The 57671-nt window shown below is 63.8% G+C and carries 47 protein-coding genes, 1 tRNA gene and 3 pseudogenes (1 of these 51 running past the window's edge); 26 read left to right on the forward strand and 25 right to left on the reverse strand.

Going from position 1 to position 57671, the window contains the following annotated elements; translation table 11 throughout:
- Positions 1-91: 91 nt before the first annotated feature.
- The 6 genes and pseudogenes from ACWEO2_RS26230 to ACWEO2_RS26255 all read right to left on the reverse strand — a co-directional run bounded on the left by ACWEO2_RS26230 (position 92) and on the right by ACWEO2_RS26255 (position 8015).
- Entirely contained in the window at positions 92-1477 is a 1386-nt protein-coding gene (locus ACWEO2_RS26230; protein WP_452407864.1) for a cytochrome P450, read from the reverse strand.
- Between the two features lie 5 nt (positions 1478-1482).
- Positions 1483-2661 (reverse strand): MAB_1171c family putative transporter, encoded by a 1179-nt coding sequence (locus ACWEO2_RS26235; RefSeq protein ID WP_452407735.1) that lies wholly within the window; start codon positions 2659-2661, stop codon positions 1483-1485.
- A complete protein-coding gene (locus ACWEO2_RS26240; RefSeq protein WP_452407736.1) occupies positions 2658-3170 on the reverse strand; it encodes a hypothetical protein in 513 nt (170 codons plus the stop codon). The genes ACWEO2_RS26235 and ACWEO2_RS26240 overlap by 4 nt, the downstream gene beginning before the upstream one ends.
- A gap of 1312 nt (positions 3171-4482) precedes the next feature.
- Positions 4483-4737, reverse strand: a complete 255-nt coding sequence (locus ACWEO2_RS26245) for a hypothetical protein (RefSeq protein ID WP_452407737.1) — start codon at positions 4735-4737, stop codon at positions 4483-4485.
- Positions 4738-5254: 517 nt separating this feature from the next.
- Positions 5255-6878: pseudogene (locus ACWEO2_RS26250) on the reverse strand (acyl-CoA synthetase).
- A 444-nt stretch (positions 6879-7322) separates the two neighbouring features.
- Complete coding sequence (locus ACWEO2_RS26255) at positions 7323-8015, reverse strand: TrmB family transcriptional regulator sugar-binding domain-containing protein (RefSeq protein WP_452407738.1); 693 nt, start codon at positions 8013-8015, stop codon at positions 7323-7325.
- 1004 nt (positions 8016-9019) lie between these two features.
- Between ACWEO2_RS26255 and fabG the strand changes: the two genes are divergently transcribed.
- Complete coding sequence (gene fabG, locus ACWEO2_RS26260; RefSeq protein WP_452407739.1) at positions 9020-9739, forward strand: 3-oxoacyl-ACP reductase FabG; 720 nt, start codon at positions 9020-9022, stop codon at positions 9737-9739.
- A gap of 1722 nt (positions 9740-11461) precedes the next feature.
- Here fabG and ACWEO2_RS26265 read toward each other — a convergent pair.
- Positions 11462-13186: an nSTAND1 domain-containing NTPase gene (locus ACWEO2_RS26265; RefSeq protein ID WP_452407740.1), complete on the reverse strand. Its 1725-nt coding sequence runs from the start codon at positions 13184-13186 to the stop codon at positions 11462-11464.
- Positions 13187-13566: 380 nt separating this feature from the next.
- Between ACWEO2_RS26265 and ACWEO2_RS26270 the strand changes: the two genes are divergently transcribed.
- The 9 genes from ACWEO2_RS26270 to ACWEO2_RS26310 all read left to right on the forward strand — a co-directional run bounded on the left by ACWEO2_RS26270 (position 13567) and on the right by ACWEO2_RS26310 (position 22374).
- The gene (locus tag ACWEO2_RS26270) at positions 13567-14217 is read left to right on the forward strand and encodes an MspA family porin (protein ID WP_452407741.1); all 651 of its coding nucleotides are present in this window, start codon (positions 13567-13569) and stop codon (positions 14215-14217) included.
- A gap of 163 nt (positions 14218-14380) precedes the next feature.
- A complete protein-coding gene (locus ACWEO2_RS26275; protein WP_452407742.1) occupies positions 14381-14908 on the forward strand; it encodes an MspA family porin in 528 nt (175 codons plus the stop codon).
- Between the two features lie 429 nt (positions 14909-15337).
- Positions 15338-16228: a transcriptional regulator gene (locus ACWEO2_RS26280; protein ID WP_452407743.1), complete on the forward strand. Its 891-nt coding sequence runs from the start codon at positions 15338-15340 to the stop codon at positions 16226-16228.
- Positions 16229-16314: 86 nt separating this feature from the next.
- Entirely contained in the window at positions 16315-17775 is a 1461-nt protein-coding gene (locus ACWEO2_RS26285; protein ID WP_452407744.1) for a B12-binding domain-containing radical SAM protein, read from the forward strand.
- Entirely contained in the window at positions 17772-18566 is a 795-nt protein-coding gene (locus ACWEO2_RS26290) for a hypothetical protein (protein ID WP_452407745.1), read from the forward strand. The genes ACWEO2_RS26285 and ACWEO2_RS26290 overlap by 4 nt, the downstream gene beginning before the upstream one ends.
- Positions 18563-19183, forward strand: coding sequence for a hypothetical protein (locus ACWEO2_RS26295; protein ID WP_452407746.1), 621 nt, complete (start codon positions 18563-18565; stop codon positions 19181-19183). The genes ACWEO2_RS26290 and ACWEO2_RS26295 overlap by 4 nt, the downstream gene beginning before the upstream one ends.
- A gap of 223 nt (positions 19184-19406) precedes the next feature.
- The gene (locus tag ACWEO2_RS26300; RefSeq protein ID WP_452407747.1) at positions 19407-19559 is read left to right on the forward strand and encodes a hypothetical protein; all 153 of its coding nucleotides are present in this window, start codon (positions 19407-19409) and stop codon (positions 19557-19559) included.
- 117 nt (positions 19560-19676) lie between these two features.
- Positions 19677-21131, forward strand: coding sequence for a hypothetical protein (locus ACWEO2_RS26305; protein ID WP_452407748.1), 1455 nt, complete (start codon positions 19677-19679; stop codon positions 21129-21131).
- A 28-nt stretch (positions 21132-21159) separates the two neighbouring features.
- Positions 21160-22374, forward strand: coding sequence for an MFS transporter (locus tag ACWEO2_RS26310; protein WP_452407865.1), 1215 nt, complete (start codon positions 21160-21162; stop codon positions 22372-22374).
- On the opposite strand, the gene trpS is transcribed toward ACWEO2_RS26310, so the two are convergent.
- Positions 22369-23388 (reverse strand): tryptophan--tRNA ligase, encoded by a 1020-nt coding sequence (gene trpS / locus ACWEO2_RS26315; protein WP_452407749.1) that lies wholly within the window; start codon positions 23386-23388, stop codon positions 22369-22371. The two genes, ACWEO2_RS26310 and trpS, sit on opposite strands and share 6 nt — an antisense overlap.
- A 377-nt stretch (positions 23389-23765) precedes the next feature.
- Positions 23766-24104, reverse strand: a complete 339-nt coding sequence (locus ACWEO2_RS26320) for a hypothetical protein (protein ID WP_452407750.1) — start codon at positions 24102-24104, stop codon at positions 23766-23768.
- A gap of 61 nt (positions 24105-24165) precedes the next feature.
- On the opposite strand from ACWEO2_RS26320, the gene ACWEO2_RS26325 reads away from it, so the two are divergent.
- Positions 24166-24576: a hypothetical protein gene (locus ACWEO2_RS26325; protein ID WP_452407751.1), complete on the forward strand. Its 411-nt coding sequence runs from the start codon at positions 24166-24168 to the stop codon at positions 24574-24576.
- Between the two features lie 29 nt (positions 24577-24605).
- Here the strand turns inward: ACWEO2_RS26325 and ACWEO2_RS26330 are convergent.
- A pseudogene (locus ACWEO2_RS26330) lies at positions 24606-25293 on the reverse strand (alpha/beta fold hydrolase).
- A gap of 420 nt (positions 25294-25713) precedes the next feature.
- Here ACWEO2_RS26330 and ACWEO2_RS26335 point away from each other — a divergent pair.
- From ACWEO2_RS26335 to ACWEO2_RS26345, 3 genes are read left to right on the forward strand one after another with little or no spacing between them, the layout of a single operon-like run.
- Positions 25714-26193, forward strand: a complete 480-nt coding sequence (locus ACWEO2_RS26335) for an XRE family transcriptional regulator (protein WP_452407752.1) — start codon at positions 25714-25716, stop codon at positions 26191-26193.
- Positions 26190-26687 carry a hypothetical protein gene (locus ACWEO2_RS26340; RefSeq protein WP_452407753.1) on the forward strand — a complete coding sequence of 166 codons (498 nt, stop codon included), beginning with the start codon at positions 26190-26192 and terminating at the stop codon, positions 26685-26687. The genes ACWEO2_RS26335 and ACWEO2_RS26340 overlap by 4 nt, the downstream gene beginning before the upstream one ends.
- The gene (locus ACWEO2_RS26345; RefSeq protein WP_452407754.1) at positions 26684-29338 is read left to right on the forward strand and encodes a cytochrome P450; all 2655 of its coding nucleotides are present in this window, start codon (positions 26684-26686) and stop codon (positions 29336-29338) included. Before ACWEO2_RS26340 ends, ACWEO2_RS26345 begins: the two co-directional genes overlap by 4 nt.
- Positions 29339-29735: 397 nt before the next feature.
- Here ACWEO2_RS26345 and ACWEO2_RS26350 read toward each other — a convergent pair.
- Positions 29736-29817 (reverse strand) — tRNA-Leu (locus ACWEO2_RS26350).
- 385 nt (positions 29818-30202) lie between these two features.
- Between ACWEO2_RS26350 and ACWEO2_RS26355 the strand changes: the two genes are divergently transcribed.
- The 3 genes from ACWEO2_RS26355 to ACWEO2_RS26365 all read left to right on the forward strand — a co-directional run bounded on the left by ACWEO2_RS26355 (position 30203) and on the right by ACWEO2_RS26365 (position 40825).
- Positions 30203-39556, forward strand: a complete 9354-nt coding sequence (locus tag ACWEO2_RS26355) for a fatty acid synthase subunit beta domain-containing protein (RefSeq protein ID WP_452407755.1) — start codon at positions 30203-30205, stop codon at positions 39554-39556.
- Positions 39557-39646: 90 nt separating this feature from the next.
- A complete protein-coding gene (acpS, locus tag ACWEO2_RS26360; protein ID WP_354960586.1) occupies positions 39647-40084 on the forward strand; it encodes a holo-ACP synthase AcpS in 438 nt (145 codons plus the stop codon).
- 294 nt (positions 40085-40378) lie between these two features.
- Positions 40379-40825, forward strand: a complete 447-nt coding sequence (locus tag ACWEO2_RS26365) for a YunG family protein (RefSeq protein ID WP_452407756.1) — start codon at positions 40379-40381, stop codon at positions 40823-40825.
- Between the two features lie 81 nt (positions 40826-40906).
- Here the strand turns inward: ACWEO2_RS26365 and ACWEO2_RS26370 are convergent, their stop codons facing one another.
- The gene (locus ACWEO2_RS26370) at positions 40907-41806 is read right to left on the reverse strand and encodes a helix-turn-helix domain-containing protein (protein WP_452407757.1); all 900 of its coding nucleotides are present in this window, start codon (positions 41804-41806) and stop codon (positions 40907-40909) included.
- A 299-nt stretch (positions 41807-42105) separates the two neighbouring features.
- Between ACWEO2_RS26370 and ACWEO2_RS26375 the strand changes: the two genes are divergently transcribed.
- Both ACWEO2_RS26375 and ACWEO2_RS26380 read left to right on the forward strand, forming a co-directional pair.
- The gene (locus ACWEO2_RS26375) at positions 42106-42303 is read left to right on the forward strand and encodes a hypothetical protein (protein ID WP_355180933.1); all 198 of its coding nucleotides are present in this window, start codon (positions 42106-42108) and stop codon (positions 42301-42303) included.
- Positions 42300-42644 carry a hypothetical protein gene (locus ACWEO2_RS26380; RefSeq protein WP_452407758.1) on the forward strand — a complete coding sequence of 115 codons (345 nt, stop codon included), beginning with the start codon at positions 42300-42302 and terminating at the stop codon, positions 42642-42644. The genes ACWEO2_RS26375 and ACWEO2_RS26380 overlap by 4 nt, the downstream gene beginning before the upstream one ends.
- A gap of 174 nt (positions 42645-42818) precedes the next feature.
- Here the strand turns inward: ACWEO2_RS26380 and ACWEO2_RS26385 are convergent, their stop codons facing one another.
- Positions 42819-43439, reverse strand: a complete 621-nt coding sequence (locus ACWEO2_RS26385; RefSeq protein ID WP_354960596.1) for a TetR/AcrR family transcriptional regulator — start codon at positions 43437-43439, stop codon at positions 42819-42821.
- Between the two features lie 313 nt (positions 43440-43752).
- Here ACWEO2_RS26385 and ACWEO2_RS26390 point away from each other — a divergent pair, with 313 nt between their 5' ends.
- Positions 43753-45027 (forward strand): hypothetical protein, encoded by a 1275-nt coding sequence (locus ACWEO2_RS26390; protein ID WP_452407759.1) that lies wholly within the window; start codon positions 43753-43755, stop codon positions 45025-45027.
- A gap of 57 nt (positions 45028-45084) precedes the next feature.
- Here the strand turns inward: ACWEO2_RS26390 and ACWEO2_RS26395 are convergent.
- Together ACWEO2_RS26395 and bcp are read right to left on the reverse strand one after the other, a co-directional pair.
- A pseudogene (locus ACWEO2_RS26395) lies at positions 45085-45311 on the reverse strand (ABC transporter permease); the annotation flags it as partial.
- Between the two features lie 380 nt (positions 45312-45691).
- Positions 45692-46165 carry a thioredoxin-dependent thiol peroxidase gene (bcp, locus tag ACWEO2_RS26400; RefSeq protein WP_452407760.1) on the reverse strand — a complete coding sequence of 158 codons (474 nt, stop codon included), beginning with the start codon at positions 46163-46165 and terminating at the stop codon, positions 45692-45694.
- A 111-nt stretch (positions 46166-46276) separates the two neighbouring features.
- On the opposite strand from bcp, the gene ACWEO2_RS26405 reads away from it, so the two are divergent.
- Complete coding sequence (locus ACWEO2_RS26405; protein ID WP_452407761.1) at positions 46277-46498, forward strand: DUF3618 domain-containing protein; 222 nt, start codon at positions 46277-46279, stop codon at positions 46496-46498.
- A gap of 60 nt (positions 46499-46558) precedes the next feature.
- Here ACWEO2_RS26405 and ACWEO2_RS26410 read toward each other — a convergent pair whose 3' ends face one another.
- Positions 46559-46855, reverse strand: a complete 297-nt coding sequence (locus ACWEO2_RS26410) for an excalibur calcium-binding domain-containing protein (protein WP_354961387.1) — start codon at positions 46853-46855, stop codon at positions 46559-46561.
- Positions 46856-46991: 136 nt separating this feature from the next.
- Complete coding sequence (locus ACWEO2_RS26415) at positions 46992-47969, reverse strand: pirin family protein (RefSeq protein WP_452407762.1); 978 nt, start codon at positions 47967-47969, stop codon at positions 46992-46994.
- Positions 47970-48028: 59 nt separating this feature from the next.
- On the opposite strand from ACWEO2_RS26415, the gene ACWEO2_RS26420 reads away from it, so the two are divergent.
- On the forward strand, positions 48029-48493 hold the full coding sequence (locus ACWEO2_RS26420; RefSeq protein WP_354961389.1) for a MarR family winged helix-turn-helix transcriptional regulator: 465 nt from the start codon (positions 48029-48031) through the stop codon (positions 48491-48493).
- A gap of 1 nt (position 48494) precedes the next feature.
- Here the strand turns inward: ACWEO2_RS26420 and ACWEO2_RS26425 are convergent, their stop codons facing one another.
- The 3 genes from ACWEO2_RS26425 to ACWEO2_RS26435 form a co-directional block, all read right to left on the reverse strand.
- On the reverse strand, positions 48495-48806 hold the full coding sequence (locus ACWEO2_RS26425) for a hypothetical protein (RefSeq protein WP_355180945.1): 312 nt from the start codon (positions 48804-48806) through the stop codon (positions 48495-48497).
- 95 nt (positions 48807-48901) lie between these two features.
- Positions 48902-49531, reverse strand: a complete 630-nt coding sequence (locus ACWEO2_RS26430) for a transglycosylase SLT domain-containing protein (protein ID WP_452407763.1) — start codon at positions 49529-49531, stop codon at positions 48902-48904.
- Between the two features lie 528 nt (positions 49532-50059).
- Positions 50060-50530 (reverse strand): MarR family winged helix-turn-helix transcriptional regulator, encoded by a 471-nt coding sequence (locus ACWEO2_RS26435; protein WP_452407764.1) that lies wholly within the window; start codon positions 50528-50530, stop codon positions 50060-50062.
- A gap of 76 nt (positions 50531-50606) precedes the next feature.
- Here ACWEO2_RS26435 and ACWEO2_RS26440 point away from each other — a divergent pair, with 76 nt between their 5' ends.
- On the forward strand, positions 50607-50981 hold the full coding sequence (locus ACWEO2_RS26440; RefSeq protein WP_452407765.1) for a cupin domain-containing protein: 375 nt from the start codon (positions 50607-50609) through the stop codon (positions 50979-50981).
- A 131-nt stretch (positions 50982-51112) separates the two neighbouring features.
- Here the strand turns inward: ACWEO2_RS26440 and ACWEO2_RS26445 are convergent, their stop codons facing one another.
- Positions 51113-51754 (reverse strand): TetR/AcrR family transcriptional regulator, encoded by a 642-nt coding sequence (locus tag ACWEO2_RS26445; protein WP_452407766.1) that lies wholly within the window; start codon positions 51752-51754, stop codon positions 51113-51115.
- Between the two features lie 112 nt (positions 51755-51866).
- Between ACWEO2_RS26445 and ACWEO2_RS26450 the strand changes: the two genes are divergently transcribed.
- Both ACWEO2_RS26450 and ppgK read left to right on the forward strand, forming a co-directional pair.
- A complete protein-coding gene (locus ACWEO2_RS26450) occupies positions 51867-52967 on the forward strand; it encodes an NmrA family NAD(P)-binding protein (RefSeq protein ID WP_452407767.1) in 1101 nt (366 codons plus the stop codon).
- A 495-nt stretch (positions 52968-53462) separates the two neighbouring features.
- Entirely contained in the window at positions 53463-54305 is an 843-nt protein-coding gene (ppgK, locus tag ACWEO2_RS26455) for a polyphosphate--glucose phosphotransferase (RefSeq protein WP_452407866.1), read from the forward strand.
- A 72-nt stretch (positions 54306-54377) separates the two neighbouring features.
- On the opposite strand, the gene ACWEO2_RS26460 is transcribed toward ppgK, so the two are convergent.
- Together ACWEO2_RS26460 and ACWEO2_RS26465 are read right to left on the reverse strand one after the other, a co-directional pair.
- Positions 54378-55034: a hydrolase gene (locus ACWEO2_RS26460; RefSeq protein ID WP_452407768.1), complete on the reverse strand. Its 657-nt coding sequence runs from the start codon at positions 55032-55034 to the stop codon at positions 54378-54380.
- A gap of 648 nt (positions 55035-55682) precedes the next feature.
- The gene (locus tag ACWEO2_RS26465; RefSeq protein ID WP_452407769.1) at positions 55683-56171 is read right to left on the reverse strand and encodes a DUF1275 family protein; all 489 of its coding nucleotides are present in this window, start codon (positions 56169-56171) and stop codon (positions 55683-55685) included.
- A gap of 65 nt (positions 56172-56236) precedes the next feature.
- On the opposite strand from ACWEO2_RS26465, the gene ACWEO2_RS26470 reads away from it, so the two are divergent.
- Positions 56237-56629, forward strand: a complete 393-nt coding sequence (locus tag ACWEO2_RS26470; RefSeq protein ID WP_452407770.1) for a hypothetical protein — start codon at positions 56237-56239, stop codon at positions 56627-56629.
- A 331-nt stretch (positions 56630-56960) separates the two neighbouring features.
- Here the strand turns inward: ACWEO2_RS26470 and ACWEO2_RS26475 are convergent, their stop codons facing one another.
- Positions 56961-57386 (reverse strand): RidA family protein, encoded by a 426-nt coding sequence (locus ACWEO2_RS26475; protein WP_452407771.1) that lies wholly within the window; start codon positions 57384-57386, stop codon positions 56961-56963.
- Positions 57387-57470: 84 nt separating this feature from the next.
- Positions 57471-57671 carry the 3' end of an FAD-dependent monooxygenase gene (locus ACWEO2_RS26480; RefSeq protein ID WP_452407772.1) on the reverse strand. Its footprint extends 1347 nt past the window's final position, so 201 of the gene's 1548 nt are visible here — the last part of the coding sequence; the start codon falls outside the window, past its right edge; the stop codon is at positions 57471-57473.

Genomic DNA, 57671 nt, shown 5'->3' on the forward strand with positions numbered 1-57671 from the left:
CGACCCGCTTCGACAAGCTGGCCATCACCTACCGCGCCGGATTCGTCCTGGCCCTCATCGTGGAATGGCTCAAATCATTAGGAGACACGACCTAGTTCCGTGGGTGAAGTTTGAGGCGGAATCCGTTGGGTTTGAGGGTGATTTGTTCGCGGACGTCGAGTTGGTAGCCGGGTTCGGGTTCGAAGGTGAAGGTGTGGATGGTGTGGGCGAGGGTGAGCAGGATCTCGTGGTAGGCGAATTGGCGTCCGATGCAGGCGCGTTCGCCGGTGCCGAAGGGTTTGTAGACGTAGGTGCCGAGTTTGCGTAGATTCTCCGGCAGGAATCGGTCGGGGTCGAATTCGTCGTGGTTGGGACCCCAGACTGGGTCGCGGTGGGCTTGGAGGGTGAGTACGAAGACCCAGTCGCCCTTGTTGAATCGGTAGCGGCCGTTGTCGATGGTGGTGTCGTGGCGGGCTTCGCGGAAGTATCCGGGGGCGATCGGCCACAGTCGCAGGGTTTCGTCGACGACTCGGCGCAGGTAGCGGAGTTTGCTCACGTCGCTGTAGGTGATGTCGGGGCGGTCGCGTTCGGGCCAGCGTTCGTCGATTTCGGTGCGGGCCTTGGCGGCGATGTCGGGGTGGTTGGCCAGGAAGTAGAAGGCGAAAGCCAGTGCACCAGCGGAGGTTTCGTGTCCGGCGACGAGGAAGGTGAGGATTTGGTGGCGGATATTGCGAACGTCGAGTTTCTCGCCGGTGTTCGGGTCGGCATGGTTGAGCATGAGCCCGAGCAGGTCGCGGGTGCTGTCGGGGTCTTCGCGCTGGCGGGTGGCGATGACGTCGTCGACGAGTTGGTGGGCGAAGGCGATATCGCTGCGGTGCTGCGCGGCGCGGCCTCGGGGGAGGTTGTGCAGGAACGGTGGAAGGTTGGCGTTGCGGTTGATGTGGCGCAGTCCGCGGGTCATCGCCGCGACGAATGGGTGCTCGTTGCGGGTGAATGAGTCGAAGGTGTAGCTGAAGCCGGCGCGGCCGATGACTTCGAGAGTGAATCGGTTTGTGCTGTCGGCGATGTCGATCCACTGGCCTTCGCGTGCTGACCAGTAGTCGATCAGGTCGGCGACGGTGTCGGTCATGGTTTGGTGGTAGCTGCGCATCGCTTCTGCGGTGAAGGCGGAGCTGAGGATGTTGTGCGCAGTGGACCAGTTCGGTTCGTGGTTGTAGGCGGTAAACAGTCCGTCGCGGGCGATGGGGCGCATCAGTTTGAACAGCACGCCGACGTTCTTGGTCCAGTGCTGTTCGTTGTTGATCTCGGCGATCAGTTCGGGACCGCTGACGATAACGATGGGATAGCTGACGATGAGGCGTTCGAAGATCGGTCCGTAGCGACGCGCATCACGCATCGAGGCCTGGGTCGGTTTGGCCGGGTTGATGGTGAGCACGTCGCCGAGCAGCGGCAGCCGGAACGGAGGGTGAGGGATGTGCTCGGCGGGCCGGTCGGACACGTGGGTCAACGGGTTTGCTCCTTGCTCGGTTGATGCGGCGGCAACGTTACCGGCGGCGCCGCGGTGATGCGGGCTTGCGCGCCTGGCCAGTCCCGGGCCACGACGAGCAAGCTGCGCAGTTCGGAATCCAGATCACCTGTTGTGTCGCCGCCTCTGGCGGCTGGCTTCGACAGCGACGAATCTGGTTGTGCGCCTTGGATCTTGGCGTTCAGTGCGGTAGCGAGGTGGAGCGCATACTCGGCTTCCGCTCGCCGACCGCCGGTACGTGGATCCGGGGCATCGTTCGGTAGGTACGGTCGCAATTGCAGTAGGACGTCACGGATTTCGACGGTCATGCGATGCAGCCGAACCGTGGTGTCGATCTGGGCCAGTTCGGCCGCCGGGTAGAGCACGAGACCGGGGAACGCGGCGGTGAGGTCATGCCATAGCGGCTGCAACTGCCGACAAGCTCGGCCGGCGCGGTCCCAGTCGAGAAGGGCTAAGACGGTGGTGGCGAGGGGGATCGCGGTGATCAGCGCTGCGGCCAGTGTGGATACGAAGAAGGTGGCTGCTTTGCGGATCATCTGCGGATCCGAGGACGGGATGGCGGTGATGGTGTCGAACGCGGCGACCAACGGTCCGGCGATGGCGTCGATCAGCAGTCCACCGGCCGCAGCGAAAATCGCATAGTAGACCAGTTTTTCACGAGTGGCGAGGTTGTCGGTGCGGAATTCGCGGATGCTGACGCGCAGGACCAGCACTGCACAGACCGCCAACGGCGCGCCGAAGACGGCCCAGAACACTACTGCTGGCCAGCCGAGGGCCTGGTCTATGAGTAGGCCTTGATGGCGGGCAGGGGTGCCCGCGGCCAGTACGAGCGCGAACACGGTCGCGGTCGCGGCGTCGTAGCGGCGTTGCCGCTGCCTGGTGGTGGTCGGATCTGCGCCGCCCCACAGTTGGGCGAGGCCATAGATTCCGGCGAGGATGAACAGGATCGATCCCAGTGAAAGCTGGTGGAGCAGGCTGGCGATCTTGGGTGCGACAGCCCGCTCGTGCAAGAGCAAGCCCACCACGGCCCAGCTCAGCGAGCGGTTGATCAGCCGGTCAACTGCGGACTCACGTAGCAGTACCCATCGGGCAAGGGTGATCGCGGCGACAAGGGTGATGACTGGTAGGGCGAGATAACTGGGGATAGGAGAGATCATCGGCGCCAATCTCGAAAGATCGTGCCGCGCAAGGGGGAACTCGACTGTTGCGGTGTGTTCGTATGCATCATCGTCAGGTCTGCGAACCTCTCGGCGTCGCGCTCGCGGTCACTGTCGTAGGCGTTGCGACCCAACACAAGCCGAACGGCTTCTGGTGACACTGACGGCAGCAGCATCTGCACCGTCGAAGCGGGCACGGCGGTCTCCGTTACTGGTTGCTGGTCGTGTTCCAACAGCATGTGCCCTATCTCGTGGAGGATGATGTGCTGGGCATGCCACCGTGATGTTGCGCGGTCGTAGACGATGATGTCGTCGTCGCGACGAGCGATCCACAGACCGCTGCCAGTGCCGCAGCCGGTCCCCGCCAGCGCTGTGGTATCCGTAGGCCGCAGGGTGATCGGTCGGTGCCGGTATGACGCGACAGCAGTGAGGTAGCTGTCGAGGTCCCACGGGGACGGGATCGGCACGGCACCGGCAAGGTTATGGAAGCGTTCCTCGATACTCGGCATTCGGCGCACTCCTCAGCAGACCGCGATCGATTCAGCCCGACACCGCACTCGGTCAGATAGCCATGGCGCGCCAACCCCTATGGCGGACGTTCCGCCATGTCACTCGAATGTCTTTGCGCGACAATACCCTCCAGGCGATCTCCAGCTCAGCGCCGGTTCCCGGCAGGGCGGACTGGTCGCGAAAGTCAGACGTGGGGGTTCCGTTGGCGGCATCGGACTTTCGCCCAGCTGACTACACGAACTATTCGTCTCTGCTACCAGGGCCATACGCGATGCGCGATACCCATCGATATGCCGCATACCGCGCGTTCAGTCAGTCGTTGGTCTTGGCTGCGGGACGCGGCCGAGGTCACGGTCCTTGACTTGGTGGCTGTCGCTGTCATCGGTCTACGGCTGATCAATGGGGGCGGTTGTGGTGTCGCAAACTGCGTCCTTGCTTGGTTGGACGTGCGCGGAATCTTCGATGCCACATCCTCATCTACACCGGCCACGGACAGCACGGTACGTGAACTCTTAACCGCCAACGTCAGACGGGTTTCTGCTCGGGCATGGCGGTGAGCGGCGGGGTCGGGACGTGAGTGGCCGCACGTCCCGAAACGGCTCAGCGGCATCGGTGTGAGGGCCGGCAGGACGGCACCGACACATCATCGTCGCCGGCTCGATCAGGATGTGGTCCTCGACGCTGTCCAGCAAACATCCCGGGTGGCTGAACTGTGCAATGCGTGTGTGCCAGTGGGTGCGCGAGGGATCGCTCGTGCACGCGTCCGTCTCAGTTGTGCCGTTGCCGCGTGTTAGAGGGACGAGCGAACTTCTACTCGCGCACCCGGAGGCGTCACCGGTGACGGAACTTGTGTGCTGCGAGCGGCTTCGCTGTCGCATCTGGGCCAGGTCTGACTGCCCGAGCGAGGGGGAACGTGTGCGAGGAGGTGATCGAGCACGTATTTGCATCAAATTTGATGCAAATACGTGCTCGAGTAGTGCGCGAGAGGGACTTATAACCGCACTTCGGTTCGCGCGTGACACATCGGCGTGTTTGAGGATTATTGACCCTGGTCACGATAGGGCAGGAGCGAACAGAGGTCAAATGCGTCGCCGTGTCCGGCTGGTTTCCTGTAATCCGTTGGTGGCATTCGGATTCGATTCGACTGCGGTGCTTCCTTTGTTTGCCATGTGTTGGGCCGCGAGGTTTTCCGCTACTGCGTGGCGAATTCTGGCCACTCTCGCCGGTGGTCACGCCGACTGCACCTGGGACAAACGGCTGCGCGAGTTCGTCCGGCCTGCCCACTGATGCACCACGTTCGTTGGCCCCGCGCTACTGCCACGGTGGCCAGCGATAGTGCCGCCATGGGTGAACGTCTTCTGCAGAGGTTCCGACGAACTGGACGCCGGGGATCTTGAGGATCGCTTTCACACTGCGGGTGTTATCGCCGCGGATACTGACGTGGAAACTTTCCACCGCCGCGGCCACCGGGTGAGCCATCACTGCGGCCTTGGCTGCAGCCGAAACACCGCGTCCCCACGACTCAGGGGCCACCAGCGTCGATGTCGTCAACAGCGGTCCCGGCATCTCTACTGAGGGTTGGGCTGGGTAGAACTGTTGACAGGCATCTGGTCGTCTCTCTCGATCAGCGCATCGACTACTGTCCACACAGGCCGCGCGTCACGGATGCGACCCGCCGCGCGGCCACCTGGACGATGATGCCGATTGGCTCCGCTGGCGGCCATCTGCGAACCCTGAGACGGTGCTATCTCGCTCCGATGGAGGTAGTCCACGACCGAAAAGCGCTGCGGCACAGCATCGAAGACCTCCACTGGCGACCGAGCGCTGGGCCCAACCGTCGCACACGCGATGCGGGGAGGGGGCTCCCGGCTAAGTTCGAACCGGCGGCTGAGGGGTGGATTTCGAACCGGGTGAACGTCGATCGCGGCCTGGTTCGCTGACTGTACCGGCGATGCGATGCCAAGCGCGGGCGACGTGCTTCGGGTGCATCATGCTGCGTCAGATGCGTTCTGTGACGGGGGAAATGCCGCGCGGATGCTCGAAAGTTGTTGTGAGCTACGGCCGGGCATCCGCGCGAACATCATCACCGCGGCGAACGCACCAGAGCAGGGTTCTCCGCGGCGTGTTTTTTGGCGGCAGGGTAGTTGGCCTTGCCGCTGGGCTGGCGCATGACCTGTTCGACGATCCAGTATCCGCGCGGCGCCTTGTAACCGGCAACCTTCGTACGCACGTGCGCGTCGATGCCCGCGAGGTCGAGTGTCGTGTTTCCGCGTGGCTGTACCAGCGCCGCTACCGAGTTGCCGAACCGTTCGTCCTTGACTCCGATCACCAAGGCGTCGAACACATCCGGATGCGACTTGAGTACGCCTTCCACCTCTTCGGGGAACACCTTTTCCCCGCCGGTGTTGATGCATTCCGAGCCACGCCCGAGCAGCGTCATGGTGCCGTCGGTCTCGTAGCGTGCATAGTCACCAGGCACGACGTAGCGCACTCCGTCGACCTCGACGAAAATGGTTCTGGTCTTCTCCGGGTCCTTGTAATAGCCCAGCGGCACATGCCCTCGGCGTGCCATGCGCCCGATGGCTCCGGGCTTGGGTTTGACGAGGTTTCCGTCGTCATCGACAGATTGCGGTCTGTGCGTTGTATTTCACCTGTGGGCCCTGTGAGTGGTCGGAGTCCTTGCTCACCACTGCGAGTCCGGTGCTGCCGCTCTCGGAAGAGCCGATCACATCGGTGATGAAGAGATCGGGGAACAGCTCCAGGTACTGCTCCTTGAGCGCCTGTGAGAACAGCGCCGCATGGCTCGAGAACGCCCACAGGCTCGAGACGTCATAGCGGTTGCGCTTGTAGGCTTCGAGCAGCGGCTTGGCCATCGCGTCTCCGACCACGGTGAGTACGTTGACTTTCTCGCGCTCGACGGTCTTCCACACCTGGTCCGCGTCGAATTGCGGGACGAACACGACAGTGCCACCGGAGTTGAGCGCGATGAAGGCCGCCCACTGCGCCGCACCATGGATCAGGGGCTAAAGTGGCGCCGTCACGATACCGTCGGGCGATGATTTTGCCTTTGCTGCCAGTTCCCACTCGTCTGCGACATACTCACTGGTGATGTGGTTGATACCGCCACCGATCGCACGCCACACATCCTCATGGGTCCACATCACGCCCTTGGGATATCCGGTCGTGCCGCCGGTGTAGAGGATGTAGAGGTCGTCGGATGCTCTCTCCTCGAAGTCGCGTACCGTGTGCTGCCCGGCCAGCGCGTGGTCGTAGGAGATCCCGCCGAAGCGCGAGTAGTCCTTGTCGCTGTCGTCGTGGACGACGATGAACTCTGTCAGCTTCGGCGTGGTTGGTGCGACCTCGGCCACGACGTCGGCGTATCCCTGTTCGAGTACAACGGCCTTCAAGTCGGCATTGTCGGCAATGTAGCGGACTTCCTCGGCCACATACCGGTAGTTGACCGACACCGATACCGCACGCAGCTTGTAGGTGGCGATCATGGTCTCGAGGGCTTCGATCGAGTTGCGCGAGTACACACCGACGTGGTCGCCCCTGCCGATTCCCCGCGACGCCAGGTAGTGCGCCAGCTGGTTGGCGCGTTCATCGAGTTCGCGGTAGGTGATTCGGCGACCTTCGCAGACGATTGCGGTGCGGTCGGGTACTGCATCGACCGCATGCTCGAAGAGGTCTGCAACGTTGAAAGCCATAAAGGCGAAGGTAGAACCGGTTGCAATTTGTGACAATGGGCGTTCTGGCCTGGGGTTGGCAAAAAGCTGCCAAATCGGCTGGCCGGGACATCCAGACGAGATCCTCGCTCCGGTTGCTCGCGATCCGTCGCTGGTTCCCGTGTGTCGGGACCGACGCTCTGCCAACGGGTGCGCAAGGCGTGCGGTGAAGTGCCTGCTCTCGCAGCGTTGCAATGTGCCGACGGTCGAGGCGGAACTCCGATGGCACCCGTCAGCGCTTCGCCGGCGATCACCTGCCCTCGTGGCGCCACCGAGGATCGGTCGCACGACCGGGCGACAGTCGCCAGAGGCCAGGCAGCAGGATCAGATCGTGTTGGCAGACAAGCAATTTCATCGAGGCCCTGTCACCGCACGCCGAGGGTGGGCAGACGAAGTTGTGCCGTCATCCTCGGTGATACACACACATCAACTTGCCGTCCTCAGATCCAGCAGAGCACCCAGTTCCGCGGCGCGCACGCCGAGCTGAAACCTTGTGGTGACACCGAGCTGGGTCATGGCCTCGGCGATATAGCGACGATAGGTACGCACCGAGACGGACAATGTCCGCGCTGCGGCTTCGTCGGTCATTCCGGTGTTGAGTGCAGTCATGACCGCGATCGAGGCATCATCCAGCGCAGGAATGTATGGCTGTGAACCAGGCAGTATCATCGCGGAGGAATTCCAGAGCGTCAGCGTGTACCGGCGAATGGCAGCTGTCATCGCAGGCTCGTCAACAACAAATCCGCGGCGGGTCGAATCGTCCGCGCTACTCCAGACCACCGAAATTTTGCGATCGACGATAACCGTGTTGTCGAATTCTCCGACCGCTATTCGGATATGCGGCCGTATCGCCGCGCTGTCTGGAACCGACGCACGCGATCTTGCATATCCCGAGGAGCGCAACAGTCTGACCTGCCGACCGTTCGGTACCAAGCCCTCGATCAACAACTGTTCCAGTCCATGGTGGCGTCCGGTCATCGATGGGTTCGAAACGGCGACAATCACTTCCTCGCTGGTGTTCTGGATCAATTGATGCAGTGCGTCGCCCCACCTGTCGCCGCACAGCAGCGGAGAAACCTCGACCTTCGATGCGCCTGCTCTCGCCGCAATGTCAAGCAATCTCTGTGACCCCGCAAGCGGCGAGTCCAGATCGTTGGGTAATGACGACCGATCGTGCTGTTGGCTAAGCGAACACTCAATAAAATCCGACCGGTTTATCATTAACCTCTCCAGGTCGTGCCGGATAGCGGTATAACTGGTTGTGTTGTTCCAATTTCCGTGCCGTGGCGAGCCGGTTCTCGAACCTGATGTCGAGAGCTCCGGACGCGGGTCTTCCAGCCGATGGTCCAGTGGCGTGGGTTCCGTTGGGGGAGTAGCCTGTTCGGGTCTCGATCGGGCGGGTGTGACCCGAGTCGGGGAAGTGGCTCCCTCGATCACCCTCGCTCTGGTCCGACACCGTTTCACATTACCCCCTTAGCCGGGCTCACAATATCGGCCATCGCGCCACCCATCAACTTGTGAAAGGCCACAGCGCTTGCCGCGCTTATGGGGCCCGGACGGCGGGTTGTGGAAGCCGCGGACCGCCATTCTCGACCCGCTCGACGGTGGCTGACCTGGACCCGCGAATCGGTGCAATCCAGTCGTGGCCCAATCGGATTGAGTTGTCAGGTGTCACTGCCGCTTCGCCGCCACCGTGTAAGTCCTCAAAGCGGTGAATCGATGTTCTCGCCGCCCATAGACGCCGTAGCACCGTGTCTCGGCGATCGCGTCCTGGATGAATCCCCGCCGGTCGCACCACGGGTAGGGTCCGCGATCAAGCAGAACATCCGATCACAGCCGGGTTCGACTGCTGCGCAGTCGTGATGGCGCACGTCCGTCTCGAAGGTGCTTGCGTGCAATCATTCTTCCGCATCTCCGGAGCCGAATCCGTTACAACGCAAGAGCACTCGCGGGCTCATCGCCGCACCGATGACCCGGCCCCTGCTGCTTGACAGCGACTCGCGTGGAAGGTCTACCCTGCCGTGCGGAGCCAAGTCCCCGAGGGCATGTGACTGGGGACGGTTCGAGGCCTCCTACGCCCATGACGGTAGGCGTAGTTCGCTTGACGCGACGAAAGGGATCTTGTGTCGAAGACCGCCACACCGCGATCGGTTCTGGTGACCGGAGGAAACCGGGGAATCGGGCTTGCTGTTGCTCAACGGCTGAACGCCGATGGTCATCGAGTTGCCATCACTCACCGCGGCTCGGGTGCCCCGGACGGGTTGTTGTCGGTGAGGTGCGATGTGAATGACGCAGACTCGGTCGACGAGGCGTTCGCCGAGGTCTCCCGCCAACAAGGCGACGTGGAGGTGGTCGTCGCCAATGCGGGAATCACCGACGACATGCTGTTCACGATAATGAGGGAGGACATGTTCACGAGCGTCGTGGACACCAACCTCACCGGAGCATTCCGGGTCGCCAAACGTGCCAGTCGCGCCATGCTCCGCGCGCGTTGGGGACGTGTGATCTTCCTCGGGTCCGTGGTGGGAATGTCCGGCACACCAGGCCAGGCCAATTACGCGGCGTCGAAAGCCGGTCTCGTCGGTCTGGCCCGCTCGATTACCAGAGAGCTCGGCTCGCGCGGGATCACCGCCAACGTGGTTGCACCGGGCTTCGTCGATACCGACATGACTCGCGCCCTCGACGAGAAATACCGCCAACTTGCACCCGAAGCTATCCCGCTCCAGCGGATCGGCCGACCCGACGAGGTCGCTGCGGCGATCAGCTTTCTGGCATCCGACGATTCCAGCTACATCTCCGGAGCGGTCATACCGGTCGACGGCGGACTCGGAATGGGGCATTGACCGAGCCCGCCACCTGGCACTTGCGGATGGGCGCCATCACCACCGCCGGGGGCGGATCCACCGCTGCCGAAACTTTCCCAGTAGGCCATCTGACGACGGCAGATGGACACCTTCCATGCTGGATGCCCAGCAGTTTCGACTGCTGGGTGTCTGTCTCCGGCTCGGCGAAGTACCGGTCACAAACACGCTCTGGATGCTGGCCGAGTCCTTCGGGCGTCGGCGAGGTGCTCTGGAGGCTCAACAATCGCGCCCGCATCAAGCGAATTGTCCCTTACCGCAACTGCTTCGCTGTTGGGTGGAGCGGACACCGTGATCCCTCTCGCCACCCTTCCTGGGGTGCTGGATTCCGCCTGAATGCGCTGCCGCCGAACCGCTCTTGGGCCACGACCCGCGACGAGGTGACTGGACTGCTGGACTCGGATGCGCCGCCGTGGCTCGCGCTGCGCGCATGCGCACCGTACCGGTCCGCCACCAGCCGGCCGCCTGCAGGGACACCACCATCGGGCTACGGCCAACGACCAACGCTCCGACGATATCTTCGTGCGTTCCGGGGTCGCGACATCGCGTGTCTAGAGGACTCGATCTGCGGGTATCTGTACTTCAACGGGGTTCCCGGGGTCTGCGCCGATATCGTCCTGGGTATCACGGTTCAGCCGGGTATTTCAGGCCCACGCCTGGGTGGAAGCCGACGGCTATCTGCTCAACGACCTTCGCTGGCGCGTTGAGTCCTATCGCAACCCTTGTCGCCACCGACGTAAGCACAGCTGTCGGCAGATTATCGTCACCCAGGCAGATCGGCGCTCGCAACGAACCGCTCTGCGCCAACAATCTGGCAGGGCACGGCGGGAGGATCTGCCAAAAGCCTGACGCACCCCAGCTCGCGACCCCGTCAGTGCGACACTAGCGAAGCTGCCGCGGATTAAGGGCAACCGCCAGCCAAGCCGCGCATTCGGTGCTTCGAGCGCATGTCGCACCGTAGATTCGCTCCCGCGAACCAACCGCATGCGGGTCAGTTATTTCATAAGCAGATCGATTTAGAGTAATTGGAAAGACCGTGGCAGCACATCGTGAGAAGCGCACTCGAAACCGTTTTGTAAATACTTTATCAAAGATCATGAAGTGGCTCAATCTGTATACGAGTTGATTGTCGCAAGTTGTCCAGATCGCATCCCGGCAATCGCTGGCGTATCTGAACTGCAGGTACTCGCCATTACCGTAGTCTCGCTGAACCGACCATGCTTATACACAACCCGGCGGCCACGGAGGATTGATTCTTTCGCAAGGGGATAGGGGCCGTCTGGCAAAGGAATTTTAAAGTCGAATTTTGGATCCCCTTGCGATGCTATGTAATCAAGGACTCATGTGATGCAAAGACTATCAATTCTGCAGTCGATTGATCATGCACAATAAGATTGTGGCAGTAAGGTATCGATGTTTTCAATATAAGTATCGAACGATATCTGTGTCGGGGCAGGTCGATAGGGCTAAAGTTCAGTCCGGTCCGGACAAAGGGGCATTTTGAAGTGTTAGACTGAACCGGCTCGGCCTCCTTCCTTTCTGCCGACATGCCTTCACCCACCGTTTCTTTCGTGATTGATTTTTCGGCACCAATGTGATCGCAAGTGTCTGGTGTCGAAGCAGCAGCGCCAGATCGCCGATCGTCCGGTTATCTGACGGCCGTGGTCGCGGAGCGGAGGTGATGCGTGGCGTTGAGGGCTGTCCTCACTGTCGGGCGGTTCTCGGATTCTTGAGTTCGGGTGGGAGCTGTGCTGGCGGTGCAGCGAGTTCGGCTCTGGCGGAAGCGCGGAGGAATGCGGTGGCCAGTGTGCTCATGGTGGGGTCGGCATATCGGATTGCCATAGTCAGCCGACTGCTCCTGTAGAGCAGGCCGGGGTCTTGGTGGGCGGCCTCCCACTCCGCGGCGTCGTCTTCGATGCGTTGCCGCCAGATCAGTTGCGAGCGATGCTCGGTTATCCAGCCACATAGTCGGTCCCACTTCAGTAGGGCGTCGTGTACGAGGCAGGCATATTGGGATTCCAGGGTGATCAGCCGTGCCTGCACCAACCGGTGAATGAGGTCGGTCCCGGTGCTGGTCCGTGCGGCGACTCGAGCGAGTTCGGCGGTCGATATCCGGCCGCGGGTGATGGTGCCGTCGCGGTGGACGGTGACCAGTGCCAGCAGTATGTGACGCGCATCGAGCTGTTCTGTCGATGTCAACGCCTCCCAGGTCTGTTCGGCGATTCGACCGACTACTCCGGCCACGCCTCCGACCCGGTGATACGCGGCAAGGTCCAGTCGACGTCCGCTGTGACCTGCCCACATCGATCGCATGGTCGCCGACAGCAGGGGTAGCACGCCGGCGTCGGCGGTGGGGTCGTTGCTGCCCGGTCGGCTTCCTGCTAGCTCGGTGATCAGCAGTTCTGCTGCGGCAGGGTCGACTGTGACTCCGCGTGTGCGTGGTGGACCGACGATGGCCGACATAAGCTCCTGACGATCTGGGGGGTTCAGCGTGAACCTGTTGTGCTGAACGGCATGCGCCAGCCACGGATGCTGGGAGCAACTGGTGAGCTGGTCGGATCGCACTGCAACGAGCACCGACCCGATCGTCGACACCTGCTTCAGCCAGATCAGGAACCTCTCGCGGACCGTCGCATCAACATCGGGCCGGTACCACTGTTCGAATTGGTCGACGATCAGCAGCAGCCGACGGTCACCTGCCCATCGCCGGACGGCGTCGAGATCAGGCTCCGGTGTGTTGAAACATTCTGTGGCACAGAATATTCGCGCCAGGGAGCAGAGAGGATTGCGATCTGGCGTAGTGACGACGACCCCCCACTGCGTCGACTCTGCGTTCAGGATCGGAATGACGCCGGCCTGTAGCAGCGCGGTCTTGCCGACACCGGATGCGCCGGTGAGCACTATGACATCGGCATTGCGCGTTGAACGTCCCGATGCTCGAACCATCTTGAGGATGGAACCGATGGCGCGCTGCTGCCCGACGAATGCGGGTTCCTGCCCTTCTGAGAACGCTTCGGCATTCGGATACGGCGGTTGGCTTGTGGTGTCCGATGGGGCGGCTGGGGCTCGGCGCGCCGCCGTCCACAGCGACCTCCAGGCTTGCAGACTCACTGTCTCGCGGGGAGTTCCGGCCCGGCGCCGTGCCCGTGCGCCCAAGACATGCAGGACCGGAACCAGTGATTCGAACCGTGCCGGAACGTTGCGTCCGTTCATCCAGTCACTGATCCGCTGCGCCGTCGCCAGTACCGAACGATCCGCGCCCTCGGTACTGCGTGCCCGCTGCTGAGCCAGCTTGGCGACATATCGCAACGAGGGGGTGCCCGCGTCCCGATGCAGGGCAGACAGCTGTCTTGCGAACTCGCCCCGGTCGTCCCTCCCATTGTTCCCATTGTTGGCGTGCTGGGCTGTGTCAGTTGATGCCAGCGTCATGCGTTCCCCCGAACAGTTTTGAGACCGCGTCGTCGTTGACGACTGGTCGGTTGTATCTGTCTCTACGACAGGTATAGACGATGGCGATGCTGATTCAGTTCCATTGATTTCCAACATTTTTCGTCACCTGCCCGTAGCAGGCCAGCGAGGCGAGGTGTGTGATCTGCTTGTCCCCATTCGGTATGCACGTTCGTGCATGAACCTGCCGTTCTGTGTCCGGACCGGACTGCATTTGCACTGTGTGTGACCTGCACAGTCGCTATGTACGGCCCGATCGCGGGATTGTGACGCCCGCCAGCTGCGCCCTAAGGTTCCGGTCGCAATGCCGAGCGGCCCCGGGAGTTGGTCGACTCGGTTCACTCGATCGAAAGGGGGAGCTGATGCGTACCAAGAACTTGATCCCGGCCGTGGCGGCCATAGGCGCCGCTATGCTGGCCTGTGCCACCAACGCCGAGGCGGAGGGGCTGCTCATGGCATCCCACGAGAGCTCCGTCACCATGGAGGATGGCTGGCAGCTAGCGGTCGGCCACCACAATGAGGAAGCCAACACTGTCCCCCCGCTCAACGGCATCGGCACCACCCGCGAAGTCTTCGTAACCAACCAGGCCTACGGCTCGATCGCAGGGCACGGCACAAAACTGCAAGGTGTGGTACTACGGACGGGCTACCACGTCGGATGTGCGGTAGATCTGACATCCATCACCCTGGGCGCTACGGTGAACGTCGGCTTCACGCCGGGCATCCTCATCCAACCCGGCATCCCGACACCCACCGTCGGGGCGAATATCGGTCCGACCGCCTCGATTACGCCGAGCTTCCAAGTCACGCTGGCACCCGGTAAGATCGCCGATCTCCCTACCGGCGAAAAGTCGATAGAGGACACCAAAGCATTCATCACCACCCGCAATGCCCATGTGAAGATCGACGGCTGTGTGGGACCGGCAAGTATCCGCTCATACACGATCATCGCCGCGAAATCCGCCCAAGCCGACGACTCGCTCGCGGTCTACGGTGACCCGGTCCCGCTGTAAACACGGACGCGCTGCGGTGAAGGTAGAACCAAGAATTCGTGGTGCCTGGTGGGGCGTATCGCTCACCGCGGTCGTTCTGATCGCCGGTGCACCCAACGCCTCAGCCGACGCCCCGCGAAATGACCGACACGAACTGTCGGTCCGGACCGCGGACGGTCGAACATTGATCGTCGGACACCGCGACGAGGAAGTCGTCAACGCGACCGGTCCCGGACTCATTCCGACTCGGGAAGCGGTGGTGAGCAATTCGGCCTACGTCGAGATCAAGGGTTCTGTCTTCAAGAACCTGAAGGACGCCGAGCTCACAGTCGGCTATCACGTCGGATGCGCAGCATCCCTGCAGTCGATCACTACGTCCCTCGGCGTCGATGCCGGACTCGTATCGCCAAGCCTGCTCGTGATAACTCCGCAGGTGTTCGAGTCGCCGGACGACCGGCGGTCGAACGTCTCACCCAAAATAGCAGTGAAACCGAAAATAACCGCTAGCCTAGCAGCGGGAATGATCTCGGACATAATCATCGAAAAGATCTCCCTCAAAGATCACGAGCCGCGCACCGATATCGTTCGAACCAGTATCAAAGCCGAGGGCTGCCTTACCGGACTCACAGTCCGTTCCTACGTGATGGTGTCAACGAAATCCAAGATCGATGACGAAACGGTCGTAGTGTATGGCGACCCGGTTGTCGTGTAGGGCTTCGGTTCGCTGGAGAGAGAAGTCTCAAAATGATGGAACCGATCGTGAACCTGCTGCATCCGGCCCAAGTGACAGTGGAGTTCTGGTATGGCGGCGTGCGGATGGGTTCGCGCGGATCTGTCGCTCTGTGATTCGTAATCAAGCGGGACGTGCTGCAGCGCGTAAAACGCGGTGTTGATGCGAGGCGATGTGCCGGTCGCGTGGGATAGCAGGCAAGTTCGAGGACACCACGTCGGCGAGTGTCAGTGTCAATCCCTGCTGGGTGAAAGAAGGGGGAACCGATTTTGGATCTGCTGCGTCCAAATTGATTAGAGGTTAATGTAACTGACTTGATCGGGGGTCGGGATGCTAGATTTGGGGATATCGTCGAGGGGGCACCAGAAGGTGTCAGGTATTCGGGCGGGGTGCTGTGCCGAGCCAGTCAGGGTGCCGATCGGTGAGCTGAAGGTGGCGAAGACGCCACGGTTGCGGGGGGAGAATTCACAGCATGCTCGGTTGTTGGCCGATGTGGACGGGGTGTTGCCGCCGATCATCGTGAGTCGGGCGACCATGGAAGTCATCGATGGCGCGCACCGGTTGCGGGCGGCTCGGCTGCGTGGTGAATCAGAGATCGAAGTTTCGTTCTTCACCGGCACCGAGGCCGACGCATTTGTGCTGGCAGTCCATGCCAATACAACACATGGCCTGCCGCTTTCGCGTGAGGAACGGCTGGCTGCCGCGAGTCGGATCACTCGCACTCACCCGGACTGGTCCGATCGCGCGATCGCGGAATATACCGGACTGTCGACGAAAACAGTTGCCGCGACCCGAGACTGTTCAACTGCGGTCGAGAATCGGTTGAACAAGCGAGTCGGGCGGGACGGTAAGGCAAGGGCGGTCGACAGCTCAAGAGCCCGGGAGCAGGCAGCGGCTTTGCTAGGTGCCCGGCCCGATGCTTCGTTGCGCGAGATCGCCAGGGCCGTAGGACTATCACCCGCAACCGTCAGCGATGTGAAGGCTCGGTTGTCGAGGGGTGAGGGACCCGCCGTACGTAGAGGCGAACTCCAACGTGCTGACAGCACAACGGCTCTGGACCTATCGGGAGCTGGCGCGATCCTCGCCAGTCTGCGACGTGATCCGTCGATTCGATCGAGTGAGAAGGGCCGGGCACTCTTGCGGTTACTCGATACCGGGGTCGACCGGCGAACCCGTGAACAGCTGATATCGGTCATTCCCGCGCACCGGATACCGGCCGTTGCCCAGGTCGCTCAGATGTGTGCAAAGAATTGGCAGGAGTTCGCCGCGCAACTTGCCTCGTTGCCGCAGCACTCCATCTGAAACCGAAGCAATTAGCTATTCGGGCCGATTGCCCTTTGCGGGCCGTCGTCCTGTTCTTGGGATGTATGAAGACGGGAAGCATTCACATGCGATCTATCAAGCTTTGTTTGTTGTCGGTAAATGCTAGAAACTTTCATTTACCACCGTACGGTGTTTGGGCGCTCAAGGCATTTGTTGATCATTACTCTGACGAGCGTGGACTGGAGGTTGAGGTAAAGGTAATCAGCCTCTCGGCAGAAACGTCGGTCGACAACATACTCGAATGTCTGCGGGCGGAGTCGCCGAATCTGATCGGGCTCTCTCATTACATTTGGAATGACGGCGTTACGCTTGCGCTTGCCGGGGTGTTGAAGTCCGAATTACCGAAATCCGCCGTGATAATTGGAGGGCCGCATACCGATTCCAACGATATGCGCCTCACCGACTTGGTCTCCGCGGGCAAAGTGGACGCTTTGGTCATCGGTGAGGGCGAGCGGCCGCTCCTGGCTATCCTTGAGGATCTCTCCCGCGGGCAGGACATCCAACCGTCCACGGGTGTCTACTGTATGCCGCATGCTGCGGGACAGGTGAAGCTCCAGCGACAAATCTTCACGCCGAGAGATAGCCTGGACTACCTCCCGAATCCCTATCTGGTCTGCCCGGAATTGTTGGAGCAGTCGATCGTGGCGGGTAGCGTCCAGTATCAGACATCGCGTGGCTGCCCGTTCAGTTGCACCTTCTGTGACCAAGGACATCAGGCCTATCGAACTCTGTCGGATGAGAGGATTCGAAAAGATATCGAACTGTTCGCATCCAGCGCGACCTCGCATATCGACTTTCTGGACGGCACGTTCAATCTCAAACCGAGTAGAACCGAATTCGTGCTTGAGAAGTTGATCTCCGCTGAGCAGTCGTGGACCTTCCACGCTGAGATCAAACCGGACCATCTCACCGATCCCGAGATGGACCTCCTGACCATCGCGGGATGTGAGTCCGTGGAGCTCGGCTTGCAAACCATTCATCAATCCACTCAGCGTGCGATCAAGCGGCGAAACAACCTCGAAAAATTTCGGTCCGTGGTCGAATCTCTGCTATGCCGGGATATACAGGTTGTGGTGGACACCATTGTGGCCCTCCCGAATGAGACCGTGAGTGATTGGCTGGAGACAGTAGATTTCTGTTCTTCGCTCGGCGACGTCGTAATCCAGTCGAATCTATTGAAGCTCTTGCCCAATACTGTGCTGCTCGCGCAACAGCAGGAATTCGGCTACAGCTACGATCTGGACCTGTATAACGCTGTCACGGAGTCGAACCGGATGAACGGCGATGATATCCGTACCGCGGTAGTCCTCACCAAGTTGATCGACATCTACTGGAACTCGCAGCTGAGGGCGCGGACCAGGCGGATCATGGAGGAAAGGTTCGAAGGACGTCTCAGCGGTGTACTGCGCACGGTTCTGGAGGCGATCACTGGCAGCCCTGGGTTGGTGGCGGGTGGTAACTTCGTCGACGAGTCCTTCCGGCTGCTCGAGTTACCGGCAGCGGTAGCAAGGATCGGAATGCCATGAGTGACACCGAACCAGGATTGTGGACTCAGCAGTTGGTCGATCTGGTCGATGACACTGTGGTCAAGCAATCGCTTGTCGAGTATCAACAGATCCTGGATGCCTACGACCAGAAGTACGGGTTCTACTCAATCGCCTGCTTGCTGGCTAAATATCATCTGCTTTCCCAGGTGATCGAAATCGGAACCTATCTTCTCGATTCCGGAAACAGCCGCTACCTAGAGTTGATCGACCGGGCCCGTCGACTGGTGCAGGATCACTACGACAGTACTCGTCGTGCTCCGCAAGATGCGACGTCTTATGCACCGGTGCAACGGGTTTCGACGCCGGCAGGTGAGCAGATCTTCTATCCCGCGGATGCCTACGATCGGCATCTCACATCGGATCCGTGCGTTCAGGACCAGGTGCGCGAGATCGACAGCACGTGGATAGACGCCATCGTGCCGCGGCAGTTCTACATCTACGCGATCGACGCAGATATGGTGCCGGTCGTTTACGGACAATCGATGGGATTGACCGGTCTGCTGGGTACCGAAAACCGGCTCACCACGCCCTCCGGGGCGATTGCCCACCCGGTGTTGGTCCGACGGCGGGGTCTCTCGGTGTACGGCGCAGGCGAAATATTGTTCACCAAGACCGTTGACGGCGCACTGGCCGGAGCCATAGTCAACAACAAGTCCGGCCACTTCCGCCCCAGCGCGAACAGTCTCGCGATCGTGACCGCTGCTGTGGCGAACGGCCTCGGGATCGATGCAGGCCTGGTCGTGCCCATCGCGGTCGAGCGAATCTCATGAGGTACGAAACCGAGGTGGTCTACCTCGCTTCGACGTCTGCCTTTGCCACCCTCATCGCGACGAACCGCTTCGGCCGGGCAGGATTCGAGAAGGAAACCAAATATGCGCAGTGCCGGGTCTACTTGGATACCGGCGACTTTGCGCTGGCCAGAGGCGGTTTGACGCTCGCCGCACGATCTCTACACGGATCGTATGTGCTGAAACGTGGGTTCTGTTGCAGCATGGAAACGAAGGCACTCACGCGGCAGGAAATTTTCGGTGAGTACAACGCGGCGGGCGTCGCCGAATTGGCTTCCGAACTGGACAACAAGGTGCCACTGCGCGATATCATGCCACAATATGTGGTAGATCAGCGCCGCGTGCACCGCGAGTATGCCGCCGATACACATCTATGGCACTGCTCGTTCGATACGGTCACGTTCACCCGGATCTCGGATAACGCATTCTGTGTGTTCCGTTGTATAGAGATTGAAGTCACCGGGTCCAGCGAATCCGGTGCGAATCAATTCTCTGATGAATGCGGCATCCTGAACCACCTTGACAGCTATGGCCCTGACGTGCGGCGCATAGATTCCAAGCAGTCATATGGGCTGAGCATGCTTCCGGCTCGGTCCTAGACTCACCCGTCCACGATACGGGCCGAATGATTCATTCGGCCCGTATTCGGCGTGTCCGCCTTTGGTGAATCTCGGCGTGCCCGGCCCAGTCTATGGTCCACCGTCGGTTATTCCGTGTGCTTTGTCCGCACCGCGACTGTGAATTGATCACTTGCTTGACCGTCTTCGAACTGCCGCTTAGCGTAATACCTGTAATTGTTCGTCTACCAAATAGGTGGTAATTATGTCTCCGAAAGTCGGCGCGGAACACCCGGCCGTGGGTGCGGCCAACTTCAATGAATTGCTCGACGCTCTGAAGAGCGCCGAGTCGACCATCGAGGGTCGCACGGCTCTGACCGGTTTGACCTGGTCGGAATCGGTCGAGCCAGCCTTCTGACGCTTTAACGACTGGTAGCGCAGGTCGCCGTCCGTGCGAAAGTGTACTGATGGCGACCTGCGTCGCTGTCGGTGCAGAATCTGTTTCGGATCGGTAAGAATCGGCGGGAGAGAACCATTGTCGAAAATAGCGGCGGCTGAGCTCTATGAATTCCAGGGGATGCTGTACCGAAACACCGCCGATGAATTGACGGGCCGTTCCGGGACCAGCGAGCATCTGATCTACCAAAAGTATGGTCGCTTGTTCGATTTTGAATCGCTGGCCGCCGACCATCGACAGCTGGCGATTGATCCCGACAACTTGTTTGTGGCACAGACTCGGAACTTCACGCAGGAGTTCATCAACCTCGCCGTGAAGCCGATTGCTGGAGAGGCGGCGCGTGAAGCCGAGTCGCTACGCATACGAGTCAATGACTCGTTTGTCACAATGACCGCCGCGCTGCGGATCGCCGACACCGCCTCACGCAGCCTGTCCAGGACAATAGTCGGCGAAGTGGATGGAGCGATAGCCTCGAATTTGGAGCCGATCTACGGCAGGTTGCACGAAAAGGTCGGTAAATTCGCAAGCGGTCTGGGATATGCGGGCCAGAGCGCAATGTACGCCGCTTGTCAAGGCGTAGATTTTGCTGAGCTGGCCAATGAATGTCGCGAGTACGCGCTGCGTACCGCGAGTCACTACCGGCATCTACTGTCGTCGTGCGCCGAAGAGTTTCTCGGGCTGCCGGTGAGTCGACTGGACAAGATGGATGCACCGCGGTTGTGGGGTCAACTGAACCGACTAGCGAGCCACAACAGCGATTCGATCCTTGCTGCGGTGGCGAACTCGTCAGGGTTCGCACGGGAACAACGTCTGCTGAAGATCATTCGGGTAGAGGACGGAGATTTCCGGTCACGCTGCTTGCCGGTCGCTGTTCCGGACGAGGTCTATGTTTTCATCAACAGCAAAAAAGGAGCCGAGAACATATTCCTATCCGCCCACGAGATAGGTCACGGTGTGGCGGTGCTGGCACAACCGTCGGCGGGCGGCGTCGACCTGGCGCGCTGGCAGGATCCCGTCGTCGGCGAGGCCATTGCGACACTGCACGAGGATATGGCGCTGTGGCATATATCGAACACACGTACGGAGTGCAAGGCGCTGCACCGCCTATACACCCTCAAGCGGCTTTATCTCATCCGGATACACATAGCCAAATTCCTTTGGCAGCTGGAGTTCGCCGACGCATCCGACGACGCCATCGCATCGATCGGCACCACACGCCTGATCGACCAGCTGAAGGCCAATACCTTATTCGACTTCGCGGGTGCCACCCCGATGTACTACCTGGACCTGCATTGGTACGCATCCGTCTACCTGCGCGGCTGGATGCTGGCTGCTCAGCTCCGCAGCCGATTGTCGGCGGAGCTCGGTCCGAACTGGCCGGATCAGCCACAGACCGGTGAGCTGGTAAAAGATTGCCTTGACGGCGCCATGCCGGTATCCGCTAACCTTGTCTCTTGCAGATCCGGCTATCGGCGGCTGGATAGTGTGGCGCTGATCGAAGCAGCAGCCAGTTCGGGGGAGTGTCTTGTCTGATTCGGTCCGGCATGATCCGGCGTCCTCGTTGCTTCGCAATCGAAACTTCTTGCTGTTCTGGTCGACTCAGTTCGTCTCGCTGTTCGCGACGTCCTACTACATGATCGTGCTTCCCCTGTGGATATACCGGGCGACGGGCTCGTATCTGCATGTCGGCGCGGTGGCGACTGTCGGTTCGGTGGTCTTCATCCTGTTCTCGATCTATGCGGGCGTCTTTGTCGATCGGCACGATAAACGTCGCATCCTGGTCGCCAGCGACTTGATACGCGCTGTCCTTGTTCTTCCCATGCTGTTGGTCACCTCGGTCGATTCGATATATGTCGCATACATCGCCGCGGCGGCCACCGGCGCAGCAACGGCGTTCTTTGTGCCCTCGCAGAACCACCTGATCACTGCGGTCGCGGGAAGTGGTGGCCTGCGGCGAGCGAATGCCCTGCTGCACTTCAGTTATTCGGCGACTCTGGTCATCGGTCCGATAGTGGGTGGTCTCGCCGTCACCGGATTCGGTTACCAGATCAGTTTCTTCGCCAACGCGCTGTCGTTCGTGATAGGGGCCCTCGGGTCATTCCTTGTCACATTGCCCGTCGAACCGCCTGCGCCGGCAGGACGGCGACCGAGCTTCGTGGACGACGCGCTTGCGGGATTCCGCTTCGTCATACGTGATGGTGTGCTCCGGCCGGTCATGATTTCGCAGGCTATCGTTTTTATCGGATCGGGTGCCAACGCAACCCTTTTCGTGCTGCATCTCAGATCGATCGGACCTGCCGGGATCGGCATCTATATGTCGGCCCAAGGTGCCGGGATGCTGGTGGCGTCGACCGTACTGTCGTTGGGCGATCGTGGCGAAAAGGCCTCTGTCCGAGCGATCGCATACTGCGGCCTCGCTCTGGGGGTCACCCTCGCCACATTCGCCTGGCTCACTCCACAGCACCTGGTAGTGGGTACGGCGACGATCTTTACCTTCGGGATTGCACTGACCGTTTACGGCGTCGAGACCAGGACTGCGCTACAGGCCTTTTCGCCGAAGGAATTGCTCGGCCGCGTCACAGCGGTAGCGACGCTGATCTCGCGAGGCGGGGCGGCGGTTTCTATCCTGATGGGATCCGCCTTGGCGGCGGCCGTGCAACCGAAAGGTGCGATCATCTGCTGCGGTGTGATGATCTTCGCGGGCTTCGTACTCCTGCTGTTCGGCACACGGACGCCAGTCACGCCGGAAATGCGGCTCAGCAGCGCCGGGTCATGAGCGCAGTCCGGTCGCGCGGTATGCCTGCGCGAGCTTGGGCCCCGCGATCGACCGTGCTCGTTCCGCACCTTGGGCGAGTAGTTTGTTCAATTGGTCACGGTCGTCGGTGATCTCGCGATAACGCTGCTGGATCTCAGTAAGGCGTTCTATCACGGCGTCGGCGACGTCGGACTTGAGTTTTCCATAACCTGCTCCGTCGAATCTTGCCGCGCTTTGGTCGCGAGTGGTGCCGGTGAAGCATTCGAAGATTGTCAGCAGATTGGTGACGCCGGGTGCGAGTTCGGTAGCGAAGTCCACGCCGGAGTTCGAGTCGGTCACGGCGCGCATGATCGACTTGCGTGCCTTGTCAAGGGGATCGAGCAAACCGATCGCGTGTCCGGGTGCACGCTCGGCGGTGCTTTTGCTCATTTTGGCAGTCGGATCATCCAGTCCCATGATTCGTCCGCCTGCCTGTCGGATGACCACGTCCGGAATCTTGAAAGTGTCACCGAACAGCGTATTGAACCGTTTCGCGATGTCGCGCGTGATCTCGACGTGCTGCTTCTGGTCCTCACCGACCGGTACCAGGTCCGGGTCGTAGAGCAGGATGTCGGCGGCCTGTAGTGCCGGATAGCAGAGCAGTCCGGCACCGACCCCGGTATCGACATCGGCGATTTTGCCCTTTGTCTTGAACTGGGTCATCCGCTCCAACCACGACACCGGCGTAGTACAGGTCATGATCCAGCCGAGTTCGGCGTGCTCGACGATGTCGCTCTGGACGAACAGCGTCGACTGTTCGGGGTCGATACCGCAGGCGAGGTAGAGCGCGAAGATTTCCTCGACCCGCGCGCGCAGGTCCTGGCCGGCGACCGCTTGAGGGATGGTCAACGCATGCAGGTCGGCGACGAACAGCAAGTTCTCATAGACCGCCTGGTTGTCGACCCACTGGCTGATCGCGCCGATGTAGTTGCCGATGTGAAGTCGTCCCGTAGCGGTGATTCCGCTGAGAACCCGCTTTTTCGCTTGCGCTGCCACTATTTTCACCCTCCACCGTGGTCTGTCTCGACTCTGCTCAATCTATCCGGTAGCGGTGCACCCCCCCGGTAGCGCCTGTTCGATACAACGTCCTGGCCGACCGTCAGCACGCCGAGAGAGTTTCGGATTATTAACCGCTCTGGCTCACTTCCGGTTTGCGCCGTGAGGCGGTGGACATCAAAGGAGGTGTTAAGAGATCGCAGTGGGCGCCGGCAGTGTTGGACGGCAAGCTGTTCGGCGGTGCGATCACCGAGCTGAAGCAACCGGCCTGTTGGGAACTACAGCTACGACAGCACGCTCGAACGCCGGAGGCGGGTACGTGCTCAATGGACGAAAGTTCTACAGCACCGGCGCGCTGTACTCCGACTACGTGCGGATTACCCGCCGAGGTACCCGGCCAGGGACTGCTCACCGCGGTCGTGCCCGCCGACCGCGCGGGTGTGGTGCAGGAAGACGACTGGGACGGCATCGGCCAGCGGCACACCGGCAGCGGCACCACCGTGCTCACGAATGTCGTTGTCGCCGAATCGGAGACCTTGCCGTTCCGTGGTGACGACTTCGACGTCAAACCACGCCAGGCCTTTCCGCAGCTGTATTTGCACGCCATCGCGGCGGGCATTCTGCGCACCGTCGCCACGGATGCCGCCGTGCTGTTGCGCACCCGTCGGCGTAATTTCGTTTTCGCCAATGCCGAAGAGCCGCACCATGATCCGCAACTGCTGGAGGTGATCGGATCCATCTCCGCGGCGGCGGTTCGCAGCGGAAGCGATCGTCCGTTTGGCGGCGCTGGCCCAGGATCCGGCATTCGACGCGGCCCGCAGTACCGGCATCGACGCGGATCTGGAACACGACGCCGCGGAGCTCGCCGCCAAGGCGAAGGTGTCCATCGAAGAGTTTGCCCTGCGTGCGGCGACACGCATCTTCGACGTCGGCGGCGCTTCGGCCGTGCGCGTCTCCGCGCATTTCGATCAACACTGGCGGAACCTGCGAACGCTGTTCTCGCACAACCCGACTGTCTACAAGGCACGTGCACCGGGCGACCTGCTTGCTAACGAGCAGCCGTTCCCCGCGGCGGGCCGTACCAGTGGTAGGTCAGCGATCTCGGATGGGCGGGTGTGGCGGCGCGCACGGAACCGCCTCTGCGCTCGGACTCCGTGGATCACCGAAATCGACCGCGGTTTCGACTGAGCCGATAGGTCGGATGGCCCACCGGGGAGTTATAGCCAGCCGTCCAGCGCGGCGTAGAACGCGTTCGGGTCGTCGTTGTGCACGTTATGGCCCGCACCCTCCACGACGCGCACCTGGTAGCCCTCGAAGCGCAGTTGTGCGGCCAGCCTGTCGTCGATCATCGGCTGGAGGTCACCGATGACCACGAGTGAGGGGACTGCGGGAGGTACGGCACGGGAGCCGGGATAGTCGCGCACCATGCCCGTGGTCGCTGGATCCCAGAGCGAGAGCGCCCGCTGCTTCTCCCGAACGGAGTCCGCGGACCAGCGCGGATGGAAGGCGGCGAACTGCTCGACGGTCCAATTTCGCTGGCCGACAATGAATGCCGTGACCGCTGGGCCGGGGGACGTGCCCCACGGGCGGGTCCTCGTAGACGGCGTAGCCGGGCTTCATCCGGACAACTGCGGCCGCCAGCACCAACCCGCCGAGGGAGTGGCCGATAGCCACGGCGGGCGCATGCGGCACGGCCTCGATCAAAGCGTCGGCCATATTGCTGAGGGTGTATTCGCCGCGGCCACTGCGCCCGTGGCCCGGGAGATCAGGGGCGACAACCCGGTATCCCTGTTCGGCCAGTTCGGGGCCGGTGTGGCACCACGATCCGGAATCCGTTGTCATCCCGTGCACCAGCACCGCGAACCGCTCACCGGTTCCCCAGCTCCGTACATGCAGTCCGGTCATTTCCGCTCCTGGGAGTTCCACCACATCGCCGTGGCGTCGTCGTCGTTCCGCCGATCTTGGTTAGGCGCCTCCGCTCCGCAGGCCATTGCGCCACTTGAACTACCAACAAGCCGCGCCACCGTGAACTTCCCAAGTTTTCGCTGTGTCGCGCCCGTCCACACTCAACCTCAGCCGCGCCGCAATGACCGCGCAGTCGGTCGACGGTCGGTTGGGCCGGCTGCCAGAGACGGCTCGTGAGATCACCGAGCGGTGCCCTTCGAGAAAGCTTGCGTTGGTTGGCTATTCGTAGGATGCCAGCGCGGTAGTCAATCTTCGCGCAGGACGTGGACGGGACGACTTCGCTATGCACGCCAGTACGTGTGGATCGTCGCCTGATCTACTCTCGTTCGGCACCTGCTGTGCCGTCCCGGACGGAGGATCGTGGACGACGAGTCGATGCTCGCCGAGACCAATAGTGCCCCAACTGAATTTGCCAAGGGGATCAACCGCTTGTTCGAGTTGATGCGCGATCCTGCTATGCCGCTGCTGTCCAATGCTCTTGTGGTGGAGGCAATCTCGAAGTCTTCGAAAACATCGTTCAGTCCGGTTGATCTCTGGCAGCTGCGGAACGCTGCGAAGTCGGACCCGCAGTGTGTACACGCGATTGCTCAGTTCTGTGCCGTCCCAGCCCGATATCTGCTCGACGGCGGGGTGGACAAGGCAATCGACTCGCAGTTGAGTTTGTCAGAGGCCATGAATGATGCCGATATGCGAAACCTGGCGACGCGCGCGCCGGCTGTGACTCCCGAGGTACCCGAGAGTGTCGACCGTGCGCGCGAGTCGGAGGAGTTGCCTGCGGTGGATCCGAAGAAGCAGCAGCGCAGCCCCCGGGACAGCGAACCGTCGCGGGACGAATCATGACGCAGACCTCTGTCAGACGGATCAAGAAGGCGATTGCTGAGCTTCCGGTTCCGGACCCGTGGGACCGCAGGCGATTTGTGGAGGGTGTGGCTGAGCTGCGTGGCCGTCCGATCACCTTGTTGCCGGTGGGTATGCGCGGTGGGCTCGCGAGTCCGTGTGGCCTATGGCTTGTCCGTGAGCACGATGATGTGATCATTTACGAGGATGCGACCTCGGAGTATCACATGGACCAAATAGTGTGCCACGAGATCGGCCATATGGTGCTCGGACATGATCGCGCGCACTCATCCGATACCGGAGTCACGTCCGATCCGATGTTCCGGTCGGTGTTTCCCGATATCGATCCGTTGACGGTACGGACCGTGCTCGGCCGCTCGGATTATGGGAACGCGTTGGAACGCGAGGCGGAGACGTTCGCCACGATGGTCATGGTCTCCGGAGGACGCGGGCAGCGCGACCAGAACTTCCGCAACGTTCTGTTCAAGCGGCAGTGACGTCCTCGATATCCGCGGTTATCGCGTGGCCGCTCATCGGCGCGATGCTGCTGGTGGTGGCGGCGCGGTGGCGATGGTTCAACGGCACCTCGGCCGAGCGCTACCTCAATGCCACGCTCACCGTCATCGTCACCACTCAACTGTTGCGGGAGCACATAGTTGAGCGTTTCATCGCTGACTGGTCGCCTCTGACCGAAACGGCCGTCCAGCAGGTGTCGCTGTGCACCATCGTTGCTTCGATCGCACCGTTCCTTTGCGTGATCAGTCTGCTGTCTGGAAGAGATCCGAAAGTCGTTCGGCGGCAGCAGTTCTTGTTCTACTTTGTCGCTGGTGTGCTCGCGCTCGGGATACTCGCCGCGGGGACGCGGGCGCGACGTGGTGAACAGTCACTGGAGATCTCCGGTGGCTGGGATGGTGTGCTGGCTTGGGTAGCGTTCTCGGTTCTGCCGCTGTTCTTGGCATTCGAGATGGTCCGCCGATGTGCGGCGGAGTACCGACAGTCCGGGGTGACCGCCGGTGAAAAGCTGGTTCTGGTCGGGATTGCTGTCGCGGGCGCGACCATTGGAGTGACGACGATGATCGCGGCTGTCCTTGCCGTGCTGCAGGAACTGCGTCTTGTCGACTCGGTCGAGTATCGGTTGGCCACGCACTCGCGCAACTTCTTCTGGATCGCCACGACGATCGGTGCCGTATCCGCCGCTCCGTTGGTGAAAGAAGTAGCCGGGTATCTCGGCTACGACTCGACGAGCAAGCGGTGGCGGCGACTGCAACCGATGTGGCAGGCGATGGTGTCGATGTTTCCGGACAGCCGACTTCCGCTCGACTCGAGTGAATCCGGACGCCGGGTCAGCAAGGTGCAGTTGCATCGCACGACTGTCGAGATCCGTGACGCCATTTTGCGGCTGCGCCCATACTGTCGTGCGGTCGACCCGTCCCAGTTAGCCGGCTTCGTTGCCAGCGAACGTGTGCCAGGTCGAGAGCGGGAATCGGCCGAGTTGGCGCTGCAACTCGCCGCTGCGGCACAAGACAGGTCGGGTATGGGGACCCCGCCCGGTGATGCCGCCGGGATGACGGCCCCGTCGCCGTCTGCCAGTCTGGACGACGAGGTCGCCGAACTTCTCCCGCTGGCCAAGTGGTGGGTGGTGGCCTGTCGGTTCGTCGCGACCCGGCACAGTCCAGACTTCGAATCAGTTCCGAATCAACACGATGAGCAGGGAGACGGCATGACCGAGGCGTCGACGATGGAGGTAGGAGCCGACTCCGGCATGCTTCCGCATCCACCTTTTCGGCTGCCGTTGCTCGGTGATGTGTTGACTACCGATTTCGCCAAACCTTGCCAGCGGTTGGCCGAGCAGGCGCGTGAACTCGGTCCGGTATTCGAACAGAAGCTCTTCGGTTATCCGGCTGTCATCGTGACCGGCACTCGGGCGGTCGATGAGGTGAACGACGAGTCGGTGTGGGAGAAGCATGTCGGGCACTCGCTGATGAAGCTTCGGCCGCTCGCGGGCGACGGGCTGTTCACCGCATTCAGCCGGGAACCGAACTGGGAGAAGGCGCATAACGTCCTGATGCCCGCCTTCACCAAGGCGGCGATGGCCAACTACCACGCAACGATCATCGCCACGGTGCGCGAGTTGACCGATGCTTGGTCGGCGCAAGCCACGAACACTTGGATCGATGTCCCCGAGCACTCGAATGCGTTGACCTTCGAGATCATCGCGCGGGCCGGGTTCTCGCATTCGTTCCGTTCGATGGCCGAGCAGCGTTCGGATCCGTTCGTGGAGGCGATGGTTCGTGAGCTCACTTACGCCAACCGGCGCACCGACGTCTTACCCGTATTCGAGCGGATCTTTCGCCGCGGCCGAGCCCGTCAGCACCAGGAGGACCTGACGCATGCACACAGCGTCGTCGACAGCATCATCGCCGCTCGCCGAACCCAGTCCGGCACAGAGCATCACGACATCCTCGACCTCATGCTCAGCAGTACCGATCCCGAATCCGGAGAATCGCTGGACCCCACCAACATTCGCAACCAGATCCTGACCTTCCTCGTCGCGGGCAGCGAGACATCAGCGAACACCATCGCCTTCGCCCTGCACTATCTGTCCATTCACCCCGAGATCGCCGACGGTGTCCGGGCCGAGCTCGACGAGCGCTGGCCGACAAGAGATTTCCCCGATATCCGTTTCGAGGACGTGGCCAAACTACGGGGCTTGCGAAGGGTCGTCGATGAGACGCTGCGGCTGTGGCCGACCGGACCGGGCTACTTTCGGCGTGCACGACAGGACACGACGCTGTGCGACGGCAGATACCGCTTCCGTCAGAAGGATTGGGTGCTGGTCCTGCTCCTGGCCGCCCACCGCGACCCGGCCTGGGGTCCCGACGCCGACGAATTCAACCCCGACCGGTTCCTTCCCGACAACATCCGGAACCTGCCACCGCACATCTTCAAACCGTTCGGCACGGGCCCACGCGCCTGCATCGGTCGGCAGTTCGCCCAGCACGAGATCACCGTCGCGTTGGCCGCGATCCTGCACCAGTTCGACCTCGAACCCGACCCGCACTACCGACTCGACGTCCGCGAAACCCTCACCCTTAAACCCACGGGCCTACGACTGCGGTTTCACCAGCGAACCAGCCACAGGATGTGAGCCAGATGTAACACCGCGTGCGTGGTTATGGCGCGCTGTCGTCTATCAGCAGCTGGGGACGAGCTGAGCTCACCCAGGACGTTATCTCGGTCTGACGATATTGGTGCTCAACGATTCCGGGTGGCGCAACTGCGCAATGATCCGCGCGTCAGCGGGGTGTGAGAGATCGCTCATGAACGCGACCGTCTCAGTTGTGACGACGACCGCGTGTTAGAGGAGCGAGGAACATTCACTCGAACGCCACGCGGTGTCATCGGTGACACAAACGCGTGCGGCTGGCGGCGTTGTTGTCTTATCTGTGCCACGCCGCGGAGGCCCGAGTGAGTCGGAACGTCGTCTCAGAGGGTGTTCGAACACGGATTTGTGTCACGCATGACACAAATCCGTGTTCAAGTAATGCGCGAGAGGGGACTTGAACCCCTACGTCCGTGGACACCAGAACCTAAATCTGGCGCGTCTGCCAATTTCGCCACTCGCGCTTGATGGTACGACCGTCCAAACTCTACCGGGCTTGACCGCCATCGCGAAGCGCGGCCCGGGCGTGTCGTACTCACCGGTAACCCCACCTGGGATTATAACGATTTTATAACGTCCAACATGAGGAGTACTCATGTTTCGTACGCGTTGGTAACCCAGTGGACCAGCGGCTTTGAACATGAGGGAGAGTCATGTTTCTGGGAATTCTGGTACGTAAGTACTGGAATACTCGGCGGTAAGGCGGGCGCGAGGGGGCAAACGTGAGGATTTCCTCATGATTTTCTGGAATCCTGACAATCATCAGGGCTCATTGGTGAGGAACACCTGCGCACCGAGGGAGCGGCGTGTCTCGACGGCATGTCGCCAGGAGAAGGAAGTCGAAGCGTCTTGACGATCAATGAGAGCACTGCGGCCGGAACCGGACAGAGCCCGAAAGTGGTTGGGGCGCCACAGCAGGGGGGATCTAGGGCCCCGCTGCTGGATCGGCTGTTGGGCGCAACGCCCTATGCGCTTGCCTTCGGCGGGCAGGGTGCCCGCTGGCTCGGTGAGCTGGAGGAAATCGGGCGTGATGCCGCGCTGGAGCCCGAGCTGACCGCATTGGTCAATGAGGCGGCCGCGCTGCTGGAACCCGTTGCGGCACAACTGCTCGTGGTGCGTCCGATGGGCTTCGATCCGATCGGCTGGATGCTCGAGAACGAGCTCGCCGAGGGGGATGAGGCCGAGGTTTCGGGTGCGCCATCGGAGCAGGTGCTGCGGTCGGCCGCGGTATCGATGCCGGGCGTATTCCTGACACAGGTGGCCGCCGTGCGCGCGCTGCGACTGCAAGGTCTGGATGCGAACGAGCACGCGCCGGTCGCCATCATCGGGCATTCCCAGGGGCGGCTGGCCGCGACCTCGGTGGAGGCCGGGGGGCAGCGCGATGCCGAACTCCTCGCAATTGCCCAAATGATCGGTGCGGCAGCGGGTTTGGTGGCGCGTCGGCGCGGTCTGATGCCGGTGGGCGAGCGCTCGTCGATGGTCGCGGTATCGAATGTCGATCCCGAACACCTGAGCACGGTGGTGGCCGAGGTATCCGCGGGTGTGGATCCGGCCGCGGCCGCGGTGGTTTCGATTCGCAACGGTCGTCGGCGCGTTGTGCTGTCAGGTACGCCGACCCAGCTGGAGCGCGTGCGTCAGCGGTGCGCTCAGATCCATGACGAGCAGACCCGTGAGCGGGATGCGAAGACGCGCGGTGGCGCGGTGTTCGCACCGGTCTTCGAGGATCTGGCTGTCGATGTGGCATTCCATCACCCCGCGCTCGCCGACACCGTCGAGATCGTGAGCGGCTGGGCGGACAAGTGCGGTGTGGACGCCGCCCTGGCGGCCACACTGGCCCGGGAGATCCTGGTCGATCCGATCGACTGGGTCGAGACGGTCGACGGCGTCGTCGCCGCGGGCGCGCAGTGGATTCTCGATCTGGGTCCCGGCGATCTGCTCAGCAGGCTCACCAGCGGCTCGCTGAAGGGGACCGGTGTTGGAATTGTCGCGGCCGCGACCCGCGCGGGCCAGCGCAGCCTGCTGACCCCCGGCGCCGCGCCCCAGGTGGCCCAGCCGTGGTCGGCCTTCGCGCCGCGCCCGGTGCGCCTGCCCAATGGACGCGTCGTGGTGGAGACCGCGTTCACCAAGCTGACGGGTCGCTCGCCGATCCTGCTCGCGGGCATGACCCCGACCACCGTCGATGCGAAAATCGTTGCGGCGGCGGCGAATGCGGGCCACTGGGCGGAGCTGGCCGGTGGCGGCCAGGTGACCGAGCAGATTTTCGCCGACCGGGTGGCGGAGCTGAAGACGCTGCTGCACCCGGGTCGCGCGGTGCAGTTCAACTCGCTGTTCCTCGACCCATACCTGTGGAAGCTGCAGCTGGGCGGCAAGCGCCTGGTGCAGAAGGCCCGCGCGGCGGGTGCGCCGTTCGATGGCGTCATCGTCACCGCGGGCATTCCGGAACTGGAAGAGGCCGTCGCGCTGATCGAGGAGCTGACCGAGGTCGGCATTCCCCACGTGGCATTCAAGCCGGGCACCGTGGCCCAGATTCGCGCGGTGCTGCGCATCGCCGACCAGCTGCCGGACTACCCGGTGATCATGCACATCGAGGGCGGCCGGGCCGGTGGCCACCACTCCTGGGAGGACCTCGACGACCTGCTGCTGGAGACCTACGCCGAACTGCGCAACCGCGCCAATGTGGTGGTCTGCGTCGGCGGCGGCATCGGCACCCCGGAACGTGCCACCGAATACCTGACCGGTGAATGGGCAGTGCCGCACGGCTATCCGGTGATGCCGCTGGACGGCGTGCTGGTCGGCACCGCCGCCATGGCCACGCTGGAGGCCACCACCGCACCCGAGGTCAAGCAACTGCTCGTCGCTACCCCCGGCACCCAGGACTGGGTCGGCGCGGGCACCGCGACCGGCGGAATGGCTTCCGGCCGTAGCCAATTGGGTGCCGATATCCACGAGATCGACAATGCCGCCTCGCGCACCGGCCGCCTGCTCGACGAGGTCGCCGGTGACGCCGACGCGGTCGCCGAGCGTCGCGCGGAGATCATCGCCGCGCTGAACGTCACGGCAAAGCCGTATTTCGGCGATCTGGCCAGCATGACCTACCTCGAGTGGCTGGAGCGCTACGTCGAGCTGGCCGTCGGCCTGGATCGCCGCAAGGACTTCGACTGCGGCAGTGATCTCGGTGACGCCTTCCTCGAGGCCACCCGCTCGGTGTGGCTCGACATCACCTGGCGCGACCGGTTCGCGGAAATGATGCGCCGCACCGAATCCCGGCTGCATCCGGCCGACCGCGGCGAGATCCCCACGCTGTTCGAATCCGACCAGGCCTTCGAGAATCCGGTCGACGCGCTGTGCACGCTGAAGCAGCAGTACCCGGCCGCGGAGCAGACGCTGCTGCATCCGGCGGATGTGCCGTTCTTCGTCAGCCTGTGCAAGACCCCGGGTAAGCCGGTCAATTTTGTCCCTGTCGTCGACGGCGATGTGCGCCGCTGGTGGCGCTCGGATTCGCTGTGGCAGGCCCATGATCCGCGCTACACGGCGGATCAGGTGTGCATCATCCCCGGCACGGTGTCGGTCGCCGGCATCACCCGCGTGGACGAGCCGGTTGGCGAACTGCTGGACCGCTTCGAGCAGGACACGGCGTTCTCGCTGGTCCGCGCGGGTGTGACGCCGGTCGCGGTCGACGCGCGGCGCAGCGCGGGCGTTATCTCCGGTCCGATCGACACGGTGCTGGCCGCGCCGGATGTCGAATGGTCCGGCCGCACCACCATCAACCCGATCCACCGCCTCGGCGATCTGGCCGAGTGGAAGGTCGACGGCGAGGGCGCGATCCATCCGCCGACCGGTGCGACGCTCACCGAAACCACCGGGCCCGACGTCGACCACTCCTATGTCGAGTTCACCGTTCCGCTGTCCGGCCGCGACGCCGTGCGCATCCGAATTCGCATCACCGTTCCGTCCTCGCTCTACAACGGCGGCGCTCCGGTCATTACCGAAGCCGATGCCGACACCGCGATGTCCGCGCTGCTCGCCGTCGCCGCGGGCCAGTCGCTGCCGGAGGTGAAGGGCAGGGTCGCGCACATCAATCTGGCGTGGACCCCCGATCTCATCGCCGATCATGCGGGCGTCACCAGTTCGGGCCTGCCTGCATCGCTGAGCACGCTCGGCCGTACCGCGCCCGATGTCCTGGTCGGCGCATGCTGGCCCACCGTCTTCGCGGTGCTCGGTGCCTCGCGCACCGAGAGCGCGGATTCGGTGATCGAGGGCATGCTGGATCTGGTGCATCTCGATCACCAGATCGAGCTGCTGCGCGAATTGCCGAGCAGCACAAGCATTCTCGTTGTCCGTGCGGAGTCGAAGTCGGTGCTCGACACCGATCTGGGCCGCGTGGTCGAGGTCGAGGTCACCGTTGGCGAGATGCGCGATCAGGGCTTGGACGTGGTGCCGCTGGCCCGCCTCACCGAACGCTTCGCCATCCGCGGCCGCAATGGTGCGGGCGAGCTGACCGATCCGCCGCGCGCGGCCGGTGTGGTTTCCGATGCGGCCACCGATACCCCGCGGCGGCGGCGCCGTGACGTCACCATGGTCGCGCCGCGTGCCATGAACGCCTTCGCCGAGGTCTCCGGTGACCACAACCCGATCCACACCAGCGATTCCGCCGCCAAACTGGCCGGGCTCGGCAGCCCGATCGTGCACGGCATGTGGCTCTCGGCCGCCGCGCAGCACGCGGTCTGCGCCGTCGATCCCGAAAGCTCCACTCCGGCACGGACGCTGACCGCGTGGACCACCCGATTCCTGGGAATGGTCCGCCCCGGCGCCGAGATCGACGTGCGGGTCGAGCGGATCGCGGTCGACGCCGGCAGCGAAATCGTCGAGGTCTCCTGCCGGACCGACGGCGAGCTGGTGATGACCGCGACCGGTCGCACCGCCGCTCCGAAGACGGTCTACGCCTTCCCCGGTCAGGGCATTCAGCGCAAGGGCATGGGTCTGGACGCGCGCGCCCGCTCGAAGGCCGCCAAGGAGATCTGGGAGCGCGCCGATAAGCACACCCGCGCCGCACTCGGCTTCTCCATCCTGGCCGTGGTCCGGGACAACCCGACCTACCTCAAGGCACGCGGTGTCGAGCACCGGCACCCGGACGGCGTACTGCACCTGACCCAGTTCACCCAGGTCGCCATGGCGGTGCTCGGTGTCGCCCAGGTCGCCGAACTGCGCGAGGCCGGCGCCTTCGTCGAGGGCGCCATGCTGGCCGGCCATTCCGTCGGTGAGTACAACGCGCTCGCCGCCGTCGCCGGTGTGCTGCCGCTGGAGGCGGTGCTGGAGGTCGTATTCCAGCGCGGTTCGGCCATGCACGAGCTGGTGCCCCGGGATGCGCAGGGCCGCAGCGACTATCGGATGGCCGCCATCCGGCCGTCGCAGATCGGGCTGCCCGATGACGAGGTCGTCGGCTTCGTCGCCGGTGTCGGCACGAGCGTCGGGGAATTCCTCCAGGTCGTCAACCTGAACCTGCGCGGTTCGCAGTACGCGATCGCGGGCACGGTCAAGGGTCTCGACGCACTGGAGGCCGAAATCGACCGCCGCCGTGCCGAATTCGGCGGCAAGCGGGCGTTCATCCTGGTCCCCGGCATCGATGTGCCGTTCCACTCCACCGTGCTGCGCGAGGGTGTTCCGGAGTTCCGGCAGAAGCTCGAACAGCTGCTGCCCGCGGACCTGCACCCGGAAATCCTGGTCGGACGCTACATCCCGAACCTGGTGCCCAAGCCCTTCTCGCTGGAGCGCGCCTTCATCCAGGAGATCGCCGATCTGGTGCCCTCGGAGCCGCTGGCCGCCGTGCTCGCCGACTTCGACAGCTGGGCCGCGCGTCCGACCGACCTGTGCCGGGTGGTGCTGGTCGAACTGCTCGCCTGGCAGTTCGCCAGCCCGGTCCGCTGGATCGAGACCCAGGACCTGCTGTTCACCGCTGCCGCGCATGGTGGACTCGGGGTGGAGCGGTTCGTCGAAATCGGTTTGGGCGCAACCCCGACCGTGGCGAACCTGGCCAGCCAGACACTGAAGCTGCCCGCCTTCGGCACGGTCACCGTCGAGGTGCTGAATATCGAGCGCGAGGCCGCGGTTGTCTACTCGACCGATACCGATCCCGCGCCGGTCGACGAGCTCGTCGACGCGCCGGTCGAAACCGCCGCGGCCGCAGCGCCGGTCGCCGCGGCGCCGGTTGCCGCCCCGGTGGCGAGCTCGGGTGGTCCGCGCCCGGACGACATCGCGTTCACCGCCGCCGACGCCACCCGCGTGCTCATCGCGCTGTGGACCAAGCTGAGGCTGGATCAGATCGGCCCGGTCGACACCATCGAGGGGCTCTGCGACGGCGTTTCGTCCCGGCGCAACCAGCTGCTCGTCGACCTCGGCTCCGAGCTGTCGCTCGGCGCCATCGACGGTGCGGCCGACGCCGATATGGGCGCGCTCTCCGCCACGGTCGAGCGACTCGCCCGTACCTACAAGCCCTTCGGTTCGGTGCTCTCCGATGCCATCGGTGACCACCTGCGCAAGATCTTCGGCCCGTCCGGCAAGCGGCCCGCCGCGATCGCCGAGCGCGTCACAAAGGTCTGGGAGCTCGGCGACGGCTGGGCCAACCATGTCACCGCCGAGGTATCCCTCGGCACCCGCGAGGGTGTCAGCGTGCGCGGCGGTGATCTCGGCGGACTTGTCGCGGGTGTGAGCGACGCTGCCTCGGTCGACGCGGCCATCGACGCCGCGGTACAGGCGGTCGCGGCCCGGCGCGGTATCGCGGTATCGATGCCGAGCGCGGGCGGCGGTGGCGGTGCCACCGTGGACGCGGCGGCACTCGGCGAGTTCACCGAGCAGATCACCGGTCGCGACGGGGTACTCGCCACGGCCGCCCGTGTCGTGCTCGAACAGCTCGGCCTGGCCGAGCAGGCATCCGCGCCGGAGGCCACCGAGGACACCCTGGTCGATCTGGTCTCGGCCGAGTTGGGTTCGGACTGGCCGCGTTTGGTCGCGCCCGCCTTCGACGCCCGCAAGGCGGTGCTGATCGACGACCGCTGGGCGACCGCACGCGAAGATCTGGCCAAGCTGTGGCTGCTCGACGACATCGGCTCCGGCGAAGATTCGGTGGACGGTTTCCTCGGTGCGGGCGAAGCCGTTGCGGCGCAGGCCAACTGGTGGCGCGAGAAGGCCAAGCACGAGGCCCGCTCAGTGCTCGCCGGACTGTACGAGCGCATTGCCGAGGCCGCGCTCAGCACCGAAGAACCCGGCATGTGGTCCTCGGATATCGCCGTGATCACCGGTGCCAGCAAGGGTTCCATCGCGGCGGCGGCCGCCGGTCGACTGCTCGGTGGCGGTGCCACGGTCGTGGTCACCACCTCGAGCCTGAATGATGAGCGGCTCGGCTTCTACCGCAAGCTCTACCGCGAGAACGCGCGCCACGGTGCGGCGCTCTGGGTCGTCCGCGCAAATATGGCCTCCTATCAGGATGTCGACGCGCTGATCGACTGGGTCGGCACTGAGCAGGTCGACAATGCGGGCGGCGCGAAGGTCAAGACCAAGGACGCGATGACCCCGACCCTGCTGCTGCCGTTCGCGGCGCCGCGGGTCGCGGGTGATCTCGCCGATGCGGGCGCCCGCGCCGAAATGGAGATGCGGGTTCTGCTCTGGTCGGTCGAGCGGCTCATCGGTGGGCTGTCCAAGATCGGCGCCGACCATGACGTCGACGCCAAACTGCATGTGGTGCTTCCGGGTTCGCCCAACCGCGGCATGTTCGGCGGTGACGGCGCCTACGGTGAGTCCAAGGCCGCGCTCGATGCCGTGGTCGCCAAGTGGCGGGCCGAGAAGTCGTGGTCGACTCGAGTCACCCTGGTACACGCCCTGATCGGCTGGGTGCGCGGCACCGGGCTGATGGGCCACAACGATCCGATGGTGGACGCGGTCGAAAAGGCCGGTGTGCACACCTGGTCCACCGCCGAGATGGCCGATGAGCTGCTCAAGTGGTGCACCTCGCGGGCCCGCCAGGTCACCGTGGCCGGACCGCAGCAGATCGACCTCACCGGCGGACTGGCCCGGGTCAAGCTCGACCTGCCCGCGCTGGCCAAGCAGGCCCAGGAGGAGGCCGCGGCCGAGACCGAGGAAGGCGCTGCGGCGGTGACGATTTCGGCGCTGCCCGCACCGCCGACCATGAGCTCGGTGCTGCCGGTGCCCGAATGGGGAACGGTCACCGCCGATCTCGCCGATATGGTCGTGATCGTCGGTGCCGGTGAGCTCGGCCCGTACGGATCGGCGCGCACCCGGTTCGAGATGGAGGTCGAAGACCGGCTCTCGGCCGCGGGCGTACTGGAACTCGCCTGGAGCACCGGCCTGGTGACCTGGGAGAACGACCCCAAGCCCGGTTGGTATGACGCCGAATCCGGTGACTTCGTTCCCGAACACGAGCTGGCCGAGAAGTACCACGACGCGGTGGTCGCCCGCTGCGGTGTGCGCCGCTACGAGGACGACGGCGCCATGATCGACAATGCCGCGCCGCTGATGACCTCGGTCTTCCTCGACCAGGATCTGACCTTCACGGTCGGCGGCGAGGCCGAGGCGCGCGCCTTCTACGCCTCGGATCCGGAGCACACGGTGATCACCCCGGTCGCGGATTCGAGTGACTGGCAGGTGATCCGCAAGGCGGGCACCGAGATTCGGGTACCGCGCAAAGCCAAGCTGTCGCGCACCGTCGGCGGTCAGATCCCGACCGGCTGGGATCCCACCATCTGGGGCATCTCCGCCGATATGGCCGCCTCGGTGGACCGGGTGGCGCTGTGGAACATCGTCTGCACCGTGGACGCGTTCATCAGCTCCGGCTTCAGTCCGGCCGAGCTGATGAGCTGGGTGCACCCGAGCCTGGTCGCCAACACCCAGGGCACCGGTATGGGCGGCATGTCCTCGATGCGCTCGCTCTACATCGACAACCTGCTCGGTGAGTCGCGTCCGAACGACATCCTGCAGGAGGCACTGCCGAACGTCGCGCTCGCGCATGTGGTGCAGTCCTACGTCGGCAGCTACGGTGCGATGGTGCATCCGGTGGCGGCCTGCGCGACGGCCGCGGTATCGGTGGAAGAGGGCGTCGACAAGATCCGTTTGGGCAAGGCCGATTTGGTGGTCGCCGGTGGTTTCGACGATCTCGGTATCGAGGGCATCGTCGGCTTCGGCGACATGTCCGCCACGGCGGATTCGGCGGTCATGAGTGCCAAGGGCATCAGCGACCGCTACTTCTCCCGCGCCAACGACCGCCGCCGCGGCGGATTCGTGGAATCGCAGGGTGGTGGCACCGTGCTGCTCGCCCGTGGCGATGTGGCGGTGGAGATGGGCCTGCCGGTGCTCGGTGTGGTCGCCTTCGCGCAGTCGTTCGCCGACGGCGTGCACACCTCCATCCCGGCGCCCGGACTCGGCGCGCTCGGTGCGGGGCGGGGCGGCCGTGAATCCAAGTTCGCCGCCGAACTGCGCAAACTCGGTGTGGCACCGGACGATATCGCGGTCATCTCCAAGCACGACACCTCGACCGCGGCCAACGATCCGAACGAATCCGAACTGCACGAGCGGTTGGCCACGGCCGTCGGACGTTCGGAAGGCGCACCGCTGTTCGTGGTTTCGCAGAAGAGCCTGACCGGACACGCCAAGGGCGGTGCGGCCGCGTTCCAGCTGATCGGCCTGTGCCAGGTGCTGGAAAACGGTGTCGTACCACCGAATCGGAGCCTGGACTGCGTCGATGACAAGATGCGTGGCTACCCGCATCTGGTGTGGGCGCGTGAACCGCTGCGCTTCGGTGAGCGGTTCCCGCTCAAGGCCGGTCTGCTCACCTCGCTCGGCTTCGGGCACGTCTCGGGTCTGCTCGCGGTGGTGCATCCGGAGGCGTTCATCCAGGCCATCGAGCCGGGGCGGCGCGAGGAGTACCAGCGCCGTGCGCAGGAGCGTCAGCTCGCCGGACGGCAGCGGTTCACCGAGGCCATGTGCGGCGGCGCCCCGCTGTACGAGCGGCCGGCCGATCGCCGCCTCGGTGGTGATGGCGCGCCGTCCGCGCAGAAGCGGCAGCTGGAGGCCGACGTGTTGCTCTCGCCCGAGGCACGGCTGTCCGGCAACGGCATCTACCGGGCCGACGGCGCCGGTTGCGGCACCGGGGCAGTGATTCTGGGGCAACTGGACGCCGGTGGGTCTATGGGATAGCGGCTGCGGCCACTACCGTGCAGAGTGCGGTCGCTTCGGCGGCCGCACTCTGACTTTGATCGAGCTAGCGGGCTGAGGAGCGGCGACGCATTGACCATCCTGGGGATCGGCTTGGACTTGGTGACCATCTCCGAGTTCGCCGAACAGTTGCAAAGATCCGGAACCACCATGCTCCGGGAGAGTTTCACGGCCGGTGAGCGGCGCTACTGTCAGAGCAAGGGCACTGATCCGGCACGCAGTTATGCCGCGCGCTGGGCGGCGAAGGAAGCGGTGCTGAAAGCTTGGGCGTCATCGCGTTTCGCGCGCCGCCCGCAGATCGGCGACAACCCGTACCCGCTGATCGAGGTCGTCAATGACGCCTGGGGTCGGCCGAGCATCAAACTACACGGCCTTGCCGCCGAATTCCTGCCGCGCGCAAGGGTTCATCTGTCCCTGACCCATGACGGCGACACAGCTGCCGCCATGGTCGTATTGGAAGACCCAGGCGAACTCGCCGATCTCATCGAGGGCCGCGAAGCGAGCGGCTGATCCTGGACCGATATCGGTGACTCTCTGCCGTCTCGGCGAAGGCCGGGACGGCAGAGACTAGAACGCCATTTCGGACCAAGGGATATTGATCAAGAACGGATGGGCGGTCTAGATCGCCTCGTGTGTCTCTGGCCTCCACTCATTGGCGATGATGTAGTGGCGGCGCGGAGTGGGGTGACGCCTTCGGGCAAGTTACCTCGCTGGTGGTGAGGCCGTACGCGCGCACGGCAGAAATTCTGGCAGGCTCAGCAGGTCCACGGGGTCCACGGGTGAGGGCACCTGTCGTGTCCTTAGTTGCTGATCGAGCTGCGCGTGCCATCCGTGCGCCGGTACCCTGCACCTGTGGTTGTCGTATCCCGTCAAGCTCTCGAACATGCTGTTCAGGCGGTCTGGTCTGCGGTGACAAGCAGTGCGTCGGATTGGACTGAGCGCAATCCGGCCAAGGGACAGTGCGCCGTGACCGCTTGCGTCGTTCAGGACTATTTCGGCGGGAACATCCTCAATTCCATCGCCACTCTGCCGAGCGGAGAAACCGTTTCTCACTATTTCAACATCATCGACAGCGAAACGGTCGATCTCACTCGAGCGCAGTTTCCTCCAGGAACATCCTTTTCCGCCCCAGAGCCGAAGACGAAGGGCTTCCCTTCGACACGAGATTACTGCCTGTCATATGACAGGACTCGGCAGCGCTACGACGTGTTGAGCAGTCGCGTTTTCGCATACCTTCAGGCGAAGGAATAGCAGGGTTATCGCTCCGCCCACAGTCCGAAGAATTCCCGCACCTCGGCCATCGACACATATCGCCGCAACTCCTCGGCGATGTCAGTCAGCGCAGTCCGCAGCCTGGTTGACGCAACGGTATGCCGGATCACGGCCCTGGGTTGACTCGTAGGCGCGGTGCGCTCGGTTGATCGCCGCAACCGTCGCGGACCGATCGCCGATGACGCTGTAAGCCTCGGCTTCACGGATAGCGGCCAAAGCCCGCAGCTTCGGGCCGCCAGCTCGCCGGGCCGCGAGCTGCGCGGCTTCGGCCAGTTGAACCCCCTCCCGCGGCCGCGAACCTTCCCGGTACGACAGCAAGCAGGCATTGATCCAAGCATGAGCTGCGGCAACACCATCTCCGCAAATCGTGGCAGCCTGGGCCGCGTCCGCGTAGTAGCGTCGTGCCTCCTTCCACTGTCCGGCGTCGTAGTGGACCCAACCTGCCGCCGTCATCATCTCGGCTGCGGCGCCGGTCAGGGCGTTGCCTACCTTGTCGGTGTAGCTGCCGTGGTCCAGCAAGTGCTCGACATACCGTGCTTCGTTGGCTGCCACTTCGCAAAGTCGATCGCCGCCAGCAACCAGCCGCAATTGATGAATCTGGTTGACACTGTGGACAATTCGGTCGACGTCCGTCCGGCCCACATTGACGCGAGCAGATGCTGCCGCGTTGGAGGGGGGTTGCCTTCCAGGCAGGACGGCCGCACCAACGCCAACCGCGCCTGCTCTGAAGAATTGGCGACGTTGCACGTCTGCCTCCTCGTCCGACTCCACCACCAGCACAGCAAGCGGCACTTGCAGCGCCTTCGCCACGCGGCGTAGAACGCGGACATCGCAAACAGCCGGGCCGTCGTGCTCCAGTTGTGATACCGCTGGCTGGGTGAGATGGAGGAGCGCACCCAATTCCGCCTGAGTCATGCCGATGGACTTGCGAATCCGCCGGATGGTCTGGCCGGTCGTCATATGCACCTCGGATGCCACCGCCACATCGCTGAGCCGTCATAGGTACTGCCGGATAGTCCGATGCCTGACAGCAGCCTCGCACTCAACCGCACCTTATACCGATTTCCATATCTTTCAGAAGGATTGGCGTATCCGCGGGCGAAACAGAGTGCTTTACGAGCCTACTGTCGCCGCAGCCCCGCCGCCGGGTCGATGCTGTGCCCCTCATCGGCTCCCCGGCGGCGGGTGCCCACCAACCGAAGGGAAGGGGACCGGCGATGGATCTGCCCGCGCGAATCGATGATGAGAACGAACGAGGCGTGGATGATACTGCCGACGACGAGGGCTATCGCTACCTCCAGCGCACAGACGGATCGTGGTCGCTGGTCGGCGAAGACGGCTGGGAGATCGAGTTCGCCGACCTCGACGCCGATGTGATGGCCACGATCGTCGGCGCGTTGGCGCTCATGTCGATCGATGTGGACCCGATCTCGGTCGTGGACAACGAGATCGGGTGAGGGTCGTGTCGGGGTGGATGGTCGGAATGGTTGCCGCGCTGGCGGTGCCGACAGCGGTGTTCGCGGCGGCGTGGATGTGGCCGATCCGGGTGCCGGAAGGCAGGAGTGTGGCCGAGATTCAGCGGCGGGTACGACAGGAGTGCAGCGAGATGGATGCGAAGGTTTGGCCGGACGGGTACCCGCATGAGGCACCGGACCGGCCGATGGCGGTGCTCGAGGCGCAGCTGACGATGCAGCGGCATCGGGGATGCCGGGTCGGTGAGTGCCCGCCCAAGACGGCCGCCTGGCGCGTGTTGGTGGAGGCCGGGAAGATCACTCCGGATGCGGGTCGCCAGTACTGAAATGGATACTGCCAGTGTCGAATTCGAGACTAGGAGCGCCCGTTTGTGCCCACATTTTGCGCACAATCACTCATGATCCGCTGTCATCGCAGTGAACTGAATGCGGCCCCAAACCCGGTATGGTGCAAAGTGACCGCCTCATGCATGCTCTCGGCGGCTGCACGAGGATCCGCGTCAGCGCTGGCTGGCGGTGCGGGATTCCTTCTCGGCGACCATTAGGTAGGCCACCATGAGGCGCTTGAGCTCGGAGACGGCCTCGGTATTGGTCTGATCGTCCTGGACGGAGAAGTTCAGCATCGAATAGACGACGTGGACCAGGACCTCGGCCATCATGGTGCGGCGTGCGCGGGGGGTGCGCGGGGTCAGCGGACGCAGCATCTGCGAGACGACCTCGGCGAACTCCTTTTCGTGGATCGCGCCGGTGGCCCGGGTGGACGGGGTCGACTGCATCGCCAGCCAGACTTCGCGCCGGGACGGGTCGGTCATCCACAGATTCGCCAGATGGTCGACGAACTGATTCATATGCCGCAACCAGTCCAATGACGGGATCTCACCGTGGAAATCGGCGAGCTCCTGCGAAACGGCAACGAGGTCTTGGCGATTCAGCTCACAGACAATGACGTACTTATTGGCGAAGAACTGGTACAGCGTGCCGATCGGCACCTCGGCCCTGGCCGCGACCTCTTCACAGGTGAACGATTCGAACCCGACCTCGACGAGCAATTCCCGGGATGCCTGCAACAGGGCATCGAACTTGCGTTTGCTGCGTTCCTGAGTGGGCCTGCGCCGGGGCATGAGCTCCTGGGGGTCGTCCTGCAGGTCCAACGCAGGGTCCAGACGTCGCTGCTTCGACCTGGCCTCCGTGCGTACATCCACGTATCAAGGCTAGCGGTATCGACACGCGTGCGACACGCGCACAGTATCTGCGTGTTAAGAACTGTCACATTTCAACACCCATCCAAGTCGGATACGGCCCCGAACACATAACCGAGCGTGCGTGCATCACAAAGCGCGTTCAGGCCGGGGAATCCAAGGGGCTCAGGGGTTTCGGCAAGCTCGTGGGCTCGCAAAATGCACTGGGAAGGCGTGATCAGTGGGAGCTCGATCTGTGGTAACACTTGGCGTTTCCACCGAACGCGGCGCCGTTCACGCGGTAGCCCTCGCCGACGGCGGCGAGCAGCTACCCGAGCGTGTGCTGCATCAACGGGTGGTGAAGACTCGGAGCGAATCCAAGGCGGACCTGGCGGTCGCGGTCGAGACGGCGATGAACTCCCTCGCCGCCGAGTTCGGGCCGGATCAGGCGATCAGCGGCACGGCGGTCGCTTACCGCGATGCCGCCGAACGCCGCGCGATCGTCACCAGGTTGGCGTCCGGGCCGTGGCATGCCGCCTCGCTGGTTTCGGCGAAGGCCGCACATCTGAGCGTGGCCGGAGTCATGACCTGGCTCGATGAATTCAACGACCTACTCATCTGCGAAGTCGTCCCGGGGTATCAGGCCTTCACTCTGGTCGACCGTCGGCGCAGCCGGGTGCTGGCCGCGACGAGCCAGTCGGGCCGCACCACCGCCACGGCGCTCGACGCCGCGGTGGCAGTGGCGTGGGATGAGTTCGAGGCGGCCGCTGTTCGTCCGTCCGCGGTCGTGCTGATCGGCTCGGGTGCGGGTGTGGCGATGGTGGCGACGGCGATGGACGGATTCGGTGCGCCGGTTATTCCGTGCAAGATCGCGACATCCGCCACCGCGGTCGGTGCGGCGCTGTTCGCCATGTCCGATGTGGAAGGTCCGGTCGAACCGGTCGAGCCGGTCAGGAGTACGCGAGGCACCGGTGTGCTGGTCGCCGCGGCCGGTGTACTGGCGGGCGGTATGGTCGCGGGCGGGCTGTACGTGGCGAACACCTCGTCGCACGGCGCCGCATCGGCCACCGCGCAAGCACGGGTCGCCGCGGACGCGCGCGTGGTCGACGGCACCGGATCGGCCAGCGGCTCCACTGCGGGCTCGTCGGTTCAGCCGAACCCTTACCCCTTCGACCGACCGGATGCCCGGCAGCCCGCTGCGGCCGGACCCACCTCCGATGCGACGGCGGCCCAATACGACCTGGGCGGATCCCCGCTGTACTCCGCGCAGCACTGGGGCGGACAATCGCCGCTCGCCCTGGCCCCCTTCGATGTGCACGAGCACGAAAACGAGGCGGCGGTATTGCCGCAGCAGGTCCCCGGGGCGGGCATACCCGGACCGACCATCAAGGTCGGCGCCCCCAACGGTGCCATGCTGTTCCCCGGTGAATCCCCGCCTCCGCCGGACTTCACCCCCGAGTCCTACCGCTGGTGGGACAACCACCTCCGCTTGGTCCTGCAATGGGCGGCCCAGCAGATAATGCCCACCTAACGGATAACGCAAAAAGGTCCGGTGCCCAAGCGGCACCGGACTTTTCGCTATTCGGGCTCAATTCGCCGCCCAACGCCGGAACAGCGCGCCCGCGGCGATACCCGAGCACCTGCGGCCAGCAGCGCGCTGTCGCCGATCGGTGTGCCCATCAGCAACCGGCGCATGGTCTTGGTCACCGGGGTGACCGGCTGATTCTCGGCGAACCAGTGCAGCCAACTCGGCATGGACTGCAGTGGAACGAACGCACTGCTCACATACGGCAGGAACATGAAGACGAAGGTAAAAATCCAAGGTCTTCGCATTGATGTGGGGCCTAGATCCGAGCTGGCGGGTTCGCATCAAGGCCTGGGCGTGGGCGGAGCTCCGGATGATCGGACAGCATCCGTGGTGGGTCGACCGTTGGCGCCGCCGATGGGACCGCGGAATATGGCCTGGCTGGACGTCGGGCTGTCCGCCTTCGCCGGTACCGCGGTGCCCGAACCGGTGAAACTACAACTGGTGCTGAATGTTTCGCTCCGCAGCGCTACTCCGGCATTGGCCCTTCCATCTTGCTGCAGGCCTTCGACCTGGACGAAACGAACTGGGCCGAGGGCGATCTGCGGTTCGGTTCGGATCGGCTGCTGGATGGCTACGAGCAGTTCGCGCGCTCGTTCGAGACGTAGGTCTACACCGACAGGTCGCGGCGGAGTTTGGCGACGTGGCCGGTGGCGCGGACGTTGTATTGGGCGACCTCGATCTTGCCCTCGTCGTCGACCAGGAAGGTGGAGCGGATCACGCCGGTGATGGTTTTGCCGTACATGGTCTTCTCGCCGAATGCGCCCCATGCGGTGAGTACGGACTTATCCGGATCCGACAGCAGTGGGAAGGTGAGCTTCTCGGTATCGCGGAATTTGGCCAGCTTGGCGGGCTTATCCGGGGAGATGCCGATGACCTCGATGCCCGCGCCCTCGAGGTCGGCGAGGTTGTCGCGGAAATCGCAGGCCTGCTTGGTGCAGCCGGGGGTACTCGCGGCCGGGTAGAAGTAGACGATCACCTTGCGGCCGCGGTAATCGGACAGCGACACGTTCTTGCCGTCGGCGTCGGGCAGGGTGAAATCGGGGGCGGGATCGCCGGGGGAGAGTCGTTGGTTGTCGGTCACGCCTTGCACGGTAATCGAACGTCCCGACAATGGAGCCCGCACCGACTCGGTGCGGCTGGCTAGACTCGTCGGCGAGCGCGTTCGCGGCACATCTGACACAGGAGGACACACGTGGCTAGGGATACCGAGCGGATCGAGCAGGATATCGAGGCCGCGCGGACACGACTCGCGAGCACGCTCGACGAAATTGCCGTGCGGGCCGATCCGCAGCGCATTGCCGATGACACCAAGCACATGGTGATGGCGAAGCTGAACGAGCCGAAGGTGAAGTACAGCCTGATCGGTGCGGCCGCGGTGGTCGTCGGGTTGGTGCTGCTCAAGATTTTCCGCTGAGCCGAAAACGACAACACCCGGTGTGGCAAGCCACACCGGGTGTTCTGCGTTTCTGGGCTATCAGACCGTCGGGCAGGCGAAGCCGTCGCCGTCCGGATCCAAATGCGGGCCATAGCCCGGTTCCCCGCGGAACAGCGGCGCCCGACCCGCCGCGCGGGCCTCATCGCAGTTGGCGAATGCGCCACCGGCCGAGCCGGTCTGAGACATGCCTGCCGAGCCGGTCGCGGCCGAACCGGTATCGATTGCGGATGAACCCGTTCCTGCGGAACCGGAGGGGACGTCGGCCAGGGCTGCGGGCGCCGCTAAAAAGGTCAGTCCCGCGGCGGCAACGCTGACGGTGAGCCGGCGAACGTTCATATATTCCTCTGTTTGTTTGCTGCGGTGGATGTGCGTCCAGGGGGAGACGCCGCATCCACTGTTGTGACGGGCCGCTCCGTTGTCAACCGCGCAGCTTGACAATAGGGGGATTAGGGGAAGATCACCGCTACCGCCGTCACTCGCCCATACGCTTGCCCGCCGAGTGTTCGGCCGGAATATTTCCCATTCGCCCGGCCTGGTAGTCCGCCATTGCCTGGATGATTTCGGCGCGGGTGTTCATGACGAACGGACCGTATTGCACGACAGGCTCTTTGATCGGCTGGCCGCCGAGCAGTAGCACCTCCAGGTCGCCGGTTCGGTTGTGCTGCACCGCATCCGCGGTAAGGGTGAGCGAGTCGCCCGGGCCGAAGACGGCGAGTTGTCCTTCGCTGACCGGTCGGCGTTCGGCGCCCACCGTTCCGCTGCCGGACAACACATATGCCATCGCGGTAAACCGTTGCGGCCATGGGGTTTCCAGTTGTCCGCCCGGTGTGATGGAGGCGTGCGCGTAGGCGATGGGGGTGTAGGTCGAGCCGGGGCCTTCGAAACCGCCGATCTCGCCCGCGATGATGCGCACCAGTGCGCCACCATCGTGCGAGCTGACCATCGTCAGTTCGGAGCCGCGCAGATCCTGATAGCGCGGCGTAGCCATCTTCTGCGCGCGCGGCAGATTGACCCACAGCTGGATGCCGTGGAACCAGCCACCCGCGACGACCAGATCCTCGGCGGGCAGTTCGTCGTGCAGGATGCCGGATCCGGCCGTCATCCACTGAGTGTCGCCCTCGCTGATGACGCCACCGCCGCCGTTCGAGTCGTGGTGCACCATGGTGCCGTCCATGACATAGGTGACGGTCTCGAATCCGCGGTGTGGATGCCACGGCGCGCCCTTGGCCTCGTACGGCTCGTAGGCGACCGGGCCCATCTGGTCGAGCAGGATGAATGGATCGGCCGAGCGTAGATCCATGCTCGGGAATGGGCGGCGCACTTCGAAGCCCGCACCTTCGCGCTGCTTATGGGCGGTGGTGATAGTGCCGACCTTGCGCTCGCGCGTGGCATCGATCGGGCGAGGCAGTCGCGGCAGCACCATGATGTCGGGGACGGTAATGGCTGGCATGGGCACCTCCTGATCGGGTTAGTGTCCATGTCAACCAAAGGCTGGCTAGGATCATTCCCGTGGTCCGATGGCTGAACGATGACGAGCAGGAGACCTGGCAGGCCTTTATCCGGCTGCGCCAGCGGCTGGACGCGGCGCTTTCGGCCGGGCTGGCCCAGGACGGCCTGTCCACTGCCGACTATGAACTCCTAGTGCCGCTGTCGGCCGCCCCCAGCGGCTGCCTGCGCGCCAAGGAGTTGGCCGCCGAGGTCTGCTGGGAGAAGAGCAGGCTCTCGAAACACCTGGCGCGCATGGCTTCTCGCGGACTCGTCAACCGCCGCCCGGCCGCCGACGACGCCAGGGGGATTCTGGTCGAACTCACACCGGCCGGACGCAAGGTGCTCGAAAAGGCGGCGCCGAACCATGTCGAACTGGTGCGCCGGATCTTCGTCGACCCCATGACGCCCGCGGAGGCGCGGGCATTGCGGTCGCTGGCCGATAAGGTGGTCGCCGAGGCGCAGAGCGGTACCGAACTCGGTTACTGAATCACCACGGTGTGATCGGCGGTTTCACCCACAGCAGCTTCTCATCGGTGTGATTGCGTTGTGCCGCAGGATGATCCGGATAACGAGCGGCCCAGGTGTCCTTCTCGTCGAGCAGGTCGGCCACATTCGTCCAGGTTTCGCCGGTGCTCGGCGGATTCGTCTCGGCGGCGCGCGCCAGTTTTCGCAGGATCGCCGCGGGCATGTCCAGCAGTTCGGCCCCGGTGATGCCACGATCCCAGATATAGGCCGCGAGGCGGCGCGCCTTCTCGGCGCGGCTTTTCGACGCGTGGTCGGAATGGGCGTAATCGGTCATGGCGCAGTCCACATCGATGGTGGTTGGTCTGCGTCGACCCTACGACAACGCCTCCCCGCCGTCGGGCGGGGAGGCGTTGTCGAGGCAGTCGCGGATCAGTACGCCGAGTTGACGTTGTCCATCGAGCCGTAGCGGTGCGCCGCGTAGTTGCAGGCGGCGGTGATGTTGGCCACCGGATCCCAGATGTCCCAGGCGGTGCCCTCGACGTGGTAGGCGTTGAAGGTGGGGTCGATCACCTGGAGCAGGCCCTTGGAGGGGATGCCGGCGGCGGCGTTGGAGTCCCAGAGGTTGATGGCCTGGGGGTTGCCACCGGATTCACGCATGATGTTGCGGTAGATGCCGTTGTAGCTGCCCGGGATGCCCTGTGCGGCCATGATGTCGAGGGCGTGGTGGATCCAGCCGTCGAGGTTGTCCTCGTAGACCGGGGCCGGGGGCGGCGGCGGGGTCAGGCCGGGGACCGGCGGCAGCTCGGGCAGCGCCGGCAGCTCGGGCAATGCGGGCAGGCCGGCAACGGCCTGGGCGTCGACCGGCTCGGCCGCGGGAGTCACCGCGGGGGCGGCGGGCTGCTGCTCGGCGACCATAGCGATGCGCGACGGAACGCTGTCGTCGGCCAGCGCGACTACGGAGGAGGTGCCGACGGCGATGATGCCGGCTGCGGCGACAGCGAGGGTGACACTGTCACGGAGCGACATGCGGCGGAAAGCAGAGAGGCGTTTGTCGAGCATTTCGAAATCAGTTCCTTGTCGTGTCCAGAGAGGCGATCCGGCCCGGTGGAGGCAGCGCGGATCTCCGACGGGGCACCCGGTTGGAAGGCCCGCCTGAATCGGTTCGTATGCTGTTTTCGGGTTTTGTTGTGAAGGCCAGGCGAAGCCCTGGCGCCCGACGCGGTAAGAGCCACCCGGGGTCGGTTCCCGGCGGGTGCCGCTGTCGTGCGGGGAGAATGCGATCAGTGCCGCTGATTCTCCGGCGACCGCGGCGGGGAAAACCCATCTGCCGTTGCGGTCGTTTTCCGACTGTGTGTGGATTGCTCCACGGTGTAACCAAACTGTTGGCCTGTTCGTGACCTGATCTCAGCTTGGTCACGATGGGTTAATGCAGGGTGAACGAGCGGTGAACGAACGGGTTTGCCGATCTTGGAAAGCCCTGGTCGGGCTTCTAAAAACCCTGCCTATGCGGGGAGTTTGCTCCTAAACGCGCTGTGGCGCAGGTCACATTTTTTTCTCTGTAACGCGGGCCACTTTGTCTCAATTTGGTCACCATGAGGCCGGACGGACCCGTCCGGGGGGCACCACGCGGGTCAAATTGTTACGCAATTCGGCGACTGCGGAATCGCCCAAAATGGACGCCCACTGGTCGGCGAAGTTCGCCGCCGCGGCATCTGCCGCGCGTGTGCAGGCCCATCCCTTATCGGTGAGGGTGATCAGTCGCGCGCGGGCGTCGTCGGGATGTGCGTTGCGTTCGGCGTAGCCCTTGCGCACGAGTTCGTCCACCAACTGACTGGCGGCCTGTTTGGTCACCCCCAGATGCTCGGCCAACTCGCCGACCGTCGCACCGCTCGGGGCCAGTCGGACGAAGGCGAACCCGTGTGTCGGCCGTATATCGGCGAATCCGGCGGCGACCACTCCCGCATGAATGGCGTCGGTCGCGGCCGCTCCTGCGGCCAGCAGGAGCAGGGCGAGATCCTGTCCGGGGCGCAGCGTCGAGACGGGTTTCAGATCCGACATGACTGACATCTTGACACAGATGGGCAAGTTGCTTGACTATATAGTCAAGTTGCTTGACCAAATGAAGGAGTAAGACATGCCTGTGACCCGTGCCGCCGAGGCCGAAACCCACGAAATGCACGGCACCCGATTCACCTCCTATATCCGCCCCGGCATGGGCAGTGCCGAACTGTGCGTCTGGCAGACCCAGGTGCCCGCGGGCTTGAAGGGCGTGCCGCACAAGGTTTTGCGAGAGGAGGCATTCGTCATCATCGCGGGTGTGGTGACCCTGACCATCGACGGTCAGCCGGAGGAATTGCGAGTGGGCGATGCCGCCCTCGCCCCGGCGGGCTCGACCATCAACCTGGAAAACAACGGAACCGAAACCGCCACCCTCGTGGTGACCGTTCCAGTCGGCTTCCAAGGTGAGCTGCTCGACGGAACGGTCATCAATCCGCCATGGGCCAGCTGATCGGGGCCGACCGGCCACGTGTCCAACGACGCATCCGGCGTTATCGCTCCGATGGCGGTGCGTTATCGCGTTGATCGAACAAAAATCCCCCCGTCGGCATGCGGCCGACGGGGGGATTTTGCTGATGCCGGTTACGTATCCATTTGGTTGAGAAGGCCGTTGGCGATGAGCGTGAGGACCTGGTCGACGGCGAAGGCGACGGCCGGCGGGGTATCGGAAAGCGGTCCATCGACGAGTAGGACGGCGAGTCCGTGCACGGCGGACCAGGCGGCGATCTCCGCGCCGGGGCGGCGCTGCGACCTCATAAGACCCGCGTGCACCGCCTCGTCCAGGACTTGGCCGAGAATCGTGAACGGCTCCGACGCGGCGTCGTTGGTCGAGGGTTCTGCGGGTGGATCGCCGGCAGTCACGGGGTGCGAGATGAACGCGCAACGGAACAGGCCGGGTTCTGACAATGCGAAGTCGATGTAGGCGGCGCCGACCGCGCCCAGACGCAGGAGCACGTCGTCGGTCTGGTCGATGCGGCGTCGCATCTCGGCCCCGAGCTGTGCTCTCGCGTACCGGGACACCTCGGCCAGCAGCGCCTCGCGGTCGGCGAAGTGACGATAGGCGGCCGAATGGGACACGCCCGCCGCCCGGGCGGCCTCCCGCAGGACGACCCGGTCCGGCCCGCCCGCGCGGGCGAGCGCGACGCTCGCCTCGACCAGCGTGGACCGCAGCGCACCGTGGTGGTACGACTTGCGCCGGTCCGGCCGGGTGTCACTAGCAGTCATATCCCCAGGATGGTACGCCGAGCCTGATGTTGACAACGGTCACATAGAGGCGCACGCTCATATCTGGAAGTGACCGTTGGTCACATTGGTCGATCTCACGGAAGGACATGTGATGAAGCAAACGCGAGTGCTGGTAACCGGAGCGACGGGCAAGGTCGGCTCCGCAGTGGCCACCCAGCTGCTGGAACGCGGGGTACCGACCAGGGTTCTGGTGCATCGCGAGGATGCTCGCAGCGCGCGGCTGCGGACCCTGGGCGCGGAGATCGTGGTCGCAGACATGCTCGACATACCGCAGGTGCAGGCCGCACTGGAGGGTGTTGATCGGCTCTACTTCAATCCGCCCTACCATCCGCACGTGCTCTACAGTGCGGTCGCGTTCGCCGTGGCCGCGCGGCGGGCGGGGGTGGAGGCGGTGGTGGTGCTGGGCCAATGGCTGGCCAGCCCCGAGCATCCGTCGCTGATGACCCGCCACGCCTGGTTGACGGACAAGCTGTTCGAAATGCTGCCCGACACCGCCCACGTGGCCGTCGACCCGGGGTTCTTCGCCGATAACTACTTCAACCTGCTACCGACGGCCGCGCAGATGGGAATAATGCCGTTCCCGACCGGGGCGGGGCTGAACGCGCCGCCGTCCAATGAGGACATCGCGAGGGTCGCGGTGGGCGCGCTGCTCGACCCCCATCGGCACGACGGCCGGTCCTATCGCCCGACCGGTCCGACACTGATGTCCGGGGCAGACCTCGCGAATGCGATGGGTGAGGCGCTGGGCCGGCGGGTGCGTCACGTCGACGTCCCTCCGCGCATGTTCATGAAAGCGGTGCGGGTGGGTGCCAAGCGGATGGGCTTCGACGTGTTCCTCGAGTCGAGCCTGCACCACTACATGCCCGAATACGCGCTGGGAACATGGCAGTTCGGCGGACCGACGACGCACGTGCGTGACGTCGCGGGCGTGGAACCTGAGGACTTCGTGACCATCGCCCGCCGATACGCGACCGCGCCGGAATGTCGCCGTACCACCGGGAACTTCCTGCGCGAGACCTGGAACTCATTGCTGATGGCTGTCACACCGATGCGCGATGTGGATCGGTTCGAACGCGCACAGCAGCAACCCAGACCCGCAATTCCGCGCTTCTCTGGAGAGTCCGACATCTGGCGGAGCGAACACACCCTCACCACTGACGTCGCCGTCCCAGTCAACGTTGTATCCAACTGACTGCATTCACCTCTGGAAAGGAAATTTGTGGTCTATTGGTGAGCCGCACATCGGCCAGCACCACCGAGGACAACACCGACTTGCCCGCGAATTCCCGGCGGGTAGCGGCGGTCCCAGCGGACCCATCACCCGCAGTTCCGCGGGTATTGCAGTGTTGACATACGCTGCCGAACTGCAATGGGACCGGCGGCTTTTGCCGGTAGCAGGAATACCGGTCCGGGGGAGACAATAGATGCTTGATGTTATGTGCACCATCAGTATCGGGGCATGTCCCTGACATGCGCCGTATCCGTTCAGCGGGGTGCCCGAAGCGGGCAGTGCCGTTGTGAACGAACCTTTTGCGCCCTTTTTGTTGGAATAACGGGCAGCCTCCCAAAAACTCTGCCTCGATTTCCGATTCGTGACCAGGCGGACTCGATGAAACCCACGGTAACGACCAGCCCGGAATCTGTGGAGCGAGCCGACCTCGGGCCGCCGTCACGTACTGGAGTGTCCATGACCGATTCCACCCCTTCGGTCACCGAAAAGCCGAGCCAGGCTGAGCCGCATCGCTGGGGCTTCGGCATCGACGTGGGCGGTACCGGCGTGAAGGGCGGCGTCGTCGATCTCGGCACCGGGCAGCTGATCGGCGACCGCTTCAGACTCCCGACTCCGCGGCCAGCTACTCCGGAGGCTCTCGCCGACACGATCCGCGAGGTGGTGCAGCACTTCCAGTGGGACGCGCCGCTCGGCGTCACCTATCCGGGTGTGGTCAGTGGCGGCGTAGCCCGTACCGCCGCGCACCTCGACAAGTCTTGGATCGGAGTGAACGCCCAGGAGGTGATCAGCGCCGAACTCGGCGGACAGCCGGTGACCCTGCTCAATGACGCCGACGCGGCGGGACTGGCCGAAGTCGAGTTCGGCGCCGGCAAGGACAACGACGGCGTCATTGTGCTGCTGACGTTCGGCACCGGCATCGGTTCCGCGGTGATCCATAACGGGGTTTTGTTGCCCAACACTGAATTCGGTCACATCGAGGTCGGTGGAATGGAGGCCGAGCGTCGGGGCGCCGCGTCGGTCAAGGAAAGGCACGCCTGGAGCTACAAGCGTTGGGCACCGGAGGTGACGAAGGTGCTGGTCGCCATCGAAAACGCGATCTCGCCCGACCTGTTCATCGCCGGTGGCGGGGTCAGCCGCAAAGGCGACAAATGGATTCCGTTGCTGAAGAATCGCACGCCGGTGGTGGCCGCCGTCTTGCAGAACACCGCGGGGATCGTCGGGGCAGCGGTGGCTGCGCGTGCCGATCCAACGCGCGCAACCAGCCCGCCCGGCGGTAGCGGTCGTCTTCACTGGGTTTGATCAGCCGTGGTCCCGGCGGATGTTGAACCCGAGAAAGTCACATCCCTGATTCCGAACGGTGGAGAACCCGATCTACTGACGGAAGAGGTCGCCGGTGGTATCGCCGATTCGGCGCTTGCGGTGGAAGTAGTCGTTGATGATGACCCGGTAGAGGTCTGCGTCGGAGCGGGCCCAGTTGCGCATCAGTTCGCAGCCGAGGGCCAACGAGGTGATGGGGTGGGCGCCGGCCTGGACCATGCGGGTGATTGCGGTCTGGTGCGTGACGGGGGAGACCCCTCCGACGGCGTCGACAACGGGGTAAACCTCGTAGCCTTCATTCAGCATGTCAAGGGTGGGGAATGCCAAGCAGACCTCGGTCCAGAGGCCGGCCATGATCATCTTCTTACGGCCGGTGGCTTCGATGGCGGCGCGGAAGTCGGCGTCCTCCCAGGAATTCACGCCGGTCCGATCGATTTCGATTACGCCCGGCAGCTCGTTCATCAACTCGGGCACAGTGGGCTGGTTGACACCCATCCCGACCGCCACCGTGGATACCACAGTCGGTACCCGGTAGGCGTGGGCCAGCTTGGCCAGTGTGATGGCGCCGAGGTCGATCTCGGCACGGGTAGCGGACCCCACGGTGGCGTATTGGCCGGGCTGGAAATCTATCAACACGATGGCACAGTTCTGCGGTGTCAGAAGGTGATCGGTTTGCGGGTCACGGATCGGCTCAGGATTGAGCTTGGCCATCGTCTTCTCTCTTGAGATCGCCAGGCGGACGATGCCGAGGCGCCCTGGAGTGGGCACTGGTCGGCTGAGTCTGACTGGTTCGGGAGTGCTGTGTCTCGGTGTGGTGGTGTGCGTACTCGGGCTGCGTTGCGGTGGCGGCCAGGCAGGATGCGGTACCGACGAATGCCTTGCGGGTTACCTGCCATGGTCGTTCCTGCCGTTCGTCGCGTCGGCGTGCGAGCAGCGGCGAGCACGCATTCCAGTCTGTACGGCGCGGGCAGGTGATCACCCCGCTTCACGGGCCGTGAATCCCTGAAAACGGGACACCGTGAATTGGTCAGCGGAAGGCTATCTTTCGGGTATGGGTGGTGGCGTCGGGGCGGGCCGCCCAGGCTCAGGGCAGAGTAGCGAGGGAGATCTCGGCGATCTCGTGCAGACGATGGACGGAAACGCCCAGCCGATGGCCTTGGCGTGGAGCGGATTTGTCGCTGCCCGGGTCCTGCCGAGAGGACCACAGCCCGCTATGCCACCGTGGCCGAGCACCTGCTCGGCGACGGACTCGAACAGCCGCCGCCCGACCGCCGGACACCTGGCCGAGACTGCGCCACTTCGACATGACCTGACGTCGCGGTGCGTGTGCAGCATCACGTGTTTCGAGGTAGATCGGGGTCACGACTTGGCGGTCCAGCTTCGGGCGGAGCGGGCGGCGAAGCGTCCGAAGACGACGATCGCGGCCAGCAGGAACACCGCGACTGCGAGCGCGGCCGGACCGTGGCCGTGGACGACAAGTGCGGAGCCGATCGCCGCGCCGGCGAACATGGCGCCGATCGGAATCAGACGTCGGCCGAGCTTGCTATTGGTGCTGCCCACAGCGACGCTGTCGGCCGCGATGCCGGTGAGCGTGAGCGTGAGGACCGTGGTGGTCAGGTCGGGGACGGCCAGGGCGCGGGCGGTCGCATTCTGCAGACCCAAACCCGCGCCCAGGAATGCGATCAGTACAGCCAGCGACCAGCCGCTGTAGGGCTGACCGACATGCGCGGACGGCGGAGCGAGCAGAGCCAGAGCGGACTGAATGACGCTGCAGACGAATCGGGCGGGGCCTCGCCCAAATGGATTCCCCGCAACCCGGCTGCCGGTCGATATGGTTGCACGGGTCATAGGTCACACATCGTGGGCGCGCGTCGGCGAGCCGGCTCGCTGCCGGATTCCACGGGAGGCGCGGCATGACGTCGACATATATGGGGAAGCCGTACTATCCAGCGTGGCTGGACAACCTGGCCGACGATGTAACCGGGGAGGGCGCGGCGTGGGACGGCGCCATCCAGGGCGCGCAGGCCGTCCATGAAGTCGTGGTCGCTGCCCGCGAAATATACGAGTACCAAGACTTCCACTACGTAGGCCCCTGCGGCGAGAACAGCTTCCTCGAGGACTACACCTCATCAGTCCGCGGCGTGCCGATTCACGTCATCGTCCTGGTTACCTTCAACGCCGCCGGAAAGGCTCAGCGCCTCGTGGTGAACCACCGGCCACGCAGCTCCCTGCTGCTGTTCTCCCGCTTGATGCTCGAGCGGTTCGCCGGCACACCCCTTGCCAAGCATTGGGAAAGCACACCTTGAGGAGCGCGCATGAGTGCGCCCTCGTACCTGATCGTTGGGGCGGGTGGTGGCACTGGACTGCGGCTGTTCGACCCAGGGTTCCGCTCACAACGGAGATTCGCGCACGGATTTCACCGAAACTGCTGGGCCTGTGAACCACCGTTCTCGGCCCGGAGAAACGTTTCGTCGGCCTGGCCCCCGTGCAACGAGCAGTTGCCCCGAGACAACGAACGTGCCGCCAGTTTCGCGCGGTGTCACGCAGATCGGCGGGGTCGGCGCGGTCGAGGAGGACCGGTCGCGCTGGACTCGCATGGCCGGGACGGTGTGGATGCATCGTCCCGGCGTGCGGGCGTCAGATGCGCGGTAGCGAACTGTCGCGGTCGAGGGCCGCAACCCCGTCGATCTCGACGCGCACTCCCTCGCGTACCAGCTGCGCGACGACCGTCGTCCGGGCCGGCATCGCGGAGCAGTCGGCGAAGAACTCTCGATACACGCGGTTGAAGGTCGCGAAATCCTGCTTGTCAGCGAGATAGCAGGTGCACTTGATAATCAGGTCTTTTCTGCTGCCCGAAGCGACAGCGACTGCGACGAGATTGTGCAGAACGTGCCGCACCTGGGCGCCGAAGTCGTCAGGTATCTCGTAGGTGACCGGGTCGAGCGGACCTTGGCCGGAGGTGAAGACCAGATCGCCGACTCTGATGGCCTGCGACAGCGGTGGCTCCGTGCCGTCGGGGAATCGCACGAACGGGGCGTCGTCGGTATGGATGCTCTCGATCATGTCAGGCATTGTTCTACGCTGCCGTGGCGCTGGTCACGCCACCGAATCATGTTGGCGCCGAACCTTCCTAATCCAAGCGCGCCATCAGGGAGTTGGTAGCTTGCGGTCGGCTGCGCCCACCCATTGGCTGAGTGCGGCGGTCAGAGTGTGGTGGTCGATGGGTTGGGTGGCGGGGTTGACCCAGGCGACGTAACCGTCGGGGCGGACGAGGGCCGCGTCGATGGCGGGGACGTCGCCGAAGACGGGCAGGTGCCACGGGCTGCTGGACCGGGTGGGCGCGAGCCG

It is taken from the genome of Nocardia sp. NPDC004278 (genome assembly GCF_053602975.1).

Excerpts from the sequence above, each read along its gene's own strand:
- ACWEO2_RS26235 (WP_452407735.1), bottom strand. The coding sequence starts at position 2,661 with ATGATCTCTCCTATCCCCAGTTATCTCGCCCTACCAGTCATCACCCTT.
- ACWEO2_RS26240 (WP_452407736.1), bottom strand. The coding sequence starts at position 3,170 with ATGCCGAGTATCGAGGAACGCTTCCATAACCTTGCCGGTGCCGTGCCG.
- ACWEO2_RS26245 (WP_452407737.1), bottom strand. The coding sequence starts at position 4,737 with ATGCCGGGACCGCTGTTGACGACATCGACGCTGGTGGCCCCTGAGTCG.
- ACWEO2_RS26265 (WP_452407740.1), bottom strand. The coding sequence starts at position 13,186 with ATGACGCTGGCATCAACTGACACAGCCCAGCACGCCAACAATGGGAAC.
- ACWEO2_RS26270 (WP_452407741.1), top strand. The coding sequence starts at position 13,567 with ATGCGTACCAAGAACTTGATCCCGGCCGTGGCGGCCATAGGCGCCGCT.
- ACWEO2_RS26285 (WP_452407744.1), top strand. The coding sequence starts at position 16,315 with ATGCGATCTATCAAGCTTTGTTTGTTGTCGGTAAATGCTAGAAACTTT.
- ACWEO2_RS26290 (WP_452407745.1), top strand. The coding sequence starts at position 17,772 with ATGAGTGACACCGAACCAGGATTGTGGACTCAGCAGTTGGTCGATCTG.
- ACWEO2_RS26295 (WP_452407746.1), top strand. The coding sequence starts at position 18,563 with ATGAGGTACGAAACCGAGGTGGTCTACCTCGCTTCGACGTCTGCCTTT.
- ACWEO2_RS26300 (WP_452407747.1), top strand. The coding sequence starts at position 19,407 with ATGTCTCCGAAAGTCGGCGCGGAACACCCGGCCGTGGGTGCGGCCAAC.
- ACWEO2_RS26340 (WP_452407753.1), top strand. The coding sequence starts at position 26,190 with ATGACGCAGACCTCTGTCAGACGGATCAAGAAGGCGATTGCTGAGCTT.
- ACWEO2_RS26370 (WP_452407757.1), bottom strand. The coding sequence starts at position 41,806 with ATGACGACCGGCCAGACCATCCGGCGGATTCGCAAGTCCATCGGCATG.
- ACWEO2_RS26385 (WP_354960596.1), bottom strand. The coding sequence starts at position 43,439 with ATGCCCCGGCGCAGGCCCACTCAGGAACGCAGCAAACGCAAGTTCGAT.
- ACWEO2_RS26410 (WP_354961387.1), bottom strand. The coding sequence starts at position 46,855 with ATGAACGTTCGCCGGCTCACCGTCAGCGTTGCCGCCGCGGGACTGACC.
- ACWEO2_RS26415 (WP_452407762.1), bottom strand. The coding sequence starts at position 47,969 with ATGCCAGCCATTACCGTCCCCGACATCATGGTGCTGCCGCGACTGCCT.
- ACWEO2_RS26425 (WP_355180945.1), bottom strand. The coding sequence starts at position 48,806 with ATGACCGATTACGCCCATTCCGACCACGCGTCGAAAAGCCGCGCCGAG.
- ACWEO2_RS26430 (WP_452407763.1), bottom strand. The coding sequence starts at position 49,531 with ATGCTCGACAAACGCCTCTCTGCTTTCCGCCGCATGTCGCTCCGTGAC.
- ACWEO2_RS26435 (WP_452407764.1), bottom strand. The coding sequence starts at position 50,530 with ATGTCGGATCTGAAACCCGTCTCGACGCTGCGCCCCGGACAGGATCTC.
- ACWEO2_RS26440 (WP_452407765.1), top strand. The coding sequence starts at position 50,607 with ATGCCTGTGACCCGTGCCGCCGAGGCCGAAACCCACGAAATGCACGGC.
- ACWEO2_RS26445 (WP_452407766.1), bottom strand. The coding sequence starts at position 51,754 with ATGACTGCTAGTGACACCCGGCCGGACCGGCGCAAGTCGTACCACCAC.
- ACWEO2_RS26450 (WP_452407767.1), top strand. The coding sequence starts at position 51,867 with ATGAAGCAAACGCGAGTGCTGGTAACCGGAGCGACGGGCAAGGTCGGC.
- ppgK (WP_452407866.1), top strand. The coding sequence starts at position 53,463 with ATGACCGATTCCACCCCTTCGGTCACCGAAAAGCCGAGCCAGGCTGAG.
- ACWEO2_RS26460 (WP_452407768.1), bottom strand. The coding sequence starts at position 55,034 with ATGGCCAAGCTCAATCCTGAGCCGATCCGTGACCCGCAAACCGATCAC.
- ACWEO2_RS26465 (WP_452407769.1), bottom strand. The coding sequence starts at position 56,171 with ATGACCCGTGCAACCATATCGACCGGCAGCCGGGTTGCGGGGAATCCA.
- ACWEO2_RS26470 (WP_452407770.1), top strand. The coding sequence starts at position 56,237 with ATGACGTCGACATATATGGGGAAGCCGTACTATCCAGCGTGGCTGGAC.
- ACWEO2_RS26475 (WP_452407771.1), bottom strand. The coding sequence starts at position 57,386 with ATGATCGAGAGCATCCATACCGACGACGCCCCGTTCGTGCGATTCCCC.